The sequence below is a fragment of the Rahnella sp. EDr1-12 genome, from assembly GCF_049206505.1.
In the GTDB taxonomy this organism is placed as follows: domain Bacteria; phylum Pseudomonadota; class Gammaproteobacteria; order Enterobacterales; family Enterobacteriaceae; genus Rahnella; species Rahnella rivi.
In genome coordinates this window covers 1550559-1608229 of the sequence record NZ_JBLZNY010000001.1, presented here as the reverse complement: position 1 = coordinate 1608229, position 57671 = coordinate 1550559, and the positions used below count along the sequence as shown (strand labels likewise).

The following is a 57671-nucleotide window of genomic DNA, read 5'->3' as shown; positions in this document are numbered from 1 at the left end:
CAGCAGCATCCCGGCTTCCTGTAAGGTGATCTGCCCCTGCTCGCGGGCGATTTTGATAAGTTCGTTCACGGTGGCTTCTGCAACCAGCGCCTGTTGTAAACGGGGCGTGATGTTCAGCGTTTCATAAATACCTGTCCGTCCGTAATAGCCTGAAAAACACTGATGACATCCGGCTGCCTGCCAGAGCGGTACTTGTCTTCCTTGTCCGTTTTCGCCATTCCCGACAAATGACATGTGCGCCTTACGGCAATGCGGACAGAGTTTTCGCACCAGCCGTTGGGCAATCACCAGCCGCAAACTGGCGGCAATGTGAAAGCCTTCGATGCCCATCTGACGCAGGCGGGTCAGGGTTTCGGAGGTAGAATTGGTGTGCAGCGTTGAAAGCACCAGGTGACCGGTTTGCGCTGCTTTTACCGCGATCTCAGCCGTTTCTTTATCACGGATCTCACCGACCATGATGACATCAGGATCCTGACGCAGTAACGCCCGTAAAACACTGGCAAAGCTGAGATCTGTTTTGCTGTTAATCTGCGTTTGATTAATACCGCTGACGGGAATTTCGATCGGATCTTCCACGCTGCAAATATTGCGTGAGATGGCATTCAGTTCACGCAAGCCGCTGTAGAGCGTCACGGTCTTGCCACTGCCGGTCGGGCCGGTGACCAGAATCAGCCCCTGCGGATGTTTCAGTGCCGCCTTGAAATATCCCAGATCTCTCAGGGTGAGTCCCAGCTGCGACATCGCCAGATCTTGCTGGGTCATGTGCAGAATACGCAGCACGATTTTCTCGCCATGCAGCGTCGGCAAAGAGGAAACGCGCATCGAGTAGCGCTGATTTTGCAGCACCACCGACAGCTGTCCGTCCTGTGGTAAACGACGTTCAGCGACGTTCAGTTGTCCCATGATTTTGAGCCTTGCACAGACGCTGGCCGCCATCGAAAATTCAGGGCCGGGGATCTCCTGCAACACGCCGTCAATGCGTACACGGACACGGAAGCAGTTTTCATAAGGTTCGAAATGAACATCCGATGCCCGGCGGGTAATCGCTTGTCTCAGGATCTGATTAAGAACATTAATCACCGGCGCGTCACTCTGGTCATTCAGTTCGTTGGCTTCTGGCCTTTTAGAATCCCCATTCCCTGCTTCTTGTGGTGATTCCGCGCCGTCTTTTTCCATCATTTGTTCCAGCCTTGCCTGCGGCCAGCGCTCCAGCTGAACTTTCAGTCCGCTGGCAAAACGCAAAACATTGCCTAACGTCTCGGCATCGGGTTCCGCCTCATGGCAGGCGACGCGCAAGGTTTGATCGTCGCGGTGCAGTATCACCGCTTTATAACGCTGACAAAGTGCATCAAGCGACGCCTCGCTTTGCAGGCGATCACTGTCAGGCGGGGAAACGGGACGCAGTGGCATATCGGTCATCATGGCGCTCCTGTGGTATCAAAGCGGAATACGCTTTCGCATGCTTCCACCATCGACGAACTCTCGGCATTGGTGCAGCTTCTGCTCCAGACAATACCGCCTGCCTGGATATCCGGGGCGGGAGTCATCACAACGCTCAGGCCTTTAAGCGCCTGCTGGCCTGTCAGTGAAATCACCCCCGCGTTCACCTGTATCTGGCTGACGTAACGGCTGGTGGCCGTCGCAGGGATCCCCTGCGTGCCTGCGTTGCAGCTCGTCAGCGCACCTGCATCTATCACGCACAGCTCGACGCCGGTTTTATAGGGCACCATGGTTTGCAGCATGTCAGTCAGGGCTGCTTTCTGGATGTAACTTTGGTAGGCGGGAATGCCGATGGCGCTCAGGATCGCAATAATTGCGATGACCACCATCAGTTCTATAAGGGTAAATCCTTGTTGCCGGTGCATGGCTTTCTCCGTTTTGTGTAACTGCATGGATGTTGCTCAGGCAGCAAACTAAACGGAGAGAAATTCTGATTCCAGCGTCATTTATGGCTTCTCCGCGATGCCTTCCAGGATAACTATGCAAGGGAAAAAGGCTGTCAAAACTTTTGCGCGGCGTCTCGCAATAATGATGCGGCGTTCAAAAAGAGGGTTGGCAGCGTGCAGGGGAGAATGAGAGGGTAATGCAGCAAGTACGAAATAGTCCGAAGAAGTCGTATTGCCCCGGAAAGGATATCCGGGGCAATAGCGCATCGGTTAATCAGTTGAAACGCATCGAAAGATCCATCGCGCGGACATGTTTGGTCAGTGCGCCAACAGAAATGTAATCCACGCCTGTTTCAGCGAATTCGCGCAGTGTTTTTTCGGTGACGTTGCCAGACACTTCCAGCAATGCGCGGCCAGCAGTCAGGGTGACGCCTTCGCGCATCATCGGCACGGTGAAGTTATCCAGCATGATGATGTCAGCACCGGCATCCAGCGCCTGCTGAAGTTCGTCGAGTGACTCGACCTCTACTTCAACCGGCACATCCGCGTGGATCCACAGCGCACGTTCGACGGCGGCTTTGATCGAGCCACAGGCAATAATATGGTTTTCTTTGATCAGAAACGCGTCGGCGAGGCCCAGACGGTGATTGCTACCGCCGCCGCACAGTACGGCATATTTCAGCGCAGTACGCAGGCCGGGCAAGGTTTTACGCGTATCCAGCAGTTGGGTTTTAGTGCCTGCAAGCAGTTTCACATAGTGGCTGACTTCGGTGGCTACGCCAGAGAGCGTCTGGACAAAATTGAGCGCAGTACGTTCGCCGGTCAGCAGCATGCGGGCAGATCCGGATAGCTCGCATAATGTCTGGTTTTCAGACAGGGTATCGCCGTCTTTGACATGCCATTTGACGGTAATTTTATCGCCTGCCAGCTGGGTGAACACTTCATCCAGCCAGCGCTGGCCACAAAAAACACCGGCTTCACGGGTGATAATTGTCGCGCTTGCACTCTTGTCTTGCGGCAACAATTGCGCAGTTAAGTCATTGTTGGCATTGGCTTCGCCGCCAAGGTCTTCACCTAAAGCCTGAGTCACAAGTAAGGGGATATCATTCTGAATACGTTCGAGTAACTGTGCGCGGCGACTTTCAGGGCTGTAGCTGCGGGTAGACATACAAATACTCCGAAATGGCGGATAAGAAGGACAAAAAAACATGCTACCCTGTTGCTGTGATAAGTACCACCCAAGCACATCATTGAGGTCATTGATGCACTTAGAACATGGCTGGATTGCCGGGGCCCGGCAGGTAGTTTCTCCCCATTCTGATCTCCGTCCTGAAGACGAAATCCCCTCGCTGTTAGTGATCCATAACATCAGTTTGCCGCCCGGAAAATTTGGTGGCCCTTATATTGACCAGCTGTTTACCGGCACGCTGAATCCGCAGGATGATCCTTATTTCGAAGGGATCCACCAGTTGCGCGTTGCCGCGCATTGCCTGATCCGGCGTGACGGCGAAATCGTCCAATATGTGCCTTTTGATAAACGTGCCTGGCATGCGGGCGTTTCAAGCTGGCAGGGGCGGGAGCGATGTAATGATTTTTCTATCGGTATTGAGATGGAGGGCACTGATTTCGAGCCTTTCACCGAGGCGCAATATCGCAGCCTCGCAAGCGTTACCGAGTTGTTAATTAAGCACTATCCGATTAGTCTGGATGCCATTACCGGACACAGTGACATCGCGCCAGGGCGTAAAACGGATCCTGGTCCTGAGTTTGACTGGGCATTTTATCGCAAGCTGTTAACACCCATCGCAGGGCAAAATGTCTCTGCTGACTCGTGAATGAACGCGGGTTCGGGATTCTGTTTTCTGCGAGTGATGTGTTGAGAGAGAGTGAGAATCGATGACGTTATTTACTTTATTGCTGGTGCTGGCTTGGGAACGGTTGTTCAAACTGGGTGAACACTGGCAGTTGGATCATCGGTTTGAGGTGATTTTCAACCGTGGACGGCAGACGTCTCTGGCGAAAACGCTGGCGATAACCGTGGTCTGGATGGCGGTCATTTGGGCGATTTTGCGTGCAGTGCAGGGCCTGTTCTTCGGTGTTCCTTCACTGGTGTTATGGGTGATTATCTGTCTGTTGTGCATTGGTGCTGGCGTTAAACGCAAACACTATCGCGCCTATCTCAAATCAGCCCGTCAGGGCAATATTGATGCCACGAAAGAAATGGCGGAAGAGCTGGCGTTGATTCACGGGCTGCCTGCGGACTGCAGTGAAGAGGCTCGTTTGCGGGAGCTGCAAAATGCGCTGCTGTGGATTAACTTCCGTTATTATCTGGGGCCGCTATTTTGGTTCGTGGTCTGCGGGCCTTACGGGCCTGTTGCACTGGGTGGGTATGCCGTATTACGTGGCTATCAGACCTGGCTGGCGCGCCACATGATGCCGCTTAAACGTGCTCAGTCCGGTGTCGATAGCCTGTTGCATATTCTGGACTGGATCCCGGTGCGGCTGGCGGGCGCGGCGTATGCCCTGCTCGGGCACGGTGAAAAAGCGTTGCCGGCGTGGTTCGCCTCGCTGGGAGATATTCATTCTTCGCAATATCACGTTCTGACCCGCCTGGCGCAGTTCTCTCTGGCACGCGATCCCCATACGGATCCGGTTCAGACGCCGCGTGCAGCCGTCGGGCTGGCGCGAAAGGTCACTATGATTATTCTGGTCGTGGTTGCGCTGTTAACGATTTATGGTGCGTTGATTTAACGGCAAAAGTACCGCCTGTCTGCGCTATATAAAATCTGCATAAAAAAGCCCGGCACATTCACATGGCCGGGCTTTTTGCATGTTATTCAGGACTTAAATGGTTGTTGCAGCGTCAGCGGGCGGTTATCTGCGGCGGGTTCACCGAAGTCCGGCAGTCCGTTCTCATCCCAGCGGAAGGTTTTGATACGGGTATGGCGGTTTGGATCGTACAACGGGTCACCTTCAATCTCAGTGTAATTGCGCGCGTGATAAACCAGCACATCCTCACCTTGCTCGTTGCGGGTGAAGCTGTTGTGGCCGGGCCCGAACTGTCTGTTGCCCGCGTGAGTGGTGAATACCGGACGGTCAGATTTACGCCACGCTTTAGCGTCCAGCAGATTGCTGTTGATATCCGCCGTCAGTAAACCGATGCAGTAATTTTCATCAGTGGCGCTGGCGGAATAGGTGATGAAAATCTTATCACCATGCTTAATCACTGCCGGGCCTTCGTTTACCCAAAAACCGATGATTTCCCAGTCCAGCTCAGGTTTGCTGAGCATGACGGGGGGCGATTTCAGTGTCCACGGGTTTTCCATTTCGGCCAGATACAGGTTGGAGTTGCCCTGAATAGCCGGATCTTTCTGCGCCCACAGGTAATAATTTTTCCCCTGGTGCTCAAAATGCGTGGCGTCAAGCGAGAAGCTGTCGAGAGGGGTCTGGATCCGGCCTTTCTCCTGCCAGACTCCGCTGAGCGGGTCAGCATCTTCGCAAACCAGCGCATACATACGGTGCTGGAATAATCCGTCCACAATCTCCTGCGAAGGCGCTGCGGCATAATAAATCACCCATTTCCCGTCGATGAAGTGCAGCTCCGGCGCCCAGATAAGTGCGCTCATCGGGCCGGTATCCGGTTTATGCCAGATGATTTTTGCAGGCGCATCAGCAAGGCCGGCCAGCGTTTCAGAACGACGGATTTCCAGCCGGTCATATTCCGGCACTGAGGCGATGAAGTAATAATTGCCATCGTTGTGCAGCCAGATATGCGGGTCGGCACGTTGCTCGATAAGAGGATTTGGATAATTACTCATGTTTAAGCTCCTTGCTGTGCAGCGGAACAGAACCTGCGTCCGGTGCATTTTTCGTGTCGTGATATTCATTCAGCTCGCGATAATTACGGCGGCGTATTTCAAGATCAGACTGAATGGTGCGCATCATCTCGCGGTCAACTTTCAGTAAACGCACTACGCCTGCAGTGATCAGATAGCCAATGCCTGGGATCACCGTGAACAGCAGCACGATACCGTTGATTGCGTGATCGCTTTGACGGGCAGCCCCTGCATCGTATCCATAACCAGAGAGCAGGAAGCCGACCATTGCCCCGGCCACAGCCAGGCCGCATTTCAGGAAGAACAGGTTACCGGAGAAGCTGATGCCGGTGATACGTTTGCCGGTTTTCCATTCACCGTAGTCATCCACGTCCGCCATCAGTGACCAGTGCAGCGGGGAAGGGAGCTGGTGCATGATGTTCAGGATGAAGTAGGCCACCAGAATCAGCGTTGTCGCGTGCGGATCGAGGAAATAGAAGCCGCAGGAGAAAATGGTCAGAATGATGTTTGCCCAAAAGAATACTTTCAGTTTGCAGTATTTATCCGTCAGCGGTTTCGCCAGCGCGCTGCCAATCATCATGCCAACCACGCCGAGGCTGATAAACATACTGGCGAACGAGGTGGATTTCTCCATCACCCAGGTGACGTAATACATGGTCGCTGCCATACGGATAAAGCCCGGACACACGTTGCAGAAGGTGAGCAGCAGAATGCGCACCCACTGGTCGTTTTTCCAGATGTCTTTCAGGTCAGATTTCAGCGCATGTTTGGACGGCACCGCCGGCTGGATACGTTCTTTCACAAAGCTGAAGCAGAACAGGAACATAAACAGCGCGATGATCGCCATGACACCCATCGACATCTGATAGCCTTTCGCTTTGTCCGCGCCACCGAACCAGTCGGCCATCGGCAATAATGTTGAGGACAAAATCAGCGTGGCAATCCCTACCATAAAGAAGCGGTATGACTGGCAGGCAACGCGCTCATGAGGGTCGGCCGTGATCACACCGCCGAGCGAGCAGTAAGGGATGTTGATGGCCGTATAGGTCAGCGACATCAGGAAGTAGGTGACAAATGCATAGATTACTTTGCTGTTGTAGGACCAGTCTGGCGTGGTAAACATCAGCACGCTGAACAGGACATAAGGCACACATATCCATAACAGATAAGGACGGAACCGGCCCCAGCGGGTTGTGGTACGGTCGGCGATAGCCCCCATGATCGGGTCGGTGACGGCATCAATGACACGTACCGAAAGCAGCAATATGCCCACCAAAGCCGGAGCCAGACCGAAAACGTCCGTATAAAAATAATTAAGAAACAGCATGATGGCGCCGCCAATCATGTTGCACCCTGCGTCCCCCATGCCGTACGCCACTTTCTCTCTAAATGACAGCGCGCCTTCCTTCATGGATGTAGTCTCCGGCTAGTAGTTAATAAGTGAGTTGTTAAGAAACTGTTTGATAGCCAAGAGTATTGGCGCGGGAGGGGCTGAGGAGTCAGGAGGTAAGAGTCGTGAAGATGGACGATTTGGTCATGCTGGGTAAAGTGTGACACAGATAACAAAGCGCCCCGGCCAGTGAAACCTGACCGGGGCGCGCGTGATTTTTGAAACAGGTGGTGTTTAAACGATTCGCGGTTTAAACCCCTCCGTCATGTCAGACAACCTTTCAGGGTCAGACTTTAACGGACTTACCGCTCTGCTGATTCTTGAACCAGTAACCGAGGCCGAGGATCACCAGCCACACAGGGATCAACCAGACGGAAATCGCCATGCCCGGCGTGATCGCCATGATCACCAGAATCCCGGCCATGAACAGCAGGCAGATGTAGTTACCCAGCGGATAAAGCAGCGCTTTGAACTTGGTTTCCACCCCTTCACGGCGCATTGCCTGACGGAATTTAATGTGTGCAAGGCTGATCATGGCCCAGTTGATAACCAGTGCAGAAACCACCAGTGCCATCAGCAGACCAAATGCTTCGCCCGGCATCAGGTAGTTAATCAGTACGCAAAGTGCCGTAGTGGCCGCAGATACCATGATAGAAGCGACCGGTACGCCACGTTTATCGACGTTCAGCAGGGCTTTCGGTGCATTACCTTGCTGAGCCAGGCCGAACAACATACGGCTGTTGCAATATACGCAGCTGTTGTAGACCGACAGCGCGGCGGTGAGGATCACCACGTTGAGGGCATTCGCCACCAGTGCATCGCCCAGATCATGGAAGATAAGGACGAACGGGCTGGTGTCGGGCCCGACGCGGGTCCACGGCATCAGGGAAAGCAGAACGGCCAGTGAGCCCACATAGAAAATCAGGATGCGGTAGATAACCTGGTTGGTGGCTTTTGGAATGCTGACTTCAGGATTATCGGCTTCAGCGGCCGTGATACCGACCAGCTCCAGACCACCAAACGAGAACATGATGATCGCCATCATCATCACCAGCCCGGTCATGCCATGCGGCAGGAATCCTCCTTGTTCCCAGAGGTTACGCACCGTGGCCTGCGGCCCTGCGGTATCGCTGAACAGCAACCAGCCACCGAACAGGATCATCGCGACCACTGCGACCACTTTGATGATGGCAAACCAGAACTCCATCTCACCAAACACTTTCACGTTGGTCAGGTTGATGGCGTTGATCAGCACGAAGAAGACAGCCGCAGAAGCCCATGTCGGGATTTCCGGCCACCAGAATTGAATATATTTACCGACGGCGGTCAGTTCTGCCATCGCCACCAGCACGTACAGAACCCAGTAGTTCCAGCCTGAAGCGAAACCGGCAAAACCACCCCAGTATTTGTAGGCAAAATGGCTGAAAGAACCGGCGACCGGCTCTGCCACGACCATTTCACCCAGCTGACGCATAATCAGAAAAGCGATAAAACCCGCGATAGCGTAGCCGAGAATGATCCCCGGTCCCGCCGACTGGATAACGGAGGCGCTGCCCAGAAACAGGCCCGTTCCGACTGCCCCACCTAACGCAATCAACTGAATGTGACGGTTTTTAAGGCCGCGCTTCAGCTCATCGCCATGTTGTTGATCAACCATTTACCTGTCCTCTGTCATTGGGGCAAAACCCATAGCATTCTGCGTGTTAGAAAGAATGTAAGGCGATAATTACACTTTTTGTATTTAATTATTTACGGCTGGATTGTGCCTAAAAAGCAGCATCATCTACCGTTCGGGCAAGAATAGTGTTATGCGAAAAAGTTTGCACCTGATTTATGCATCATCTGCATAACAAATAACCAAATTAACGCTAAATTTGCTCAGGATCGTAAAAATGTGATCTTAAAGGCAGAAAAAAAGAGAAATGATAAAAAGTTGTTAAATTGTGCGAGGTCGACGCATTTACTGGGTAGCCATATGGACACAAGGTGAATACTTTGTTACTTTACGGCCACGTTTTTTAAATTGGTATTACCAATTGACTCCGGCAACTTACAGAGTCGCTACTCGCAGAGAACCGCACATATATGGCTTACAGCAAAATTCGACAGCCTAAGTTATCCGATGTGATCGAGCAGCAACTTGAGTTCCTGATCCTCGAAGGCACTTTAAGACCCGGGGAAAAGCTTCCGCCAGAACGTGAACTGGCCAAACAGTTTGATGTTTCACGACCTTCTCTGCGAGAGGCAATCCAAAGCCTTGAAGGGAAGGGACTGCTCCTGCGCCGTCAGGGTGGTGGCACCTTCGTGCAAAGTAACCTGTGGCAAAGCGTGAGCGATCCGCTGGCCGAGTTACTGGCTGACCATCCTGAATCACAATTCGATCTCCTTGAAACACGCCATGCCCTTGAAGGGATTGCTGCCTATTATGCGGCGCTCAGAGGCACTGAGGATGATTTGGCGCGCATTCGCGATTGTCACGTGGGTATTCAGACCGCCCAGGACAGCGGGGATCTGGACGCAGAAGCTGATGCGGTTATGCAGTATCAGGTTGCTGTAACAGAGGCCGCGCATAATGTTGTTCTGCTGCATCTGGTTCGCTGTATGGGGCCGATGCTTGAGAAGAACGTTCGACAGAACTTTGAATTGCTGTACTCACGCCGGGAAATGCTGGCAACGGTAAGCAACCACCGCGCCAGTATTTTCGAGGCGATTGTTGCACGTGAACCAGAAATGGCACGCGCCGCATCTCACCGTCACCTGGCGTTCATTGAAGAAGTTTTGCTGGATCTCAGCAGGGAACACACCCGGCGGGATCGGTCATTACGACGGCTCCAGCAACGAAAAGATGAAAGTTAACCTTCGGGATTAATTTTTAGAGCCTTCCCTTGAGGGCTCACGGCAACTACATGACGGGCCTGTCTTCGTGCGTTTTGTTGAGAGCGAAGACTGTCACTAAGAGCGCAGGAAGACAGGCTCCAGATAAACCAACGTATTAGATACAGATAAGGAAAAGCACCATGTCAGAACGTGTAAATAATGACGTGGATCCGATCGAAACTCGCGACTGGCTACAAGCGATCGAATCGGTCATCCGTGAAGAGGGTGTTGAGCGTGCGCAGTTCCTGATTGATCAGGTTCTGAGTGAAGCACGTAAAGGCGGCGTGAGCGTCGCAGCTGGCGCGGCCAGCCGTAATTATGTCAACACCATCGCTGTTGAAGACGAACCTGAGTATCCGGGTAACCTGGAGCTGGAACGCAACATTCGTACCGCAATCCGCTGGAACGCGATCATGACCGTTCTGCGTGCGTCGAAGAAAGATCTGGATCTGGGCGGCCACATGTCATCCTTCCAGTCTTCTGCTGCTATTTATGAAGTGTGCTTCAACCACTTCTTCCGTGCTCGCAACGAGAATGACGGCGGCGATCTGGTGTACTTCCAGGGCCACATCTCTCCGGGCGTGTACGCGCGTGCTTTCCTCGAAGGCCGCCTGACCGAAGACCAGATGAACAATTTCCGTCAGGAAGTTCACGGTAAAGGTCTGTCATCTTATCCGCACCCGAAACTGATGCCTGAATTCTGGCAGTTCCCGACCGTATCAATGGGTCTGGGTCCAATCGGTGCTATCTACCAGGCTAAGTTCCTGAAATATCTTGATCACCGCGGTCTGAAAGACACCACAGCGCAGCGTGTTTACGCGTTCCTGGGCGACGGTGAAATGGATGAGCCAGAATCTAAAGGTGCGATCACTATCGCCACCCGTGAGAAACTGGACAACCTGTGCTTCATCATCAACTGTAACTTACAGCGTCTTGATGGCCCGGTAACCGGTAACGGCAAAATCATTAACGAACTGGAAGGCATCTTTGCAGGCGCCGGCTGGAACGTGATCAAAGTGATTTGGGGCAACCGTTGGGACGAACTGCTGCGTAAAGACACCAGCGGCAAACTGATCCAGCTGATGAACGAAACCGTGGACGGCGACTACCAGACCTTCAAGTCCCGCGACGGTAAATACGTTCGTGAACACTTCTTCGGCCGTTATCCGGAAACCGCTGCGCTGGTCAAAGACATGACCGACGACGAAATCTGGGCGCTGAACCGTGGTGGTCATGATCCGAAGAAAGTCTTCGCTGCACTGAACAAAGCACAGAACACCAAAGGTCAGCCGACCGTTATCCTTGCGCATACCATCAAAGGTTATGGCATGGGCGAAGCGGCCGAAGGCAAGAACATTGCTCACCAGGTGAAGAAAATGAACATGGATGGCGTGCGCTATATCCGTGATCGTTTCAGCGTGCCAGTGACCGATGAAAATCTGGAAAAACTGCCGTACATCACTCTGGAAAAAGACTCTGCAGAATACAAATACCTGCATGAACGTCGTGCTGCGCTGAAAGGCTACCTGCCGACTCGTCTGCCAAACTTCACTCAGAAGCTGGAAATGCCGAAACTGGAAGACTTCTCACAACTGCTGGAAGAGCAGAAGAAAGAGATCTCTACCACTATCGCCTTCGTCCGTGCCCTGAACGTGATGCTGAAAAACGACTCCATTAAAGACCGTCTGGTGCCGATCATCGCCGATGAAGCGCGTACTTTCGGTATGGAAGGTCTGTTCCGTCAGATTGGTATTTACAGCCCGAACGGTCAGCAGTACACCCCGCAGGACCGTGAGCAGGTTGCTTACTATAAAGAAGACGAGAAAGGTCAGATCCTGCAGGAAGGGATCAACGAACTGGGCGCCGCATCTTCATGGCTGGCCGCAGCGACTTCCTACAGCACCAACGATCTGCCAATGATCCCGTTCTACATCTACTACTCCATGTTCGGTTTCCAGCGTATTGGCGACCTGTGCTGGGCAGCGGGTGACCAACAGGCTCGCGGCTTCCTGGTCGGCGGTACTTCCGGTCGTACCACCCTGAACGGTGAAGGCTTGCAGCACGAAGATGGTCACAGCCACATTCAGTCTCTGACTATCCCGAACTGTATTTCTTACGATCCGGCGTATGCCTACGAAGTGGCAGTCATCATGCATGACGGTCTGGTTCGTATGTACGGCGAAGCGCAGGAAAATATCTATTACTACATCACGACGCTGAACGAAAACTACCACATGCCAGCCATGCCGGAAGGCGCGGAAGAAGGCATCCGTAAAGGTATCTACAAGTTAGAAACCCTGGAAGGTAGCAAAGGTAAAGTGCAGCTGATGAGCTCCGGTTCTATCCTGCGTCACGTACGTGAAGCGGCTCAGATCCTGTCCAAAGACTACGGCGTCGCTTCAGACGTTTACAGCGTGACCTCGTTCACTGAACTGGCCCGTGACGGTCAGGACTGCGAGCGCTGGAACATGCTGCATCCGACTGAAACCCCACGCGTACCTTATGTGGCTCAGGTGATGAACGATGCGCCGGTTGTTGCTTCAACCGACTACATGAAGCTGTTCGCAGAGCAGATCCGTAACTTCGTTCCTGCCAGCGATTTCCGCGTACTGGGCACCGACGGCTTCGGTCGTTCTGACAGCCGCGAAAACCTGCGTCACCACTTCGAAATTGATGCTTCCTACGTTGTGGTTGCTGCGCTGGGCGAACTGGCCAAACGTGGCGAGATCGATGTGAAAGTAGTGGCTGAAGCCATTACCAAGTTCGGCATCGATGCTGACAAAGTTAACCCGCGTCTGGCATAAGAGGTAAAGACAGATGGCTATTGAAATTAACGTACCGGATATCGGTGCAGATGCAGTGGAAGTCACCGAAATCATGGTGAAGGTGGGCGATACCGTTTCCGTTGAACAATCGCTGATCACCGTTGAAGGCGACAAAGCTTCTATGGAAGTGCCTTCTCCACAAGCTGGCGTGGTCAAAGAAATTAAAGTTGCGGTCGGCGATACCGTCGAAACCGGCAAACTGATTATGGTCTTTGAAGCCGCTGACGGTGCTGCTGATGCCGCACCGGCGAAACAGGAAGCCAAAGCAGAAGCGAATGTTCAAGAGAACGCTGCTGCTACCGCTGCGCCTGCTTCCAGCGAAAGCAAAGAAGTGAACGTGCCTGATATCGGTGGCGACGAAGTTGAAGTCACTGAAATTATGGTCAAAGTGGGCGACAAAGTGGAAGCGGAACAATCGCTTATCACCGTGGAAGGCGACAAAGCCTCTATGGAAGTCCCTGCACCGTTCGCCGGTACTGTAAAAGAAATCAAAATCGCTGCGGGCGACAAAGTCAGCACCGGTTCTCTGATCATGGTCTTCGAAATCGCCGGTTCCGGTTCTGCCGCACCAGCGAAAGAAGAAGCTAAATCAGACGCGGCACCTGCCGCTGCCGCACAAACCGGCAGCAAAGAAGTGAACGTACCTGATATCGGCGGCGACGAAGTAGAAGTCACTGAAATCATGGTTAAAGTCGGTGATAAAGTCAGTGCTGAACAGTCACTGATCACCGTTGAAGGCGACAAAGCCTCAATGGAAGTCCCTGCGCCGTTCGCCGGTACCGTGAAAGAAATTAAAATCGCTGCGGGCGACAAAGTCAGCACCGGCTCTCTGATCATGATCTTCGAAGTTGAAGGCGCTGCGCCTGCTCCGGCGGCGAAGAAAGAAGAAGCGGCTGCTGCTCCTGCGAAACAGGAACAGAAAGCGGCTGCCCCTGCGGCTAAAGCAGAGAGCAAAGGCGAATTCGCTGAGAACGATGCTTACGTTCACGCCACGCCGGTTATCCGTCGTCTGGCCCGTGAATTCGGCGTGAATCTGGCGAAAGTCAAAGGGACGGGCCGTAAGGGTCGTATCCTGCGTGAAGACGTGCAGACTTACGTGAAAGACGCAGTCAAACTTGCTGAAGCCGCGCCGGCAGCAGCAACGGGTGGCGGTCTGCCAGGCATGCTGCCTTGGCCGAAAGTGGACTTCAGCAAGTTTGGTGAAATTGAAGAAGTCGAACTGGGCCGTATCCAGAAAATCTCTGGTGCGAACCTGAGCCGTAACTGGGTGATGATCCCGCACGTTACGCACTTCGACAAAACCGATATCACTGAGCTGGAAGCGTTCCGTAAACAGCAAAACGATGAAGCCGCTAAACGTAAACTGGACGTGAAATTCACCCCAGTGGTCTTCATCATGAAAGCCGTTGCCGCAGCGCTTGAGCAGATGCCACGCTTCAACAGTTCACTGTCTGAAGATGGTCAGAAACTGACGCTGAAAAAATACATCAACATCGGTGTGGCGGTTGATACGCCAAACGGTCTGGTTGTTCCGGTCTTCAAAGACGTGAACAAGAAAGGCATCGCCGAGTTGTCCCGTGAGCTGATGGCTATCTCCAAGAAAGCCCGTGACGGTAAGCTGACTGCTGGCGAAATGCAGGGCGGTTGCTTCACCATCTCCAGCCTCGGTGGTATCGGGACGACCCACTTCGCGCCAATCGTCAATGCGCCGGAAGTGGCTATCCTCGGTGTGTCCAAGTCTGCTATCGAGCCAGTCTGGAACGGTAAAGAGTTCACTCCGCGCCTGATGATGCCAATGTCGCTCTCCTTCGACCACCGTGTGATTGACGGTGCTGATGGCGCGCGCTTCATTACCATCATCAACAACGTGTTGTCTGACATTCGCCGTCTGGTGATGTAAGCGAAAAAGCCGGCCAAACGGCCGGCTTTTTTCTGATAATCTCTTCATGCTGTTTGAGATTTTTCGGGGCTAAGCACAAATCGTATGCCGTTTGTTGTTTCAAATTTGTTAACAATTTTGTAAACTGCGGGCGGATAGAACGACCCGGTGGATGATGGGCGTTGCGACATAAAAATGACGTCAGACCCGCCGGACATAAATTAAGAGGTCATGATGAGTACTGAAATTAAAACTCAGGTCGTGGTACTTGGGGCGGGCCCTGCGGGCTATTCTGCTGCTTTCCGTTGCGCTGATTTAGGTCTTGAAACTGTTCTGGTTGAGCGTTACTCCACTCTCGGGGGCGTGTGCCTGAACGTAGGTTGTATCCCTTCTAAAGCTCTGCTGCATGTCGCGAAAGTGATCTCTGAAGCAAAAGCACTGGCCGAGCACGGCATCGTTTTCGGTGAGCCGAAAACTGACATCGACAAAGTGCGTGTCTGGAAAGAAAAAGTCATCAACCAGCTGACCGGTGGTCTGGCAGGGATGGCGAAAGGCCGTAAAGTCAAAGTCGTCAACGGCTTGGGCAAATTTACTGGCGCGAATACTCTGGTTGTTGAAGGCGAAAATGGTCCAACGACCATCACTTTCGACAATGCCATCATTGCGGCGGGTTCCCGTCCAATCAAACTGCCATTCATTCCACATGATGATCCACGCGTCTGGGATTCCACTGATGCACTGGAACTGAAAACCGTCCCTGAGCGTCTGCTCGTGATGGGCGGCGGTATCATCGGTCTGGAAATGGGCACCGTTTACCACGCGCTGGGTTCTCAGATTGACGTGGTAGAAATGTTCGATCAGGTGATCCCTGCGGCTGACAAAGACGTGGTGAAAGTCTTCACCAAGAAAATCAGCAAGCAATTCAACCTGATGCTGGAAACCAAAGTGACCGCGGTAGAAGCCAAAGAAGACGGCATCTATGTCACGATGGAAGGCAAAAAAGCCCCTGCTGAACCACAGCGTTACGACGCCGTGCTGGTGGCTATCGGCCGTGTTCCTAACGGTAAGCTGCTGGAAGCGGGCGCTGCAGGCATTGAAGTTGACGACCGTGGTTTCATCCACGTCGACAAACAAATGCGCACCAACGTGCCACACATCTTTGCTATCGGCGACATCGTCGGTCAGCCAATGCTGGCGCACAAAGGTGTTCACGAAGGCCATGTGGCTGCCGAAGTAATTTCCGGCAAGAAACACTACTTCGATCCGAAAGTCATTCCATCCATTGCCTACACTGAGCCAGAAGTTGCCTGGGTTGGCCTGACTGAGAAAGAAGCGAAAGAAAAAGGCATCAGCTACGAAACTGCCACCTTCCCGTGGGCAGCTTCAGGCCGTGCTATCGCTTCCGACTGCGCAGATGGCATGACCAAACTGATCTTCGACAAAGAGACTCATCGTGTTATTGGTGGTGCGATTGTCGGTACCAACGGCGGCGAGCTGCTGGGCGAGATCGGTCTGGCGATCGAAATGGGTTGTGATGCAGAAGATATCGCGCTGACCATCCATGCTCACCCGACTCTGCACGAGTCCGTGGGTCTGGCAGCAGAAATCTACGAAGGCAGCATCACCGATCTGCCAAACCCGAAAGCCAAAAAGAAATAATATACCGTCATCCTTCAAGCTGCCTCTGCGTTGGCTACCGCCTTGATGCAACTTGAATGATTCAGTTATATCGGTTTTAGGGTTTGAAAAGGCGGCGCTGAAAAGTGCCGCTTTTTTTATGTTTGAAATCTGAGTTCAAAAAAGGTCGCCCCGAAAGGCGACCTTTAGCATTACTTGTTCCGGGAGAGAACATTGATGTGAACGTTAACGTGTGAGACTGACCACCCGCTATTGCCCGCACTCAACGAACTTCCCAGTACAACGAGCAGGATACAAAGTGACGTCCTTTTCATTGCGTGATTCCTGTTACGGACCACGACCACCGGCATCTCACCGGGAAAATAGCGGTGAAACAAGCGCTTGGTAGCGCCTGAACCGCAGTACTGATGAACCCGCTTCCTGAAGCCCGGTGACCGGCTGCTAGGCCAGCGAAGCAGCCCGTAAAAATCTTATCGCAAATAATAGCTGCCTGAAGGATTGCTGCATATTCCTGGAAAGCATCCCGCAAAGTCATTTTTTAAGATTGCTTTTTACTCATGTTCTGTTCAATATGCACTCGCTTGGTAGCGCTTTATTGTTTCAAATGCACTGTCTTCTTCGTGACTGCTAGCACCTGGAAGATACAAATCGACCGTCCTTTTGGGCGGTTTTTTTGTGCCTTTTTTCTGCGTTCTCTGTCATTTATTCCCTTGTACCCACAGGGTTGATGTGATGATCTAGAGGGCGAATTGCGATGAACAGCCGATCCGTCTGTGCTCAACGATTCAGCAAAGATTTAATGTTGCTTTTATGTGAACGAATTAACAAGCGGGCAAAATCCTGCTATGCTGCCCCGGCGCAAAAGGGCACTGTGCTTAGGTTCAGGACGTGACGTTTCAGCATTAAGAAACACGCTTACCCGCAGTGTCCCCGATTCATCAGACCGCTTGAATTCCCCTGTCCCTACAGGCATGACGCGATGCTGATGATGGAAGCCAGGCATAATAAATGACAATGAGAGCGAGGAGAAAGTCGTGCTAGAAGAATACCGTAAGCACGTAGCCGAGCGTGCTGCAGAGGGCATCGTCCCTAAGCCACTTGATGCTTCACAGATGGCAGCGTTGGTTGAGTCCCTGAAGAATCCGCCGCAAGGCGAAGAAGACACTCTGTTAGACCTGCTGATTAATCGTGTTCCACCGGGCGTCGACGAAGCCGCCTATGTTAAAGCCGGATTCCTGGCTGCCGTCGCCAAAGGCGAAACCACCTCTCCGTTGGTCACCCCTGAAAAAGCTATCGAACTGCTGGGCACCATGCAGGGTGGCTACAATATTCATCCGCTGATCGACGCACTGGATAGCGAGACGCTGGCACCTATCGCGGCTAAAGCGCTGTCCCACACGCTGCTGATGTTTGATAACTTCTACGACGTGGAAGAGAAAGCACACGCGGGCAATGAACACGCGAAAAAAATCCTGAAGTCGTGGGCCGATGCCGAATGGTATCTGTCACGCCCGCAACTGGCTGAAAAAATCACCGTCACTGTTTTTAAAGTGACCGGCGAAACTAACACCGATGATTTGTCACCGGCTCCGGATGCCTGGTCCCGTCCAGATATTCCTTTGCACGCGCTGGCAATGCTGAAAAACGAACGTGAAGGCATTCATCCGGATCAACCGGGCAGTGTCGGTCCGATCAAACAGATCGACGAACTGAACAAAAAAGGTTTCCCGCTGGCCTATGTGGGTGACGTGGTCGGTACCGGTTCTTCGCGTAAATCTGCCACCAACTCCGTGCTGTGGTTCATGGGCGATGACATTCCTCATGTGCCGAACAAACGCGGCGGCGGTGTGGTTCTCGGCGGTAAAATTGCGCCAATCTTCTTCAACACCATGGAAGATGCCGGTGCATTACCGATCGAAGTGGACGTCTCCGATCTGAATATGGGCGATGTGATCGACATCTATCCGTACAAAGGCGAAGTGCGTAACCACGAAACCAACGACGTGATCGCCACTTTCGAATTGAAAACCGACGTGCTGCTCGATGAAGTGCGTGCCGGTGGCCGTATTCCGCTGATCATTGGCCGTGGTTTAACTACCAAAGCCCGTGAATCACTGAAGCTGCCACAGAGCGAAGTGTTCCGTATCGCGAAGCCGGTTGCTGCAAGCAACAAAGGTTTCTCGCTGGCACAGAAAATGGTGGGCCGCGCCTGTGGCGTTGCCGGTATTCGTCCAAACGAATATTGCGAACCAAAAATGACGTCTGTCGGTTCTCAGGACACCACCGGTCCGATGACCCGTGATGAGCTGAAAGACCTGGCGTGTTTGGGCTTCTCCGCTGACCTGGTGATGCAGTCATTCTGTCATACCGCGGCGTACCCTAAGCCGGTTGACGTGACCACGCACCACACGCTGCCTGATTTCATCATGAACCGCGGCGGTGTTTCACTGCGCCCTGGCGATGGCATCATTCACTCATGGCTGAACCGTATGCTGCTGCCGGACACTGTCGGTACCGGCGGTGATTCCCACACCCGTTTCCCGATCGGGATTTCCTTCCCGGCGGGTTCCGGTCTGGTGGCGTTTGCTGCGGCGACCGGCGTGATGCCTCTTGATATGCCGGAATCCGTTCTGGTGCGTTTCAAAGGCAAAATGCAACCGGGCATCACCCTGCGCGATCTGGTTCATGCGATCCCTTACTACGCGATCAAAGAAGGCCATCTGACCGTTGAGAAGAAAGGTAAGAAAAACCTCTTCTCTGGCCGCATTCTGGAAATCGAAGGCTTGCCGGAACTGAAAGTTGAACAGGCATTTGAACTGGCAGATGCGTCCGCAGAACGTTCAGCGGCCGGTTGTACGATCAAACTGGATCAGGCGCCGATCAAAGAATACCTCAGCTCCAACATCGTGCTGCTGAAGTGGATGATCTCTGAAGGTTACGGCGATCGTCGTACCATTGAGCGCCGCATCAAAGGCATGGAAGAGTGGCTGGCGAACCCGACACTGCTCGAAGCCGATGCCGATGCGGAATACGCAGCGGTGATCGAAATCGATCTGGCGGACATCAAAGAGCCCATCCTTTGTGCACCGAACGATCCGGATGACGCACGTCTGCTGTCTTCCGTACAGAACAGCAAAATCGATGAAGTGTTTATCGGTTCCTGCATGACTAACATCGGTCACTTCCGTGCGGCGGGTAAACTGCTCGACAGCCATAAAGGCGCGTTGCCAACCCGTCTGTGGGTTGCGCCACCGACCAAAATGGATGCGGCGCAGCTGACCGAAGAGGGCTATTACAGCGTCTTTGGTAAGAGCGGTGCGCGTGTTGAAATTCCTGGTTGTTCACTGTGTATGGGTAACCAGGCGCGTGTGGCCGACGGCTCTACCGTGGTGTCTACCTCTACCCGTAACTTCCCGAACCGTCTGGGTAACGGTGCCAACGTGTATCTGGCATCCGCAGAACTGGCGGCGATTGCTTCCCTGCTTGGCCGTCTGCCAACGCCGGAAGAGTATCTGGGTTACATGGCTGAAGTCGACAAGACCGCGGTGGACACCTACCGTTATCTGAATTTCGACAAGCTGAGTGAATACACCGATAAAGCTGACGGCGTGATCTTCCAGACCGCAGTCTAAATCGTCATTATTCACTGTGGTCATTGAAAGGTGACTTATGCTGATCGTTTAAGGATCGGCTGACCGATCCCACAGCTAATGTAAAAAGGTTCATGGCTTCCATGGACCTTTTTTTATGCAGCTATCTCAGGCGCCTGGCATGGCCGTATTTCACCAGCGTACCTATCCTTCAAAAAACAATACCGGTCACCTTAAGTGACCGGTATTCGGCATATTTTTATTATTCAAGTAACTTATATGTATTGAGTAAGTGTTTCATTTGACTGTTTATTTTTAATTGGTCGCGAGTTGTTAACTATTGCTTAAATACTCTTTAAGTAGAGTTGAAGGGTTTTGTGGTTTAAATTTTCGACCCTTGCGAAATATAACTGCCTTTTGCAATTTACTTCGCCTCCTTTAATAACACATGTAAAGTGAAATAGATAATGCGTGTTTCCAGGTTTGTTTGCATATTACAAATAGGTATTCAGTTTTCTTATTCTTCCTTATGTGTTTATGCCTTTTCTTTTAATGCCACCGCTGAAACGAAAGCACCTGTGGTCACTGAGAAAATATCGAATGGAAAATTATCCTCTGACAGTCCCCAGCCAGCGCTTTCAGCCTCCACCTCCCCGCCAGATAACGATAATAATACCTCGCTGGCAGGGCTGGCAGTTCAATCGGGTGCGCTGCTTTCCGGTGATTCTTCCAGCGATGCACTGAAAGGGATGGTGGCAACCGGGACGACGGGCAAGGCAGCGCAAAGCGTTGAGTCCTGGCTGAACCAGTTCGGTACTGCGCGCGTACAAGTGTCGGTAGATAATGATTTTTCTCTCGAAGATGCAAACTTAGATGTTCTGCTGCCGGTATATGACGACAAAACCAATCTGTTATTCACCCAACTTGGCGCACGCCGCGCGGATGACCGCAATATTATTAATACGGGCATGGGTTATCGTCATTTTCAACAGAATTGGATGTGGGGGGCGAATACCTTCTATGACCGTCAGTTGTCGCAAAATCATCACCAGCGTGTGGGCATAGGAGGGGAATTAGGCTGGGATTATTTAAAGATATCAGCGAATGGTTATATGCGACTCACTGACTGGATGGCATCAGAACGTTATCAGGATTATGACGAGCGCGCGGCCAACGGATTTGATATTCGTACGGAAGGTTATTTACCTTCATGGCCACAACTCGGCGCAAGCGTCATATTTGAGCAGTATTATGGCGATAACGTCGATTTATTTAATGATGAAGATAACCGTCAGAAAGATCCCTATGCGGTCACTGTCGGTCTGAACTACACGCCTTTTACGCTCATAACAGCGGGGATCAGCCAGAAAATGGGCAAAGGCGATACTCAGGATACGCAGTTTAACCTGAGCTTCAGTTATGCACCGGGCGTCAGCCTCGATAAACAGCTGGATGCATCGCAGGTGGCAGTGAAACGCTCACTGCTTGGCAGTCGCATGGATCTGGTTAACCGCAACAACACCATCGTGCTGGATTATCGCAAGCAAGATCTGATTTCGCTGGGTTTACCGGCCAAAATTGAAGGTGCAGAAAGCGCCACCTTCCCAATTTCTGTCGTCGTTAACAGCAAATATGGGCTGGATCGCATCGACTGGCAGGCGGATGAACTCCTGCAGCACGGCGGTAAAATCGTGCAAGATAAACACTCGGGCCAATACTCAATTACCTTGCCAAATTATCAATATGGCGAGGTCAATAATCATTACATCGTCAGAGGCAAGGCCTTCGATTCCAGAGGCAACGGCTCTAACAGCAGTGAAATGGATGTCTTCGTGGCAGGCTATGATGCCGCGACCTGGCAGTCTTCTACCACGGTCAGCCCTGACACCTTAGTCGCTGACGGCATCAGCACCTCAACGGTGACGTTACACATTACCGGTGCAGATCAGTTGCCAGTGACCACGATAGCCCCTCAACTTTCGGCCACCCTGAAGCTCACGCCATCCGGTAGCGCTGACGTGACATCCGTTGCGCCAATGAAAAACGCTACCGTCTCCGGCTTCAATGAATCCGCACCGGGCGTTTATACCGCCACCTTTACCAGCGGCAACGTCGCCGGAACTGCCGATATCACGCCAATAGCCAGCGGCAAGACTGCCCTGCAAACAGCGCGTATCCTGCTGCAAAATGCAGATACCCGGGCAAGGCTGACTACGCTGAGTGCAACAAAAAATCACATCATGGCCAACGGCACTGATGCAGTCACCCTGACGGCTGAAGCATTGACGGCAGATGGCCTGCCATACCAAGGCGTAACGGTGTCATGGACTGCAGATAATGCCGCTCTCGGATTATCAGCGGCGCAAAGCGTGACTGATGAAAAAGGCATGGCGTCCGTAACGGTCACCAGTCTGAGCGTAGCGAACGCGATGGTGACGGCAACGGTGGAAGGCGGCAGTTCGCTGCAAAGTGAGCCGCTCAACTTTGACGCGGATGCCTCCACCGCACAGGTGATGAGCCTGAACCTGGATAAAGTGCAGGCGACGGCAAATAATGCCGATAAAGTCACATTGGTTGCAAATGTCGTTAACGCCCAAAACCAACCTCTGAAAGGCGCAGCCGTTGACTGGAAAGTGGAGCAGGGCATCGCCACGCTGAGTGCACCGCAAGTGTCGACAGACGAACTGGGCAATGCACAAATTACCCTGGCTTCGACGGTGGCGGGTGACGTGAAAGTCTCCGCCCGCGCCGGAACAACAAATGCCAAAATGACGGGTGTCATTTCGTTTGCTGCTGACAGTGCCAGTATGAATATTACTGACCTGAAACAGGACAAAACGCAGGCAGTGGCCAATGGTACTGACGCAGTCATCTATACCGTGACAGTCACCGATGCGAACGGCAATAAAGTGCCAAATGCACCTGTGAGCTGGAAAAGCGATCAATCCACAGCCCGGCTTTCTGAAAGCACCGTCAGCACTGATGCACAGGGACAGGCGCAGATACGTGTTTCCACCATCAAGGCTGGCGACGTAATTATCTCCGCGCAACTGCCGGGCGGTACGGCCAGTGCTGCGCCTGCAGCATCGTTTATTGGCGATGTGAATACGGCGCAGTTTACCCCGATGTCCACCGATAAGGCGCAGGCACTGGCGAATGGCACGGATGTCATCACCCTGAATACGACGTTAACAGATGTCAACGGTAACCCGTTGATGAATGCTGATGTCAACTGGGTAGCGACGCCGACCAGTGGCTCATTATCTTCCAGCAGCACTAAAACGAATGCGCAGGGTGTGAGTTCGATCCGGTTAACGTCCTCAGATGTCGCAGATTACACCGTGAAGGCGTCGTTTAATGCGGCCAGCGTGACCTCCCAGGCTCTGTCGTTTACTGCCGATGTGACAAGCGCGGCGATAGATACGCTGGTGGCAGATAAAACCGCGTCAGTGGTCGCGGGTAAAGACACGGTTAATCTGTCGGCAACCGTGCTGGACGCTAACCGCCACGCGGTACCGGGCGTTACGGTTAACTGGAGCAGTGATAACGGTAACGGCAGCTTCACGCCGGTATCTGCTGTGACTGACAGCAAGGGTGTGGCGACAGCGAAGTTCAGCAGTACAAAAGCGCAGACAACGGTGATCACGGCGACTGCCGGTATCAGCAGCAAAACACAGTCTGTTGACCTGATTGCCGATGTCAGCACCGCGACGTTGGGCAGCGTGACATCTGATAAATCGCAGGCGACGGCGAATGGCACCGAGACGGTGACCTGGAGCACGACCGTGAAAGATGCCAATCAGAACATCATTTCTGGAATGGTGGTGAACTGGAAAAGCGACAATGCCAATATTACTTTGGCAGGTAGCACCAGCCAAACCACTGCGGGCGGCGTCGCAACGATCACGGCGACGTCGGTGAAAGTCGCGGATGCCGTGATGACAGCCAGTTTGACTTCGCCGGCAGGAAGCGCCAGCGCGGGTAAAGTGAGTTACGTAGCAGACAGTAGTACCGCGCAGGTCACCACCGTGACAGCAGATAAAACGCAGGCTTTGGCAAACGGCACTGACGCAATTACGTTGAGCGCAACAGTGACGGATGCCCACGGTAATGTCCTGTCCAACACGGCGGTAAACTGGAGTAATGCCCCTGCCATCGGCACACTTTCGGCGGGAAGTACCACCACCAATGCTCAGGGTATTGCGACAGTGACTTTGCACTCTGCTTCAAGCGGCAGCACTGTGGTCACGGGTAATGTTAACGGCGCAGGCGTGGATTCGCCGTCGCTGACCTTTGCGGCGGATGCCAGCACGGCCACTGTTTACAGTCTCGATGCCAGCAAAAGCACGGGCGTGGTGGCAGATGTGGACACTGTCACTATGACGGCTGTCGTGCATGATAAAAACGGTAACGTCGTACCTGGCGCAACAGTTAACTGGAGTAGCGACAACACCAGCGGCAAATTTACGCCGGTTTCCGGTGTGACCGACAGTAATGGCGTGGCGACGGCGCAGTTTAGCGAGACTCGCGCACAAACCACCGTGATTACGGCGACCGCGGCGGGCGGCAGTAAAACGCAGTCCATTGATGTCGTGGCCAATGCGGGCACCGCGTCACTGACCCGCGTGGTGGCGAGCAAATCGCAGGCACTGGCGAACGGCACTGACGTGATCACCTGGACGGCAACGGTAACCGATGCCAACCAGAACCCGGTGAAAGGGACGACGGTGCAGTGGAGCAGCAGCAACGCTAACATCACGTTATCGGGCAACAGCAGTCAGACCGGTACCGATGGACTTGCGACGATCACCGCCACGTCCGTGAAGGCAACTGATGCCATCATGACGTCCACTCTGACTTCACCGGCAGGCAGCCTCAGCGCCAGCAGCGTGAGTTATGTGGCTGATATCAGCACGGCGCAGATGAGTGCAGTGAGCAGCGATAAAACTCAGGCGCTGGCGAATGGCACGGACATCATCACCTTAAGCACCACGTTAACGGATGCTAAAGGAAATCCGCTGGCGAATACTGACATTAACTGGAGCAGCACGCCGGCAGGTGGCACGCTTTCGGCCAGCAGCACGAAGACCAACACGCTGGGCGTGGCGACAGTCACACTGTCATCAGCCGACGTCATCGCCTTCAAGGTCACGGCCTCGGTGGGGGGGGCAACTGAAACCTCTGCCTCATTGTCATTCATTGCCGATACGGTAACCGCGAAACTCGCTACGCTGGTGGCGGACAAAACCGCCTCAGTGGTGGCGGGTAAAGACACTGTGAATCTGAGCGCCACCGTGCTGGATGCGAGTAATCATCCGGTTCAGGGTGTCACCGTCTCCTGGAGCAGTGATAATGCCAGCGGCACATTTACCCCGGTTTCAGGTGTAACGGATGCCGCAGGTGTGGCGACGGCGGCATTTACAGAAACTCATGCGCAGACCACCGTAGTGACGGCCAGTATTACCGGCAGCAGCCTGACCCAATCGCTTGATGTCATTGCTGATAGCAGTACGGCGACGTTCAGCTCAGTGGTGTCCAATAAATCACAAGCGCTGGCCTCAGGGGCGGATACTGTGACCTGGACTGCGACGGTGCAAGACGCTAACCAGAACCCGATTAACGATCTGGCAGTGAACTGGAGCAGTGATAACGCCAACGTCACGCCTGTCAGCGCGACGACCAAAACCAATGCCAGCGGTGTCACAACGGTAACCGCAACGTCACTCAAAACGGCGGATGTCATCATCACGGCGGGGCTGACTACGCCTGCGGTGAGTAAAAGCGCCAGCAAAGTCAGCTATATCGCGGATGTCAGCACGGCGCAGATGAGTACAGTGGCAACGGATAAAACGCAGGTACTGGCGAACGGCAGTGATATCGCCACACTGACAACCACGGTCACGGATGCTAACGGTAACCTGTTATCGGGTGCAGATATTAGCTGGAGTGTGAATCCTTCAACCGGAACGTTATCAGCGGCAACGACGAAAACGGACGCGCAAGGTATTGCCACAGTAACGTTAAATTCGCTGATCCTGGGCAATTCGACGGTGACGGCATCGGTTAACAGTAAAACGGCCACATCCCCGACAATCGCGTTTGTTGCGGATAGCACCACGGCGATTGTCACCACACTGACTGGCGATAAAACAGCGGGGGTTATCGCGGGCGTCGATACCGTGACATTGCAAGCCACGGTCCTTGACGCGACAAATCATCCGGTGCCAAATCTCACCGTGACCTGGAGCAGTGACAATACGGCGGGTGTCCTGACGCCGGTCCAGGCAGTGACGGATGTCAATGGTGAGGCAAGTGCAACGCTGACTTCAACACTGGCGCAGAATACCGTGGTGACCGCGAGTGCGGGCAGCAGCCAGAAAACCCTGACAGTGGATATCATTGCTGATGCCAGCACTGCTCAGGTGACTATTGCTGCTGATAAAACGCAGGCACCGGCCAATGGCACAGACGCCATAACCTGGACTGCAAACGTTAAAGATGCCAATAGCAACCCGGTGAATGCGGTCAGCGTTGACTGGAGTGGCAATAATGCGAATGTCACGCTGGCGAACAGCAACACGCAGACCACGGTAGCAGGCACAACGACAGTGACCGGTACGTCGGTCAAAGCGGGCACTGAAATTGTGACGGCGACGCTGACTCAGCAACAACGTACGGCAAGTGCGGCAGAAGTCAGCTTTGTTGCAGACCTCAGTACTGCTGAGATCACAACGCTGACGCTGGACCGGCCGTTGGTTTCCACGAACGGTATTGATGAGACAACATTTACCGCTACGGTAAAAGATGCGCTGGGAAATCTGGTCACCAATGAAACGGTTAACTGGTCAACCACCCGTAATACACTGGCGAAAAGTACCAGTGTGACCAATGCATCAGGTGTCACCAAAATGACGATTTCGGGTACCGATGACGGAGAGGCGACGGTCACCGCAAGTTATGGGCAAAGTTCGAAATCAGCCATCACGAAATTTGCTGGTTCGGTCACCGGTGACTGGGTGATCAGTGGGACTTCCGGCAAATATCAAACACAGAAATTTGTCGAATATGGTTACCTGGGCTTTATCGCAGTGACGCCGACCACCGGGCCAACGTCTCTTGTTTGGGATGGTGCTGTCAATACCAATTCGCCGCTGACAACATCAATGACGGATCAACAAGGAAACGATGTGATCGTTAACTTTGGGGGTATGCGAGGGTCGGACTGTTCGACCCGAACATTCAATACGGCGATGGTATGCCAAGGTGGGGCAAGTGTTCGGGCGATACTGAACTATTCATCAGCGGAAAATCCAGGTCTGGCCCCTGGTGTGTATAAAGGGGTTATCCATTTTGCCGGTCAGCTTTGGGGCGTCAGTAAGCCTTCATTCTCCTTTGACATTAATGTGGTTCTGACCGTGAATTAACATGACAAGAGATTCATAAACTGGAAAGGCGGAAGAAATTCCGCCTTTTTTATTGCTATCATGCGGCAGGTTTTGGTGGCGTTTGATGATTTTTAAGGACTAGACGATGGACTACGACTTTTTGCGCGATATCACCGGTGAGGTCAAAGTGCGTTTTTCAATGGGCCACGAAGTGATCGGCCACTGGCTGAATGAGGAAGTGAAGGGTGATTTATCTGTGCTGGATAAAGTGGAAGCCGCGCTGAGTGAACTCAAAGGCAGCGAGCGTGAAACGCAAATGGTCGGTCACGAATACACGCTGTTGTTAGCTGACGATGAAGTGATGGTGCGTACCAATCAGCTGGATTTCGATGGCGATGAAATCGAAGAAGGCATGAGTTATTACGATGAAGAGAGCCTGGCGTTTTGCGGCGTTGAGGACTTTCTGCAAGTCCTCGCCAAGTACCGCTCTTTTATCACGACCTATCGCTGAGTTTATTTCCCCCGCGAGGCGGTCCAGCACAGCAGCGAACCGCCGACCACCATCAGCACGCCCGGCCAGAAACTCGCACCCGGCAGTGTATGCAACCACAATCCGGCAATCAGAATTGAAGACAGCGGCGTGAAGTACGAAAGTGCCGCCACCAGCGTCGCATTGCCTTTTTTCATCGCGATATCCCAGCATTGATAAGAAATGGCGGTCACCGCGCCCATCGCCAGCAGTTCGAGAATGGCCGGTAACGTCAGGCTGATGCGATTCGATGAATATGTGAAATACAGCACCCAAAGCACGGCACCGGTGGCGAGTAAAAACAACGGCAGCACGCCTTTGCCCTTGCACAACACCCGCACCAGATTGGAATACAGCGCCCAGGAAACGGCAGCACCGAGCGCCAGACTGTAGGCCACCGGATTGCCGCGCACGTTACGCATCAGCTGATGAACGTCCAGCCCGTGACCGCCGCTGATTGCCCACAGTACACCGGCAAACGCCAGAATAACGCCCGGCCAGATCCACCAGCGCACGCAAAGTTTCAGCAGTGGCACGGCAAACAACAGTGTCAGGCTCGGCCACAAATAGTTGATCAGTCCCAGTTCCAGCGTTTGCTGACGGCTATGCGCCAGACCAATCGCCAGCGAAAATGCCACCATATAAAAGATAAATAACAGACCGCAGATGATCAGATAAGCCGCGGATTCCCCGCGCAGCGACGGCTTCCCGCCCACCATCCAGACCATGATCCCACTGACCGTATAAATAGACGCGGCAGCACCAAAAGGGCCGAGGGATTCAGACAGGCTGCGGGTGAGCGCCACGCTCATGCTCCACAATAAAATGGCGAGAACGCCGGACAGCGTTGCGAAACGATCCATATGAAAGGTAAGCCTCTGGAAAAGGAGGCTTTTAAGATAAGCGATTGTTCCGGTTATTTACACCGGAACAATCCGCTTGAGGGGCGCTGATTGACTGACATCATCAGAAGTAGAAACCGACTTCCAGACCCAGAGTAGACGTCGTGGTCGCAGGCTGATAATAGCCAACGTTGCGTCCGTTCAGATCACCCTGTTTCTCGTCTGACTTGCCATACTTCTGGTGCACATAGCTGGCTTTGACGAACACATCTTTGTTGATGTTCCAGGTCAGGCTGGTGAACGGCGAGAGTTTAGACTTCGGCTCCAGCCAGACATCGCCCTGATTACTGTGCGTCCAGGTTTTGATCGGGTACAGCGCACCGCCTTCCAGGCTCAGACGTGAATCGGCGGTCATCTGCCAGTTCGCGCCTACAGAGGCCTTAGCGTACGGCTGCAACGACACTTCCAGCGCCGTGTAATCCCGCGTGCGGTTTTCCGAAGCGATGTAAACATCGTCGGAGCGGATATTACGCAACCACACCTGGCTGCCGAGCGCCCCTTTCATATCGAAAGAAACGCTGTCTGATGCGCGGTAACGGTAACCGCGCGTCAGGTCGGCGCTGTAGCCTGTGTAATAGGTTTTCCCTTTCAGCGTACCGTTTGGCACGTTGGCCTGATCGTCAAGGGTGCTGCCTTTATAATTGACGATCCCGAACATCACACTCATGTCCCAGGCTTTTAATAAGCCGCTTGGGGCGTCGAGATAATTATTAGATCCGAAATTTACGCGCAGGCGCGGGCCATGTTCAGCAACATATTTACCGTCCATATTATCGACGGATTCGTCCCACTTATAATATTCAGCACCATAACTCACATAGTGCCGCATCCCTTCAGTATTGCTGCCTAACAAACTTTCCCCGGCCCGGGAAACCCCGGAAACCAATAAAGAACTCGCGACCAGCAGGCTGGATACGGTCTTTAATTTACTCATTGTCATTTTTTATTTCTGCTTGCAGGTGGATGGAGCTGGTTGCTTAGTAAGCAATACGGCGATGCTAAAGGTCGGAGGGGCAGAGATAAAGAGATTTATCTGTTTTTCAGAAAATAGCGATCTTTTGATCGGTGTTAACTCAAATTAATGGATGTCTATAAATATAATTTGAGTTACAGGCTGTGCATTATTTTAATAATTTGGCTTACCGGACAGATCGTTTAACGATCAATTTGACTTAAAATAGATTTTAATAGGCGTTTTTATATTAATTTGTCTTAAGGAGTGTAGCCGGTTTTTATACCGGCGTGGTTATTTTACTTAAGTAATGCTAATCGAGTTTTAAAGGGAAGCGCCGCCGCAAATAATTAATTGCTGGCCGGTAATCGCTGCGGCGGAGGGCGAAAGTAAGTAAATGACTAAATCGGCCACTTCCTGCGGCTGAATATAGCGACCTATCGGCGGCAATCTGGGCGGCGAGCTCTGGCGCTGCGGATTGTCCAGCATCGGGGTTTGCGTCGCGCCGGGGGCCACCACGTTGACGGTGATACCACGCGGTGCCAGCTCCGCCGCCCAGCTGCGCGCCATACCGATCATGGCGGATTTGGTCGCCACATACTGACTGCGTCCGGCGACGCCCGATGACGTCCTGCTGCCGAGCAACACGATGCGCCCGCCGTCCGGCATATTTTCCACCAGCCGGTCGGCCAGCACTTCTGCCACGCCGATGTGCAGTTTCCATAACGCCTCGCTGGCCTGCGGATCCAGCTGCCCGAGCGGTGCCGCTTTCATCATGCCTGCGGCGTGGATCACGGCATCCACCTGAGGCAGTGTTTCCAGCACTGCGGTCAGTTTTTCCGTGTCGGTGATATCGAGCGGCACTGCGCAAAAGTGAGGGTGTTGAAAGCTCACTTCGCGGCGCGCCAGACCGGTCACCTTCCAGCCCTGCGCCAGCAATGTCAGGCACACCGTTTCACCAATGCCCGAGCTGCAACCTGTCACCAGCGCGTGTTTAAGCGGTGTATTGCTCATGGCTTACTCCTTTAACGCTGATGCCGGTACTTTGAACACCGCTTTACGCACCACGGCAGGATGTGTGGTGCAACACAATGCGCGATGCGGCTCGCCCGGCGCGAACGTCACAAAGTCACCGCTGCGCAGCAAAATCTCATTGTGCAGCGCGGGATTGTCGAGAATAAACAAATCGGGTTTGCGCTCCGTGGCGGGCTGTCCGATGGCGCTCCGGGTATCGAAGCCGATGATCTCTTCGCCATCCAGCACCACCTGAATATCCAGCCAGTCGTGATGAAATTCAGTATGCCGGTCCGCCGCAGGCGAGGTATTGGCATTGCCGATGTGGCAAAACCAGGTTGCGCCCTCCGGCTGAAAGCGTCCATCTTCCCGCGCGCAAAGCGCTTCCAGCGAACACTCCGGCAGCGTAAGAATGCTGAGCAGCGCATCGGGCAAGGTGGCCAGTGCCAGCGCACGTAAATGACCTGCAATCATGATCTTCTCCTTATAAAAAAGCCCGCGCAGGGCGGGCCGGACCGGCGTCAGCCTTTTACCCAGGACTCTTCGACGCAGACGTATTTGATCGCCTGCCGGTAGTAGGTAAACGCGATATGCAGTTCGCCGTTCAGCCCCTGTTTGATGCTGGGATAGGAGAACTCGCGGTTGAGTTTTTGCTGCGAATTGTTGGTCATGCAGTAGCCGTCGCCGGTTTCCAGATTGCGCAGGTAAGGCCACGAACGGCCACCGTCTTCGGAAATGGCCAGCGTCATCGGTGCGCGCGGTGCGCCCCAGAAGGCCGTGCGTGCGCCGGTTTCGGCGGTCGCTTCCACGCGCACATCGTCGTCTTCATCTTCAATTTCGTCATACAGCGAGGCCCGGCGTTCGCTGGCATCGGCGGCACTCAGATGATTGAACACCAGCGCCAGATGCCCGTTGGCGAGCGTTGTCACCTGAATTGACGAGTTGTTGTTAGGCAACGCGGTCGGCTGCGGCGCGCTCCAGCTGTTACCGCCATCCACGGAACGGCTCTGGTAGATGAAATCCGCCCAGCGGCTGCGGTACAACGCCAGCAGGCTGCCGTCGTGCAGCGGCGTGATATTCATGTGCACGCAGCCGGTGCTTTCCGGTACCGCCACGTCACGCCAGGTTTTCCCCTTATCGCTGGAAATTTTAACGGCGCTGTCGTCATTGTTGCCGACCCATTTTTCACCCGGCTGTGTGCGGCAGTAAAACACCGGCAGCAACCAGTCGCCATTGGCCAGCACCGTCACCGGCTGGCGGATAAAGGTGCCGGGTTCCCCGAGCAGTGTGCCGATGTCTCCCCAGCTTTTGCCCAGATCCTGAGACTGGCGAAAACGCACAATCGCGGTGTCCTGATTGCCGGATTTCTGCGCGGTGTACATCAGCCACAGCACATTATCCGGGTCGAGGAACAGCACCGGATTTTGCTCCGAACGGCTGGCATCTTCTGAAAGTTTCACCGGCTGGCTCCAGACCTGCGCGCCTTTTTCCAGACGCGACAGGTAAATGGAAATATCGGCAATGCCTTCCTGGGTGCCGGCAAACCACGTGCACAGCAGGCTGCCGTCGGGCAAAGGCAGCAGATTGGCGGCGTGATTTTGCGGGCAATCCGACGGCAGCATGGCGTCACGGCGCGCGGCGTCATGTTCAGCGGTGTGCACTTTACCGCTGCGTTCGACGGTTAGCGTTTCAGTGGTCATCTTTAAGCTCCAGACTTTTGAATAAGGTGTGCATTTTTACTCTTTACTGCGCGCTGCGGGATCAGTCGGTCAATCACCATAATGATGGCCGGTGTCACCAGCGCAATATACATATTGTTGATACCAAACGGATCGCCGAGCAGATACCAGACGGAAGTCACCACGCAGGCACCGATCAGGCCAGCGTTGGCACCGCGCGCACTTTTAAAGAACGGCAGGTAGAACGCCATCACCGCCACCACGGAAATCGACAGGCGGATGGCGCGGGTGAAGAACGACAGCTTCAGCACTTCCGGCACCAGCAGCACGAAAATCAGCGGCAGGAAACCAATCAGCAGCGACAGCCAGCGGGTCATTTTGAACTCGCGTTCAGGCGTCGGGTTGCGGTACGGCACATAGAAATCTTTCACAATCAGCGAGGCAATCGCCAGCGCAACGGTACTGACGCTGACGAAAATCGACGCCACCAGCGAGGTGGTCACCAGACCGGCGATCCACGGATTCATGTCCTGAATGAAGATCGGCAGGGCGTACAGGCTGTCGATATCAGGATGCAGGAATTTCGCGGCCACGCCGATCATGCCAATGGCCAGCGCAATCGGCACACAGAAGAAGAAGGCAACCCAGGTGGCGCGTTTGGCGGATTCCGCGCTTTTGGTGGAGGAAATTGCCTGGATCACGAACTGCGTACAGAAGATAGAACCGATGGTGCCGATCAGCCACGCGAAGATGGTGCTGGCGCCGATGTTGCCGTCCCAGGTCCAGTAGAAATCAGGCATCTCTTTTACCATGGGCATCACGCCGCCGGTCATGTGCAGGGCGATGCCTAAAATCACCAGCACGCCGATGTACTTGATGGCGCTGTGCAGCATCGTGACCCACGCCATACCTTTCAGGCCGCCGAACGCAAAGTAGAAGGTACTGACGACGGCGGTGATAAACGCCGCGACCGGCAGATTGACTTTCAGCACGGTGGAAATGGCCGCCGCGCCGCTGACGTAGTTTCCGACGTTCACCAGCAGCAGGGCGTAAATCATGATGATCGAAATAATGTTCTTGGTGGTGTTGCCGTACTTCTCGGCAATCGCCCCGGAAATGGTGATTTTTCCGGTGTTATAAATGCGTTTTACCAGCAGTAAGCCGAAGATCGGGAAGCCGATGGCCGCGCCCAGAATTGACCATGAGGCGGCAAAACCGCCTTCGAACGCCGCCTGAGCGGTACCGATAGTGGATTTTGCACCGATGTATTCTGACATCAGCAGCACGCCGACGATGAAGGCGGGCATCGCACGCGAGCCTTCCATAAAGTCGCCGCTGTTTTTACTGCGTAACCGGTAGGTCAGCCAGGTGGTAAACAGGATGTAGACCAGAACAATGCTGATAATTATTAACGTATCTGATGAGCTAAATTCTTTCATTTTTTCCTCACACAGCGCGTAGGGGACCCTGCCTGCGCACTTTCATGTGCAGGTGTCGGTGGTTTCAGAAGGTAAGGCGCGTTTAATCGCGCAAAGTAAAGGTCTTGATAACGGTCAGGATCTTTTGTGTATCGTCCTGCGTGAATTCGACCGGATACCGGCTTTCACCCACGTTAAAACCGAGCAGATTCACGGCTTTTTTAACCACAGCCGGTGAAAAAGCGATGCTGTAAAGATCGGTTCGGATCTGATTGATCTCCGCCTGCACAGCCTCGGCGGCGGCGGCATTATTCTCCCGGAGGTGGCGGTAAACGGCATTCACCTGTGCGGGGATAATATTGGCGATACCGGAGATACACCCGGCGCTGCCTTCGGTGAAACCTTTATAAATCAGCGAATCCGGCCCGGTCAGGACATCGAAATCCGTAAACTGACGGCTGACTTCATGGAAGCCATGCAGGCTTTCCCACGAACCGGCGCTGTCCTTAATGCCTTTGATGTTGGGATGATCGGCCAGCACGCGCACCACGTCCGGCGTCAGGGTATTTCCGGTACGGGCGGGAATGTTGTAGAGATAGACCGGTACGGTCAGCGCATCGGCCACCGCGCGAAAATGCGTAATCAGTTCCTGCGGGCGCAACGCTGCAAACCACGGCGTAATCACCGAGACGGCGCGCACGCCGAGTTTTTCAATCTGTTTGCCAAGCAGGATGGTGTCGCGGGTCGAGATCTCGCCGATATGCGACATCACGCCTGTGTCATCCCCTGCGGCCTCAAGACAGACCTCGGTCACCTGAATTTTTTCCTGCTCACTGAGCATAAAAAATTCGCCGTTGGTGCCGTTGCAGAAAATATTATTCCCCGCCTGTTTCTGGCGTTTTACCTGCTGGCGCAATGCGTCGCTATCGAGTTTTCCGTCTGCGGAAAAAGGCGTCACAATCGCGGTATACACTCCGGTAATGTTATTCATCTTATTCTCTTCACGTCGTTGTCATCGGATACGAAATAAGGGCTTACCTGATACTGCGGTAAATTTCTTCTATTTGATTTTTCTCTACCGGCATGGGTACATTTTTAATTAAACGTTGTACCTCTGTTGCCCCCTGCGACAAATAAGGAATGTCATCAGGTGTGATATTCAGCTGACTTAATGTGACCGGTAAATCCAGGCGATGCACCAGCGCGTCAAAATATTCCACCAGCGCATAGGATTTTTCTTCTTCACTTAATGTCAGGTCAGCCTCCGGAATTAAGTCGTAAGTCCGCGCGAATTTACTGACCGCTGAAGGCCGGACAAACGCCATGCACGGCGCGAGCAGAATGGCATTCGCCACGCCGTGAGGAATGTGATATTTCCCGCCGAGCGGATAGGACATGGCATGCACCAGATGCGTACCGGCATGGGCAATGGACGCACCGCCGTAATAAGACGCCCACAGCATGTTCAGCCGCGCTTCCAGATTGCCCGGCTCAGCGACGGCGGTTTCAATGTTGGCGAACAGCTTCTTCATGCCGACCAGCGCAAAGTTGTCACTGACCGGGTTGGCGATCACTGACGTGAAGCATTCGAACAGGTGGCACAGCGCGTCAATACCGGTGGAAGCCGCAATGCGTGCGGGCATGCTGGTGGTCAGTTCCGGCACCAGTGCCACGTAATCGGGCAGCATCACTGGCGTAATAATGCCGACTTTGGTTTCTTTTTCCGGGATGGCGAGAATCGCATTGGGTGTGGCTTCTGACCCGGTGCCTGCGGTGGTTGGGATCAGCAAAGACGTGGTGCGACGCTGCGGTTTCTCACCTGCCAGCAGGCTTTCCAGCGTGACGTTTTCATCGCCCGCACACAGCAGCGACAGCAGTTTGGCGACATCCAGCACGCTGCCGCCGCCCACGCCAATCACCAGATCTGCCGAAGGCTGATTCAACGCATTCAGAATGGCAGAGACATCATGCTGGCTCGGCTCCGGCGGCACGTTATCAATCACGCTCACCTGACAGCCCGCCTTATCCAGCTGGGTTATCAGGGATTGCACCGGCGGCAGGCCAATAATGTTGTTGTCGCTGACCAGTAAAACCTGATGCTTTCCGGCCAGCAGGTAGCCGATGTTCTGCAATGACTGATAACCGCTAATGACTGTACTGTTGATATTCATGTCTGATCCCTGCCGTCTGAGTCTTCAATAAAGAGTGAGTTCAATCATCAAAGGTCGATACTCCTCACATCGTCAGGAGAATTTATAGGCGAAATTGAAGTTGAATAATTTGAAGTTGCTCACATATAATCAATCATGATTGAATATAATCATAACCAGCAAGATTAATCCGACCCTCTTCTTCACGGAGCCACGATGGCTGAAACAGCAACAACCGCAGACCGGCCGACGCCGCCACAACTTCTGGTGATCGCCGATGACTTTACCGGCGCGAATGACACCGGCGTGGCGTTAATCCGGCAGGGGCTGGCGGCCAGCGTGCAGTTTGACGAACACCGCGGCGTGCAGGGCAGCCGCGAAGGGCATGCGGTGATTTACAGCACCGACAGCCGTGCGCTGAGCGCGGCAGAAGCGGCAGGCAAAGTCTCCCGTGCCCTCCGGGCCGGGGCCGCCGCTTTCGCCGGTGAGTATCAGGTGTTTAAGAAAATTGATTCCACGCTGCGCGGCAACATCGGTGCTGAAACAGAAGCGGCGCTGATCGCACTGAATTGCCCGCTGGCGATTGTCGCGCCGGCGGTGCCTGAACTCGGGCGGGTGGTCGCCGGCGGGCAGTGCTACGTCAACGGCCATCTGCTGACCGAAACCGAATTCGCCACCGACCCGAAAACGCCGCTCAATACTGCCAGCGTGGCGGAACGGCTGGCAGAACAAACCTCGCTGCATGTTCACCAAGTCGGGCTTGACGCGCTCAGAGGCGGCGATGTGCAGACAGAGATTTTTGCACTGGTGGCATCGGGCGTACGCATTCTGGTGGCCGACAGCGAAACATCTGAGGATCTGGCGCGTATCGTGCAGGCCGCGCAACGCCTGCCGTTCCGCCCGCTGATGGTCGGCGCGTCGGGTCTTATTCATGCGCTGACAGACGCCAGCCAGCGCGGGAGCGGCGATGCGCCGCTCAGCCCCGCCGTTGAAAAATTGCCGCTGCTGGCGGTGGTCGGTTCAATGAGTGATATCGCCGCACAGCAGATCGCTTATCTGAGGCAGCACCGGGCGGTGACGCTGGTGGATATCGATGTGTTGGATCTGTTTTCGCCCGGCTCACCGGCACGGCAGCTGACGCTCGCCGCGCAGATCAGCGGGGCGCTCGGGCAGGGCAAACACTGCGTGATCCGCACGTCGCAGGGCGCGGCGCAGCGGCATCAGATTGCGCAGTTTTGCAAGCTTCAGCACATCAGCCGTGCGCAGATGGGCGAGCGCATCGCCGCTTTCCTCGGGCAACTGATTGATGAGGTTTTACGACAACCGGGAAAACTGCCGGGCGGGCTGTATTTGTCCGGCGGGGATATTGCGCTGGCCGTCGCCCGCGCGCTCGGTGCAACAGGGTTTGAGATTAAAGGACAGATTGCAGGCTGCGTTCCCTGGGGATATCTGCTCGAAAGCCAGTTCCAGCGGCTGCCGGTGATGACCAAAGCGGGCGGATTCGGCACTGAAAATACGCTACTTGACGTTTTACGCTTTATTGAGGAGAAGGTGAGTGACTAAAATTATCGCAGTAACCATGGGTGACCCTGCCGGTATCGGCCCTGAAATTATCATTAAAGCGTTGGCGGAAGGTGAGCTTTCCGGCACCCAGGCGGTGGTGGTCGGCTGTGCGGCAACACTGCGGCGGATCCTTGCGCTGGGTGTCACGCCAGCGGCGGAGCTGCGCATTATTGATAACGTCTCACAGGCGCATTTCGCGCCGGGCGTGATCAACGTGCTTGATGAACCCCTGGCCAATCCTGATGCGCTGATCCCCGGAAAAGTGCAGAAAGAGGCGGGCGATCTGGCCTATCGCTGCGTAAAACGCGCGACCGAACTGGCGATGGCCGGAGAGGTTCACGCCATCGCCACCGCGCCGCTGAATAAAGAAGCGCTGCATTCTGCCGGGCATATTTATCCGGGGCACACCGAACTGCTGGCAAAACTCACTCACAGCCGCGACTACGCGATGGTGCTTTACACCGATAAACTCAAGGTGATCCACGTCAGCACACACATTGCGCTGCGCAAATTCCTCGACACGCTCAGTCACGAGCGGGTCGAAACGGTGATCCAGATGGCAGACACTTTCCTGCGCCGCGTCGGATATGACAATCCGCGTATCGCCGTCGCCGGGGTGAATCCGCATGCCGGTGAAAACGGGCTGTTTGGCGATGAAGAAATTAAGATTGTCGGGCCGTCGGTTGAGAAGATGAAAGCCAAAGGGATTAACGTCACCGGCCCGTGCCCGCCGGACACCGTGTTCCTGCAAACCTACGAAGGGATGTACGATATGGTGGTGGCGATGTATCACGATCAGGGCCATATTCCGCTGAAACTGATGGGATTCTATGACGGCGTTAACATCACCGCCGGTCTGCCGTTCATCCGCACGTCGGCTGACCACGGCACCGCGTTTGATATTGCGTGGACAGGAAAAGCCAAGTCTGAGAGCATGGCGATCTCTATTCAGCTGGCCGTACAACTGGCGTAATACTACGTCAGCGGCGCAGGATAAAAAGGAATCACGTTGACCGGACAAAGCCGCCTCGATCAGATTATGGATTATCTGAAAAGCCATAATCTGGTCACCGTAGAACAACTGGTCGCCGCCATTGCGGCTTCCCCGGCGACCATTCGCCGCGACCTGATAAAACTCGATGAGCAGGGCGTGATCAGCCGCAGTCATGGCGGGGTGACGCTCAACCGGTTTATCCCCAGCCAGCCGACCACCAATGAAAAGCTTCAGCGCAGTTTGCAAGAAAAGCAGGCGATTGCAGAAATGGCCGCCGCGATGGTGAAACCGGGTGACGCGGTGGTGCTGGACGCCGGCACCACCATGCTCGAACTGGCGCGTAACCTGACGCATCTGCCGCTGAGGGTGATCACCGCCGATCTGCGTATCGCGCTGTTTTTATCCGAGTTTAAGCAAATAGAAGTGACCATTATTGGCGGGCGTATCGACGACAGCAGTCAGTCTTGCGTTGGCGAACATGGCCGTCGTTTGCTGCGCAGCGTCTATCCGGACATTGCGTTTATCAGCTGCAACTCGTGGAGTCTGGATAAAGGCATTACCACACCGACGGAAGAAAAGGCCGGGCTGAAACAGGATCTGGCCGCGAATGCGCGGCGGCGGGTCTTGCTGGCTGACAGCAGCAAATACGGCGCGTACTCGCTGTTTTGCGTCACGCCGCTTGCGGAAATGACCGACATCATCAGCGATAAAGGACTGCCCCCGGAGATCCGCCAGTCATTAGGCGATCAGCCGTTTCACCTGACGCTGGCCTGAAACCGGCAGGCTTAAGTAAAAATAAAAAAGGCCGGGCATCCGCAGATGTCCGGCCTTTCTCATTTATGCGCTGTTACGCCGGCGAAAAGTTACGGCCGTAATAGATTTCCTGCATCTCTTTGTATAACAAATCGGTGATCTCTTTGCGCTCCTGCGCGCTCAGCTCTTCCGGTTTGGCATTAAACAGATAATGCTTGAGATCGAATTCCTTCAGCAACATCTTGGTATGGAAGATGTTTTCCTGATACACGTTGACGTCCATCATGTCGTACAGCGCTTTCATATCCTGCGACATAAAGTTCTGAATCGAGTTGATGGAATGGTCGATGTAGTGTTTCACGCCGTTCACGTCGCGGGTAAAACCGCGAACGCGATAATCGATGGTGACGATGTCAGATTCGAGCTGGTGGATCAGATAGTTCAGCGCTTTCAGCGGTGAAATCACGCCACAGGTCGACACTTCGATATCAGCGCGGAACGTACACAGACCGCCTTCAGGATGGCTTTCCGGATAGGTGTGCACACAGATGTGGCTTTTATCCAGATGCGCGACCACGGAATTCGGCAGCGGGCCGGGATGTTCGGTGGTATCAACATCGCTCGGATCTATCGGCTCTTCGCTTACTAAGATCGTAACGCTCGCACCCTGTGGTTCGTAATCCTGTCGCGCGACGTTGAGGATATTGGCACCGATAATCGAGCAGGTTTCGGTGAGAATCTCCGTCAGGCGGTTGGCGTTATATTCTTTGTCAATGTAGGCAATGTAGCCATCACGATCGTCTGCGGTTTTGGCGTAGCAGATATCGTAGATACAAAAACTCAGGCTTTTGGTCAGGTTGTTGAAGCCATGCAGTTTCAGCTTTTGCAATTTAGTTCACCCCCTTATGGATGCAGTATCAGCGCGCGGCTGACAGGGCATTCAGTAAATATTGCGGCAGGGCAAAGCTGCCGTGATGGATCGCCGGATTGTAATAACGACAGGTGAGGCCAGCGGCGTCAAAACGCGCCTGCAAGGTCTGGTTATCAATCTGGCGATATTCCGGGCTGTTGGTCGCCCAGGCAAAGGTCATGATGCCGCCGTAATAGGTCGGGATCGCAGCCTGGTAGAAACTGACATCACTGAAATAGTGGCTCAGTTTGGTGTGGCTGTTGACCGCTTCATCCTGCTGGAGGAAGCAGACGCCATTTTGTGCCACGAAAATGCCACCCGGTTTGAGACAACGGGCACAGCCTTCGTAGAACGCCGACGTAAACAGGCTTTCTCCGGGACCGATCGGATCGGTGCAATCGGAGATGATCACATCAAAGGTGTCGGTGGTCTGATTCACGAAGTTTACGCCGTCGTCGATCACCAGATTGAAACGGGGATCGTCATACGCCCCGGCGCTGTGGTTGGGCAGATACTGGCGGCAAAACTCCACCACGCCGGCATCAATCTCAACCATAGTGATCGCCTCAACGCCCTGGTGGCGGCACACTTCACGCAGCATTCCGCCGTCGCCACCGCCGATGATCAACACTTTTTTGGCATGACCGTGCGACAGTAAAGGCACATGGGTCAGCATTTCGTGATAGATAAACTCATCGCGCTCAGTGGTTTGCACCACGCCGTCGAGCGCCATCACGCGACCGAGCGCGGCATTTTCGAAAATCACCAGATCCTGATGATCGGTTTTCTCACGGTATATCTCTTTATCGACGCTGAAATACTGACCAAAATGGGCGTGCAGCGTCTCATACCATATTTCTTTGGATGACGGGTTCCTGGACATCTGATACTTCTCCTGAGCCTTCGCAGCCATAAAAATGGGCGCACATGATAGCTAACTCTGACTTTGCATGCACGGTTGCATTTCAGGCAATGATTGTGAATCCAGTGTAGTTCAGCCAGGAAAAGCGGGGAGGAAAGGGAGGAGAAAGTACAGGCTCCGGCATCATTATGACGGAGCACCCTAACAGGTCATCAGTTGGTGTAAGCCAGCAGGCTCAGCGAATCACGCGCCAGAGATTTACATTTGGTCGGTTTTGGCACCGCAATACCGCTCAAATCGCGGTAGCTGTCTTCACCCATCGCCTGCATATTGAAGCTGTTGTAATTGCTCAGATCCCAGCGGTTTTGCTGGGCAAAAAACACGATCGCGCGTTTGATCTGAGTATTCGGCAATTGTTCATAGCCGCAGTTATTTTTAAGAAACACGAAAACGGCGGTCAGATCCGCCAGATCTTCGGCTTCTGATTCACTTAATGCCTGGCTGGCGGAGGAGAAGCCGAGCAGTGACAGCAACAGCAAACACAGTGTTGTTCTTTTCATGGGCGTGTTCTTGTTCTTTTAAAGGGAAAGAAAATGAGAAAGACTCGGCTCAAACAGCAATAAAATGACGTTACCATATTAGCACAAAGGGTCACGAAGTTTCTTTAGCCCGGCCCGCCGCTTGACCTTCCCGCAGGGGCAGGGTTTAGGGTAACAGGCTATAATGCCGCCCGATGCGTTTGCGCCTGGCAAATTCCAATCATAAGGACTGAACATGAACCGTCGCGATTTCGTAAAGTGGACGACCCTGATGGGCGCAGCCAGCGCGTTTCCCGGCTGGAGCCGCTATGCGCTGGCCGAGAGCCGCCCGCCATTGCCGATCCCCGCGTTACTGGAGCCGGATGTTCGTGGCAGCATTTCGCTGACCCTGCAACGGGGTCAGAGTCAGTTCTTGCCGGGCATCAGCACTGACACCTGGGGCGTGAACGGCAATCTGCTTGGCCCGGCGCTGCGCATTCGCCGGGGGACGCCGGTCAGCGTCACCGTCAATAACCGACTGGACGTCGCCAGCACCGTTCACTGGCACGGGCTGGACATTGCCGGTGACGTTGATGGCGGCCCGCAGGCGCTTATCCAGCCAGGGCAAAATCGCAAAGTGACTTTACAGCTCGATCAGCCCGCAGCAACCTGCTGGTTCCACCCGCATCCGCACCAGACCAGCGGGTATCAGGTGGCAATGGGGCTGGCCGGTCTGGTGCTGATTGAAGATGAAGCCAGCGATCTGTTGCAAATCCCGAAACGCTGGGGCGTGGATGACATCCCGGTCATATTGCAGGACAAACGCCTGAATGACGCCGGGAAAATCGATTATGAGATGGATGTGATGACCGCCGCCGTGGGCTGGTTCGGGCAACACATGCTGACCAACGGCGCGGTCTATCCGCAGCACGGCATTTCCCGCGGCTGGGTGCGTTTTCGTTTACTCAACGGCTGTAATGCGCGCTCGCTGCACATCGCCACCAGTGATGGCCGCCCGATGTATGTCATCGCCAGCGACGGCGGTTTTCTGCCGGAACCGGTGAAAGTCAACGATTTACCGCTGCTGATGGGCGAGCGTTTTGAAGTGCTGATTGATTGCAGCGACAGCAAAGCCTTTGATCTGGTCACGCTGCCGGTCAGACAGATGGGCATGACGCTGGCGCCGTTCGACAAACCGCTGCCTGTGCTGCGCATTCAGCCGACGCTGACCCAAAGCGGCAGCACACTGCCGGACTCACTGGTGCCGCTGCCGGCGCTGGTTTCCGTCGATAATCTGCCGACCCGCTGGTTGCAACTGATGATGGATCCGCAACTGGATCAGCAGGGTATGGCCGCGCTGATGGCGAAGTATGGACACAACGCTATGGCCGGCATGAGCATGGATCACGGCGATGGTGAGATGGCCGCCATGCCAGGCATGTCTGATAGCGGTCACGATGCCCACGGCGGGATGGCGGGCATGGACATGAGCAAAGCTTCCGGCAAATACGACTTCATGCAGGGCAATAAAATCAATGGCAAAGCCTACGACATGAATGTGCCTGCATTCGATGTGAAGCAGGGCCAGTACGAGAAATGGACCCTCTCGGGCGAAGGCGACATGATGCTGCATCCGTTCCATATCCACGGCACCCAGTTCCGTATTCTTTCTGAAAACGGTCAGCCGGTGGCGCCGCATCGCCAGGGCTGGAAAGACATCGTGCGCGTTGAAGGCGCGCGCAGCGAAGTGCTGGTGCGCTTTAATCATCTGGCGGATAAGCAACATGCATACATGGCGCACTGCCATCTGCTGGAACACGAAGACACCGGCATGATGCTCGGATTTACCGTTTCTGCATAAAATCCTACCCGTACCCGCCCGGCGCGTGACCCGTCGCCGGGTTCTTTGATATAATCCTTTGCGCTTCAAGGTCGCCGTTTTGCTGAAAAACGGCGATAAATATCCTCAAATCAGGTGGTTAGTCTTTATATGAAACATCGCGTAGACGTCATGATTTCCGAGCAGGAAGTCAAAACCCGAATTGCCGAGTTGGGCCGTGAAATCACCGAACACTACCGCGACAGCGGCAGCGAAATGGTGCTGGTTGGGCTGCTGCGCGGTTCCTTCATGTTTATGGCTGACCTGTGCCGCACCGTCGATGTGCCGCACGAAGTCGACTTCATGACCGCTTCCAGCTACGGCAACGGCATGTCCACCACCCGCGACGTGAAGATCCTTAAAGATCTCGACGAAGACATTCGCGGTAAAGACGTTCTGATCGTCGAAGACATCATCGATTCCGGTAACACGCTGAGTAAAGTGCGCGAACTCCTGCAACTGCGCGGCCCGAAATCCCTCGCCATCTGTACGCTGCTGGATAAACCAGAACGCCGCGAAGTGGACGTGAAAGTGGAATACGTGGGTTTCGCCATCCCCGACGAATTCGTTGTCGGCTACGGCATCGACTACGCCCAGCGCTACCGCCATCTGCCGTATGTGGGCAAAGTTGTGATGCTCGACGAGTAGTGTCTGGCTATCCGTTTTAGCCATTTGGGCGCGGGCAGTAATTCATTCGAATAAAAACGGCCTTCAGTTTGAAGGCCGTTTTTTTATCCAGAACAGGTGACAAACACGCAGGCTTTGAACGGTCCTTTCTGAATAGATTCAAGGGGATTGGCTGATTCGTGCTTTTATATCAATCCGGTTTTGATTATTTACGTGCTGCATGACTGGCTTCATCAATGACCGGTGTGCCGGGTTCTAAAACAAGTCAGACGTTCTCAAGATCTAATTTTTCGGCCAGCCGGTGCAGGGCGCAGACGGACATCACTTCCTCTGCTGCCTGTGAAAATGCCGACCAGTTGGCGGCTATAAACCCCGCAACCACCTCTGCTTCCTCTTTATTCAATTCCATCAACTTTCCTTAACACCTTAAAATCTCAGCGCATTATATTATTAACGAATGATATTAATTTGTTTTGTGTCATTTAAACGGAGATTTGTGTTGTAAAGAACGTTATGGATAGTCATACACAATCCTTACATTGAGTGCCCACATCCTGTCCACGCCTGAGCATCGTTACAGGTCTTAGAGCGGCTTATGCCATATGTAACTAATTGATTTATAATGATGGCGTTGTAAGTGCAGGAAAAATAGAGGGTAAAAAAGGCATATTTTTTAAAAAAAAAGTTGTTAATTATATGAATTAAATGGATATGTTATTGCTAAAAATATACATCTGGGATTACAGTGTTTTACCTTACAGGCGGGTAATTACCCACGGTGGATGAGATGACAAATCAGGACGATATACAAAGTGCGATTCGTGACGCTAACGAAAGGGAACGTTATATCTGGCGTCGTGCCCGTTGGTTTATGAAGGCCGTATGGGTTTGCCTTTTTATATACGCAATATTTCCAATGTTGATTAAGGTATACCACTGTTTTTGAAAGAATCTTACATGATTCATTCAGATTTAACGTTGTCACAAATCCAGTGCCGCCCCGGACTGACCTTACATCGCTTTAGGATGTTGCAGGGCGCGCAGGTTATGCATTGTCGGTTTCCGCAGCACCTTCACTTTTTTTGCTTTGGTTTTTTCGTATGCAGCCAGCCACGCCGATGTCGCCCGGGTAATCCTTCCATTCCTACCTCATTTAACAGTGCATTGGGTTTTTCAACTATAATTCCCATATATTTCTGAATGTTATGCATAGCAATTATCTGCCACCTAAATGCTTCACCTGCTAAATAGACAATCTTTGCCTTGCGGTAGAAGTCCATATTGTTCAAGTGGCTTTTGAGGTGTATGTTTTTCCCACATAACATAAGGAGTTGTTAATAATGGCTATACCAGCATATTTATGGTTGAAGGATGACGGCGGTGCAGATATCAAAGGTTCTGTTGATGTAAATGGTCGAGAAGGCTCAATTGAGATTCAAGGTTTCGGCCACTCTGTACATCTTCCAACTGACGGAGCTACAGGCAAGATCACCGGCACACGCACACATGCGGCATTAGGTTTTGAGAAAGAATTCGACAGCTCCAGCCCTTATCTCTACAAAGCAACAGCCACCGGCCAGACTCTCCACTCTGCCGAATTTAAATGGTACAAGATCAACGATGCAGGCCAGGAAGTTGAATACTTCAACATGCTGCTTGAAGGCGTAAAGGTTGTATCAATCTGTCCGACAATGCACCACATCAAAAACCCTGCCTTCGAGAAGCATAATCACAACGAAAGTGTTGAGCTTCGCTATGAAAAAATCACATGGAAATATTGTGACGGTAACGTAATTTTTGCGGACGCCTGGAATGAAAGGGTGACAGCTTAAATGGCTCTTAATTGTAGTTTTGTTCTGAATGGCATGGAAACTTCCATTTTGAGCTGTGCAGAAGTCGGTAATTTTCCTGCATTCTCAGGCCAGTTAGTTGGCCGAAATAACCCAACATTAACTAATATTGCTGATCTGGGACCACTTCCTACAGGGCGTTATTTTATTGTCAGTCGCGTTTCTGGGGGGCGCTTAGGCGGCATTACGAAATGCTGTCCTTAAATATGGTTACGGCACTGACAGAGATACATGGTTTGGGCTTTATCGCGATGACGGAAAGATAAACGATGAAACTTTTATTGAAGGCGTTAAACGTGGAAGTTTCCGGCTTCATCCAATCGGACCAAAGGGACTCAGTGAGGGCTGTATTACTATGACATCACAATCTGATTTTGATTATCTTCGGACTGCATTGCTGGGTACCTCCATGATCGGTGTTCCGGGGTCATCGCTAAAAGCGCATGGAACGATCAGAGTGACGCTCGGATGAAGTGGGTTAAGTATTTTTTTGCCGCATTGGGCTACCTTGTGGCGTTCTGCATACTGATGACCATCTTTCCCCAAGTGATTGACAGCTATGCTACAGGTGAACAGATAGAAAGTTTCGCTCAATTTTGGGGAGTACATGACATAGAGGGAATGCTAGACCTTTATGTCGATGCCTCACTCATTGTCTCAGGCTTAATATCTATTGTGGTAATCCTGTTGTGTCGCATTTATATCCGGCGCCATTTAAGATCATCAGACTGAAATACTCAGCAATTGGAATACAACGCCCACCAGTTCGAAACAGGCAGCGTACTTCATCTGATTGAGCCGGATATTAATCAGGAGCTGTACGTCCTGCCGGAATACCTCAGCGCCCTGAACTCAGCCTGGCTGAACGCCGCGACGCTTTTCCGCCGTAAGTATTACCAGAACGGCGCGCACGCCGGGTATATCCTCTATATGACCGATGCGGCTCAAAGTAGCTCGGACATCGATCAGATGCGTAAAGCGATGCGGGACACGAAAGGTCTGGGCAACTTCCGCAACCTGTTCATGTACGCGCCGGACGGGATCAAGATTTTGCCGCTGAGTGAAGTCGCTACGAAAGACGACTTCTTTAACATCAAGAAGGCCAGCTGGAACGATTTGCTATGCGCGCATCGCTTACCGCCAAAGGTGATGGGGATTGTCCCGGAGAACAGCGGCGGGTTTGGGGATTCGGTTAAGGCCTCGCAGGTATTTGTGCGGAATGAGCTGACGCCGTTGCAGGAACGGCTCAAGGAGCTAAATGCGTGGTTTGGGGAGGAGGTGATTAGGTTTACTTCTTATGAATTGACGCCGGAGTAAAACGGCAAAGCCCTATGACACGGGGCTTTGTATATCCTTCATCGCTTCGCTTTATTTTCTGCTCATATTACGTAGTAAGGTACAGAGCAATCTGGAAGTACATTAAGAGATAGCGCGTGTTAAATTGCAAGCAACATAATGTAGCAGTATTGGTTCATTAAACATCTAACCCGCACTTGTTCAAAGTGCAATATGATTTTCAATTACCATCAAAGACCTTAATCACTCCTTTTTGATGCCCGTAAAAATGGTTCAATTCTCTTTTTTCTTTCTAATTCTATTTCTTTCATTTCATTAATTAGTATTGGCAGATTCTTCATAAATTCACTTGATTTATCTTTACATATTTTACGCCCATGTATTTTCCTGATGAATGACATTGTATCTGAGCGATCAATGTTTTCAATCTTCTCTTTTTTAACTTTGGCTTTAAGGTATTCCCAAAATTCTAAGCTATTGTATTTCCCCTCAACAACCCCTATCTCTGTATCTAATTTATAAAAGTCAGGTATTGTTACTTCGCTGAATTCAAAATACTCAGGGAAATAGCTAAGGTCATCTTTCAACAACTTTTCAAGTAACTTTATTTTTTTTATTATTGGTATTTCCTCTGACATTGCCAATTCGCAAACAGGTAACAAGTCCAACATCAGCATGATAGCAGCTTGCTCTATATCAAATTCGATTAACTTACCATGGGCAACCACATTTCTAATGATGGGAAACTTAAATGAATAATATTCAAAATAAATGAAGTGTTCTATTTTTAATTGTATTATCCGTAACTTCTCATTAATAGATGAAATGTCTAGTCTAGATTCATCTATTCCAACCTCTAAGCAAATGTCATGGAATATCCCCTCAATTTGCATTGGAAGCATATTAACCACTGAGATAAAGTCTTTGTTCTGATAATGCCTGATGATGGTTGAAATTACTGCTTTTCTGTTAGCTATTATGTGATTCTGTTCAATGATTTTTTCTATTTTACTGATTTCATTTTGAAACCCATCAACGTCACCAGAAATATATTCCTTTGCGAAAGCATAAAACTCTTCTTTGTTTGTTTTATATAGGTTTTTTATTTGAATATAAGATTCAGGAGGAAAATCCAAAAATTTATTAGACATTTCTGTCATGTCACGCACATCATATGGATCTGTAGACGGATTGAAGATGAGACCGCGTGAGTATTGATATGGCATCCTTCCAATAAACCAACTTAGCATATTACTGGATGGAAAAGGATGATTGGTACAATTTTGCAATGCATAACGTTCAATGTCTTCAGACATGAACTTTAATATCTCATTCTTGGCGGAGTTGTTCTTATTTCTGTAATATTCTAGTAGGTTACGCTCATATCTTTCCTCTCCGTTTAACCAACCGTTGGTTTTTTTCTTATCTTCTAATTTTTTTAGTTCGGAATCAATGTACTTTAACTGGACTCTAATTTTATTTATATCATCCTGCGAATGATAAAAGTATTCCAATACTTTATCTATTGGTTCTTTATTTAGCCTAAGATAGTAATCAGCAATATACTTGTAAAATTCGTTCTCGTTTTCACTTACATCAAAATTACCTGTTTCACTTGTAAATTTATTTCTAACCTCATTAAATTCACATTCGCATAAGTTAATATCAAGTATATGCGAAACAAATTTTTTACCAATTTGAACCAGAGACATCCTGCATTTATTTAACCCGTTGAAAGCCTCGAAATCCAATTCTATTATCTGACCAATTGTAATATTTGAAAATGTTGCTTTTTTGTTGTTCATGCTTACCTACATAACAGTGATTTGTAGAGTGATAGTGAAAATTCCGGTGCGTCTTAATTTCATTTTACCTGCCGCAGCCACACTCAGAAAATAGCTCCAATGTGCATTCCTTTCAAGAGGGGTATGGAAAACCACAATGAAGAAGTGTTGCACATCAGCGCGAGCAAAATGTGCGATTTTCCATGCTACACCTCGGCGCGCGCAATGTTACCCGCCTGCCCGTTTCTGACTTGGTTCACTGTTTTTAATGCATGTGTCAGAGCGACGCTAAGCCCAGCTAGAGCGGCATTCTCATGTCTTTTGATCCTTTCTGGATCATGCAAAATCATGCAGGTGATGCATGCGGAGGAGTACCGTTATCGGTAATGGAATTTTTTGGGCTTAATTTCTTCTTCTTTTAAATTAAATTGCAAAAGGCCAATTATGATCTCACTAGTAATTTAACTTGCAATTTCATCAGTATTTGAATTGTAGATAATAAATTGGATGTGATGAACACATCCAATTTTTATTAGAATGTTACATTTTTTGTAAAATCTGGAAGTAGTGTTGGGAAATCATCCCTATACATATCCATATCGCTCTGGAATCTCTGGATCGCGTCAGTAATATCTTTTCGGTGAGATAGCCGACCTTCTGTAGCCGGATCTAACACACTAGAACGTGTAAGGATTCTAGTTATTACAGTTTTCCATAGTTCTATCGCCTCTAAGCGAGAAATTGAATCTTTAAATGAAACAATGTATTTGTTTGGGATGGCTCTTCCCATGATTATTTCAATAATACTAGATGTTGCATTTATTATTAAAAGTGAAACTCCTGGTCTGCTCAAAAATAACTGTTTTACTTTGTCAACTTCTGGTAGTTCACCATGCCGATACAAGTCAGCATAGTGTTTTTTAATCTGACTAATAGCCTCGTTGAGAGTATATACAAAAACAATATGCCCTTTTGTTATTGAGTCGTCGAATGCCTTTTTATATAAGATGTCATCATCCCAAATGTCCTTTTTATTGTGATAAGCGTTTGTTGGATGAAAATGAAAAGCAATTAGAATTTGAGCTACAGTATCTGTCGGTAAAAGCATTCTTTTTTGAGTTGGTGTAAGAGTTTTACGTAGCCCACCAGTGTATAAAACATCTTTGCTGCTAACAAAACTTTCACGAAGTCTGCGCTGAATAGCATCACTTGATCTGAAGTCAGAACGTAACACTTTATTTTGCGAGTTATTCGCAAGGGTGATTTTTTGGATTTGATCCTCATCCTCAACCTTAATGAATCTAATGCCGATTTTTAAATTATCGCTAACATCACGATCAGTATTCGAGATGCTGCCAGTAGTCTGTGCACCGTTTACAATTGAGATGCCTGTTATTGTATTTAGATTTCCTAACGTGGAACCATCGCAAACAGGGGTGTATCTAAAATCATGTACTAATGCAGTGATACCATTATTGTATACGAAGAAGTCCCCAGCATTTTCAACGGCACTGCGTTGAATCTCTTTGTTTATCGATAAATCTCTACCATTACTTCCCATATATGAACGCACATTAGCGCTAAATAATTTATCTTCGCCGTAGCTATCGTACAACTGTTTAAGGAAACTACCCTTTATAGATGTTACAAATGAAACCCAAGAGCCAGGTTTCGATTCAACAAAACCAGCTAAATCTTCTGTGTTAATTTGGTCTGAAATAAGGATAGGGCTATGCTGTGCATTATATAATTCATCAAGAGTCTCTAAACCAACTTGCTTTGAATCGACCCTAATACTCTGATCTTTATATAGATGATTTAGCTTGTCTATAACGGAGCGACCAATCGCATGGAGAGGTCTCCCGCACTCATCAGTTTCAGGGCAATTGTGTAAAAACCAAATGTTAATTCTATCTATTTCGCTCTTTTCTAAAGCATCCCTAGCATCTTCAACCTGGCGTCTTATGCGTAGAGGCACCTTTTCAATATCTGCCGAAAATAATGCAGTTTCTGCATATGATGACTCTTGTGCTTTAGTTGGCTTTGCACCCAACGGCCGAAAAAGAGGGGATTGGAAAGATTGTATTAAATAAATTCTCCTCCCCTCACGATCAACAAGTAATACATCAATATTTTCATCATCTCCGCCCTCTGTGATTATATCAGGAGCTAAGAGATTTATATCATCAAATTCTCCATGCAATTCTAAGGCGTAGAGGGCGGAATTTAGATTACCATGTACCTTAAGATCTTCTCTTTGTTGTAGTGCTACCCAATAAGGGCTGTCATTGAGCTGTGTATATTTCATTTGACCACCAATTTTATTTGAAAATACATGAATATTTTATGAGAACTTAGATTACTTCAAAGAAACTTTGGCATAATTGCTCTAACTTTAACTAATTATTTAATTCTTGGAAATTTTTTTAATGATGTAAGTTGCATTTTAAATGTATGTGTTTGTTAAATATGATTTTTTTCTATAAATCAAAGGGGATAATATGAGTTTTTTTCGCACATGTAACTCTTTATCCAAACTTCTGTGGTATTTGTGTAGTCTGCATCACGAAAGTTATCGAAGTTGGACGCTATAAAGTAGGTTCCAGCCTGGCAATCACTCCCATTTGAGGTGGCTTTCTTTCTTTCAAACCCACAGTTAGTGACAGGACTCGAACGTCAGTTCGCGCTGGATTTACTTAGTAGATAAATATCATTATTCAAAGTGTTTAGTCATTAACTCCTGAATTATATAATCAGAATGCTTTAGGATGTTTCAACACCTATGTATGGACTTGTATAAATCTTTCATCAAGTGATAACAATGAAATATCCATGTAGTTTAATTGTCACGTATAGGACTCATACATTAACTGAGCTACGGTATTTTTAAGTATTCCTTCACTGTTAACCAGATATTCAGATTCCTGATGTGAAGGCTTGCAATATTGGATCTCACTCAAAAAAATACGTAATAACTGTAAGTTAACTAAAGAGCAACCGCTATTTTCTCTTGGGTTTATTAGTTGTAGGAAGTCTTGGTATGAAATATTTTTATGAACACTATGACCATGAAAAGCAATATCAGGCTTTGCAAAGGAAATGTTCCCATTCTCAGCCATTAACGATAGGATGTATGTTCTAACACACCAAGCAATGCGCTTGTTTGCAACAAGCCAATTTCTTATTGTAGACTGCTCTTTGAGAATAATACTCCCCATTAAGAATGCTAAGCGCCTATCTTTATTGTAATTGTCTTTGTATTTGAAGCTTGAACAAATATCATTAAACAACTCTTCATTAACTAATGCTATCCCTTCTTGTTTTATATGTAACGCAAATAGTTCACCATCATGCATCATCTTACGTAGATGTGATTTTGAATATATTGCTAAGTTAACTTTATTAACATTAATCATTTGATGATTTTCTCGAACAACGATGCCGAGTAAATCAACGTCAGAATAACTATCATTGTCTCCTCTTGCATGAGATCCTATTACAGCAAGGCATTCCAGTTTATTATCTTTAATAATTTTATTCATAATCTGGTAACGCTTATCTTATTTATTAATGATGGTATCGCAACGGCATACCAGAATAAACCGATTAACATGTTAGTTAGCAATACATATTGTTTGAATAAGCTATCGTGGTTGGATATGTGTTTTGTGTAGCCTGCAAGGAATGTTATATCGAAGCTTTTTATCAATGATGAAAAGAAAAAATAAATACTCTCTGTATGCACATGTGCAATTTTGACTCCTTCTGTATCCGTTGCGTAGTTCACCCATCCTTTGTCCATAATAAAGTATAAAACAGAATATGCCATAAGTATGGCGAAACCGATTGCAAGAACTCTTTGAATACTACCACCCCAATTATTCATAAAGCCAAAGAGCTTCACAATTATTTTTTCAATATGATATGTATGCTGGCGTGCTTTCAAAAATTTAACTTTAAAACTACTAGTTAAAATGTACCATAATTCTTTGCTCTCTGTAGTTTTACATTCAACCTTTTTTTCTTCAATATTCGAGCTTAATGTTGCTATTCTTTTGAGGTTGTAATATTTTTTTTCATTTATTTTTTTTAAGCATAAATTTTTCAATGACGAGTAGTAAAAGTCATCATTTGAACAGGACTGGGTGGACGCCAATATATTTCTTGATAGTTTGACTATGCTTTTCGCTAACCGATATTCTTCTTCTGGTAGATTAAGATTTTTATAACCCTCAGGCTTTTCATTGAATGCTTCGTATGTTTTTTTGAAGAAACTAATTGCATTTATTTCAGTGTCTTCAAATTTAGTTGAGCTTCCAGATATTGAGAGATTATAGAATTTGCAATTTTCATCAAAAATACATCTATAAAATCTAGATTGAGAAAATGAGCATGAGTTGAATTTACAATTTACGAAATTTACATCATTGAATCTACTAAATGAAAAATAACAAAGATGGAATTCGCAGTTTTTTATAGTTATTTTTTTTCCAAGATTGTTTCCGGAGAAATCACAGGAATCAAATTTCACCTCCTGTATAAATAGACTTTTATCAGGTGAAGCGTCATCGTGTCGAAGATCATTTTTTTCTATGGAGATATTCTTATTATTAACGATATTCTTACTTTTAGTAGTATTAGGGATATCAGTTAAAATAGCATTTTCGAAAACGGTTAAATCTATTTTAGGATTGAATACTACATCCCAATTATTTTCTTTCCTATGCAGTCTGATTGTTTTCAAAAAGCTCTTAAACTTATCATCTTGCTCCATATTTAGATGTTCCAATTTAATCTAGTGTAGATGGATGGGGTCAATATTAATCCAATTGAGAGGAAAGATGCAACACGGTTTTGTTTATGTACATCTAGTATTTGGCCTCAGCTAGCCACAAAAAACCTTCATCTAAAGCTTATTATTATTCGATGCAAAGTTCTACCTATCAGCATGCTCACTAGTGCGCGACGCTCTGTGTCTGTGTCTGTGTCTGTGTCTGTGTCTGTGTCTGTGTCTGTGTCTGTGTCTGTATCTCTGTCTGTGAATTGGTCATGGTCAGCGCCGTCTACCTAGTCAATTCTGTTTCCAACTCTCGGTTTTTTGGCTAAATTTAGCTCTCTCGTAGAATTATTGACAGAACTTCTAGTGTTCCGCCGTGATGTTGTGTTTCATCAATTCGCGTTCGATTTCCGGCAAACGCGCCCGTTCTTCTGCCGTCAATCTTGCCGACGGGTCAATATCACGGCCTTTTGTTGGGTCAAAACTTCGCTGCGCCTTGCTGACTCTCGGTGCTTCCTCCCTTATACGCGCCACAATCGCCTCACGGCGGCTGTGTCTGTCCAGTCAATATGAGAACTGGATGCTGTTGGCGCGCTCCCATCCCGGCTATCACGCCAATCTGTAGTCTGTTCCGTTCCACCTAACCCACAGTTACCGACAGAACTCCAAGGCGCACCGGAGGCGCTTTTTGCGGTCAAAACCTCAGAATCCACGCTACGTCATTGAGTGGTACGCATTTCATCAACATGAGATTCGCCAAGGTGAGGCGCAAAATACCCACAACCTTTTTCATTTATTCATCGCAGGTATTCAGCTCATTGGCAACGCGACGTGCTACGCAGAGAGTCTGTTCGTCACGCGCTACATTAGCGCCGCCCTGGGCAGTCATGTAAGCCATAACGTCACCGGCACAGAGTCCATCAGCAGTTCGCTGGTTTCGACATTCTCCAGGTCGCGGCTTTTCAGATAATCCAGATTCGACAGGCGGCGGGAACATAATCACCCTGCAAAGAATTCCCGGACGCGCGAATATCAACCAGACAATGGTCTATGTTCATTTCGCGCCGGACTTCCTGCAGGACGCAATTTCCTTCAATCCACTGAGGGGAAAAGCGGGGCTGGAGTGTCCACATAGTGTCCACACCTGAGCATCTTTGTAGGTCTTACAGCTGCTTACAGTATTTATAACTCATTGATTTATAGTGTTAGCGTTGTAAGTGCAGGAAAAATAAATAACAAAAAAGGCACATTTTTGTGCCTTTTGTTTTTTGAATTTCTGTAGAGTAGTGCGGCTTGTTATTGCGGGTCGCCGTTGAGCAGGGCGGAGACACCCTGGCGGTAGCGCTGTTCCAGCGTTTCGCGGCTGGTGGCGTCGACTTCGAGGTTGCGCAGACGTCCGTCCTGAATGCCGTAAACCCAGCCGTGCAGCGTGACTTTCTGGCCGCGTTTCCAGGCCGATTGCATCACGGTGGAGTGGCCGAGGTTATAAACTTGTTCAACCACGTTCAGTTCGCACAACTTGTCGAGGCGCTTTTCTGGCGACAGTTCGCCCAGCAGGGAGCTGTGTTTGTACCAGATGTCCCGGATATGCAACAACCAGTTATTTATCAAACCCAGTTCAGGGTTTTCAACCGCCGCCTGCACACCGCCACAGCCGTAGTGACCGCAGATAATCACGTGTTCGACTTCCAGCACGTCGATAGCATATTGCACCACGGACAGGCAGTTAAGGTCGGTGTGAATGACCAGGTTGGCAACGTTACGGTGAACGAAAAGTTCACCCGGCTCCAGCCCTGTCAGGCGTTCGGCAGGCACACGGCTGTCAGAACAGCCAATCCACAGGAAACGGGGTTTTTGAGATTGGGAAAGCCGCTCAAAGAAACCAGGATCTTCATCAATCATGGTTTTGGACCAGGCTGCGTTATTGCTGATGAGTCTTTCTATGTCATTCATTGATGTTAATAGCCTGTGTTACGAGCTGACTGCGATGGAGTAATATAGGGCAATGCCCCGACTTTTCAAACTGATTCGGCATCTCCGTTTACTCATTCTTACAACAGGGTTTTCACAAGAAGGTACGCTCCCTTTATGAATTACGCATTGGAACTGGAAAAGTTAACCAAAACTTACGCCGGTGGTGTACAGGCTTTGCGTGGAATCGATCTGCGCGTCGAAGCCGGCGATTTTTATGCCCTGCTTGGGCCAAACGGTGCGGGTAAATCCACCACCATTGGCATCATCAGTTCACTGGTCAACAAATCCGCTGGCAAAGTGCGGGTGTTTGGTTACGACATCGATAAAGACATCGTCAACGCCAAACGCCAGCTCGGGCTGGTGCCGCAGGAATTTAACTTCAACCCGTTTGAAACGGTCATGCAGGTGGTGGTGAATCAGGCCGGTTATTACGGCGTGCCGCGTCCGCTGGCGCTGCAACGCGCCGAAAAATACCTGACCCAGCTGGATCTGTGGGGCAAACGCAACGAGCGTTCGCGCATGCTGTCCGGCGGGATGAAACGCCGTCTGATGATTGCCCGTGCACTGATGCATGAGCCAAAACTGCTGATCCTCGATGAGCCGACGGCGGGCGTGGACATCGAGCTGCGCCGCTCTATGTGGGGCTTCCTGAAAGAGCTGAATGCGCAGGGCACCACCATCATTCTGACCACGCACTATCTGGAAGAAGCAGAAATGTTGTGCCGCAACATCGGCATCATTCAGGGCGGCCAGCTGGTGGAAAACACCAGCATGAAAGAACTGCTGTCGAAGCTGAAATCCGAAACCTTCATCCTGGATTTAGGGGTGAAAAGCCCGCTTCCGGTGCTGGAAGGCTACCGCAGCCAGCTGACGGACACGTCAACGCTGGAAGTGGAAGTGATGCGCGAGCAGGGCCTGAACTCGTTGTTCAGCCAGCTGAGTAAGCAGGGTGTGCAGGTATTGAGTATGCGTAACAAAGCGAACCGTCTGGAAGAGCTGTTTGTCACGCTGGTGAACGGCAGCGAGGAAAAGAAATAATGTCGCAACTGTATTGGGTGGCACTGAAAAGTATCTGGCTGAAAGAGATCAACCGGTTTGGGCGCATCTGGATCCAGACGCTGGTTCCGCCGGTCATCACCATGACGCTGTATTTCATCATCTTTGGGAATCTGATCGGCTCGCAAATCGGCAGCATGCATGGTTTTACTTACATGCAGTTTATCGTACCTGGCCTGATCATGATGGCGGTGATCACCAACTCGTACGCCAACGTGGCATCGTCGTTCTTCAGCGCCAAATTCCAGCGCAATATTGAAGAGCTGCTGGTGGCACCGGTGCCGACGCACGTGGTGATCGCCGGTTATGTCGGCGGCGGGGTGGCGCGTGGGATCTGCGTGGGGATCCTGGTGACGGCGATTTCCCTGTTCTTCGTGCCGCTGGTGATCCATTCCTGGTGGGTGATCGCGCTGACGCTGCTGCTGACCGCGATCCTGTTCTCGCTGGGCGGCCTGCTGAACGCAGTGTTTGCGACAACCTTTGATGATATCAGCCTGATCCCGACCTTCGTGCTGACGCCGCTGACCTATCTGGGTGGCGTGTTCTACTCGTTGTCCCTGCTGCCGCCTGTCTGGCAGGCGGTTTCCAAGCTCAACCCGATCGTCTACATGATCAGCGGTTTCCGCTACGGTTTCCTGGGGATTTCTGATGTGCCGCTGGTGTTTACCATGAGCGTGCTGGTGGCGTTTATTGCGGTGTTTTACCTGCTGGCGTGGTACCTGATTGAACGCGGTCGCGGCCTGAGAAGTTGATTTTTGCTTTGCTCCTCCCCCTTCGCAGGGGGAGGATTTTATTATGCCACCTGAACCGGCACGGCTTTCGCGGTGCGTTTCAGCTGGTTTTCACCTTCGAAATAAGCCACTTTCGGTTTGTGCTGA

At 51.1% G+C, this 57671-nt stretch carries 43 protein-coding genes and 1 pseudogene (2 of these 44 cut by a window edge); 20 read left to right on the top strand and 24 right to left on the bottom strand.

Going from position 1 to position 57671, the window contains the following annotated elements:
- From gspE to nadC, 3 genes are all read right to left on the bottom strand, one after another.
- Positions 1-1419: the 5' portion of a type II secretion system protein GspE gene (gene gspE / locus ACO0U8_RS07470; protein WP_421670689.1), read on the bottom strand. The gene continues 66 nt to the left of window position 1, outside the view; only the first 1419 of its 1485 coding nucleotides appear in the window; its start codon is at positions 1417-1419; its stop codon lies off the left edge, out of view.
- On the bottom strand, positions 1419-1865 hold the full coding sequence (gene ppdD / locus ACO0U8_RS07465) for a prepilin peptidase-dependent pilin (protein WP_122094589.1): 447 nt from the start codon (positions 1863-1865) through the stop codon (positions 1419-1421). Before ppdD ends, gspE begins: the two co-directional genes overlap by 1 nt.
- A 295-nt stretch (positions 1866-2160) precedes the next feature.
- The gene (gene nadC, locus ACO0U8_RS07460; RefSeq protein WP_136375833.1) at positions 2161-3054 is read right to left on the bottom strand and encodes a carboxylating nicotinate-nucleotide diphosphorylase; all 894 of its coding nucleotides are present in this window, start codon (positions 3052-3054) and stop codon (positions 2161-2163) included.
- 94 nt (positions 3055-3148) lie between these two features.
- On the opposite strand from nadC, the gene ampD reads away from it, so the two are divergent.
- Both ampD and ampE read left to right on the top strand, forming a co-directional pair.
- Entirely contained in the window at positions 3149-3721 is a 573-nt protein-coding gene (ampD, locus tag ACO0U8_RS07455) for a 1,6-anhydro-N-acetylmuramyl-L-alanine amidase AmpD (protein ID WP_056777012.1), read from the top strand.
- Positions 3722-3782: 61 nt separating this feature from the next.
- Entirely contained in the window at positions 3783-4637 is an 855-nt protein-coding gene (gene ampE / locus ACO0U8_RS07450; RefSeq protein WP_217203557.1) for a beta-lactamase regulator AmpE, read from the top strand.
- 86 nt (positions 4638-4723) lie between these two features.
- Here the strand turns inward: ampE and ACO0U8_RS07445 are convergent, their stop codons facing one another.
- The 3 genes from ACO0U8_RS07445 to aroP form a co-directional block, all read right to left on the bottom strand.
- Positions 4724-5704, bottom strand: a complete 981-nt coding sequence (locus ACO0U8_RS07445) for a family 43 glycosylhydrolase (RefSeq protein ID WP_136375835.1) — start codon at positions 5702-5704, stop codon at positions 4724-4726.
- Complete coding sequence (locus ACO0U8_RS07440) at positions 5697-7133, bottom strand: MFS transporter (RefSeq protein WP_056777021.1); 1437 nt, start codon at positions 7131-7133, stop codon at positions 5697-5699. Before ACO0U8_RS07440 ends, ACO0U8_RS07445 begins: the two co-directional genes overlap by 8 nt.
- A 265-nt stretch (positions 7134-7398) precedes the next feature.
- Positions 7399-8769, bottom strand: a complete 1371-nt coding sequence (gene aroP / locus ACO0U8_RS07435; protein WP_056777025.1) for an aromatic amino acid transporter AroP — start codon at positions 8767-8769, stop codon at positions 7399-7401.
- Between the two features lie 428 nt (positions 8770-9197).
- Here aroP and pdhR point away from each other — a divergent pair, with 428 nt between their 5' ends.
- The 7 genes from pdhR to yacL all read left to right on the top strand — a co-directional run bounded on the left by pdhR (position 9198) and on the right by yacL (position 27817).
- Complete coding sequence (gene pdhR, locus ACO0U8_RS07430) at positions 9198-9968, top strand: pyruvate dehydrogenase complex transcriptional repressor PdhR (protein WP_056777026.1); 771 nt, start codon at positions 9198-9200, stop codon at positions 9966-9968.
- Positions 9969-10129: 161 nt separating this feature from the next.
- Positions 10130-12793, top strand: coding sequence for a pyruvate dehydrogenase (acetyl-transferring), homodimeric type (gene aceE / locus ACO0U8_RS07425; protein WP_056777029.1), 2664 nt, complete (start codon positions 10130-10132; stop codon positions 12791-12793).
- Between the two features lie 13 nt (positions 12794-12806).
- Complete coding sequence (aceF, locus tag ACO0U8_RS07420) at positions 12807-14714, top strand: pyruvate dehydrogenase complex dihydrolipoyllysine-residue acetyltransferase (protein WP_421670555.1); 1908 nt, start codon at positions 12807-12809, stop codon at positions 14712-14714.
- 213 nt (positions 14715-14927) lie between these two features.
- Positions 14928-16352, top strand: coding sequence for a dihydrolipoyl dehydrogenase (lpdA, locus tag ACO0U8_RS07415; RefSeq protein ID WP_056777038.1), 1425 nt, complete (start codon positions 14928-14930; stop codon positions 16350-16352).
- Between the two features lie 1013 nt (positions 16353-17365).
- Positions 17366-19963: a bifunctional aconitate hydratase 2/2-methylisocitrate dehydratase gene (gene acnB, locus ACO0U8_RS07410; protein WP_421670554.1), complete on the top strand. Its 2598-nt coding sequence runs from the start codon at positions 17366-17368 to the stop codon at positions 19961-19963.
- A 536-nt stretch (positions 19964-20499) separates the two neighbouring features.
- A complete protein-coding gene (locus ACO0U8_RS07405) occupies positions 20500-27345 on the top strand; it encodes an Ig-like domain-containing protein (RefSeq protein WP_421670553.1) in 6846 nt (2281 codons plus the stop codon).
- 106 nt (positions 27346-27451) lie between these two features.
- On the top strand, positions 27452-27817 hold the full coding sequence (gene yacL, locus ACO0U8_RS07400) for a protein YacL (RefSeq protein ID WP_056777056.1): 366 nt from the start codon (positions 27452-27454) through the stop codon (positions 27815-27817).
- Positions 27818-27819: 2 nt separating this feature from the next.
- Here yacL and yddG read toward each other — a convergent pair whose 3' ends face one another.
- The 8 genes from yddG to ACO0U8_RS07360 all read right to left on the bottom strand — a co-directional run bounded on the left by yddG (position 27820) and on the right by ACO0U8_RS07360 (position 35971).
- Positions 27820-28698 (bottom strand): aromatic amino acid DMT transporter YddG, encoded by an 879-nt coding sequence (gene yddG, locus ACO0U8_RS07395; RefSeq protein ID WP_421670552.1) that lies wholly within the window; start codon positions 28696-28698, stop codon positions 27820-27822.
- A 103-nt stretch (positions 28699-28801) separates the two neighbouring features.
- Entirely contained in the window at positions 28802-29671 is an 870-nt protein-coding gene (locus ACO0U8_RS07390; protein WP_421670551.1) for a hypothetical protein, read from the bottom strand.
- Positions 29672-30013: 342 nt separating this feature from the next.
- Positions 30014-30703 carry an SDR family NAD(P)-dependent oxidoreductase gene (locus tag ACO0U8_RS07385; RefSeq protein WP_421670550.1) on the bottom strand — a complete coding sequence of 230 codons (690 nt, stop codon included), beginning with the start codon at positions 30701-30703 and terminating at the stop codon, positions 30014-30016.
- Between the two features lie 3 nt (positions 30704-30706).
- Positions 30707-31177, bottom strand: a complete 471-nt coding sequence (locus tag ACO0U8_RS07380) for a YhcH/YjgK/YiaL family protein (protein ID WP_421670549.1) — start codon at positions 31175-31177, stop codon at positions 30707-30709.
- A gap of 47 nt (positions 31178-31224) precedes the next feature.
- Positions 31225-32403 carry a sialidase family protein gene (locus tag ACO0U8_RS07375; RefSeq protein ID WP_056777074.1) on the bottom strand — a complete coding sequence of 393 codons (1179 nt, stop codon included), beginning with the start codon at positions 32401-32403 and terminating at the stop codon, positions 31225-31227.
- A gap of 2 nt (positions 32404-32405) precedes the next feature.
- Entirely contained in the window at positions 32406-33821 is a 1416-nt protein-coding gene (locus ACO0U8_RS07370) for a sodium:solute symporter family protein (protein WP_056777079.1), read from the bottom strand.
- Positions 33822-33903: 82 nt separating this feature from the next.
- Positions 33904-34791: a dihydrodipicolinate synthase family protein gene (locus ACO0U8_RS07365; protein WP_421670548.1), complete on the bottom strand. Its 888-nt coding sequence runs from the start codon at positions 34789-34791 to the stop codon at positions 33904-33906.
- A 43-nt stretch (positions 34792-34834) separates the two neighbouring features.
- Positions 34835-35971, bottom strand: a complete 1137-nt coding sequence (locus ACO0U8_RS07360; protein ID WP_421670547.1) for an iron-containing alcohol dehydrogenase — start codon at positions 35969-35971, stop codon at positions 34835-34837.
- A 195-nt stretch (positions 35972-36166) separates the two neighbouring features.
- Between ACO0U8_RS07360 and dtnK the strand changes: the two genes are divergently transcribed.
- The 3 genes from dtnK to ACO0U8_RS07345 are packed head-to-tail and all read left to right on the top strand — an operon-like array spanning position 36167 to position 39281.
- Positions 36167-37513, top strand: a complete 1347-nt coding sequence (dtnK, locus tag ACO0U8_RS07355) for a D-threonate kinase (protein ID WP_421670546.1) — start codon at positions 36167-36169, stop codon at positions 37511-37513.
- Positions 37506-38486, top strand: coding sequence for a D-threonate 4-phosphate dehydrogenase (locus ACO0U8_RS07350; protein WP_056777094.1), 981 nt, complete (start codon positions 37506-37508; stop codon positions 38484-38486). Before dtnK ends, ACO0U8_RS07350 begins: the two co-directional genes overlap by 8 nt.
- A gap of 36 nt (positions 38487-38522) precedes the next feature.
- Entirely contained in the window at positions 38523-39281 is a 759-nt protein-coding gene (locus ACO0U8_RS07345; RefSeq protein WP_136376822.1) for a DeoR/GlpR family DNA-binding transcription regulator, read from the top strand.
- 73 nt (positions 39282-39354) lie between these two features.
- Here ACO0U8_RS07345 and speD read toward each other — a convergent pair whose 3' ends face one another.
- From speD to ACO0U8_RS07330, 3 genes are all read right to left on the bottom strand, one after another.
- Positions 39355-40149 carry an adenosylmethionine decarboxylase gene (speD, locus tag ACO0U8_RS07340; protein WP_056777103.1) on the bottom strand — a complete coding sequence of 265 codons (795 nt, stop codon included), beginning with the start codon at positions 40147-40149 and terminating at the stop codon, positions 39355-39357.
- Positions 40150-40177: 28 nt separating this feature from the next.
- Positions 40178-41053 carry a polyamine aminopropyltransferase gene (gene speE / locus ACO0U8_RS07335; protein ID WP_122094129.1) on the bottom strand — a complete coding sequence of 292 codons (876 nt, stop codon included), beginning with the start codon at positions 41051-41053 and terminating at the stop codon, positions 40178-40180.
- Positions 41054-41244: 191 nt separating this feature from the next.
- Positions 41245-41592: a YacC family pilotin-like protein gene (locus ACO0U8_RS07330; protein WP_056777109.1), complete on the bottom strand. Its 348-nt coding sequence runs from the start codon at positions 41590-41592 to the stop codon at positions 41245-41247.
- 214 nt (positions 41593-41806) lie between these two features.
- Between ACO0U8_RS07330 and cueO the strand changes: the two genes are divergently transcribed.
- Together cueO and hpt are read left to right on the top strand one after the other, a co-directional pair.
- Positions 41807-43411: a multicopper oxidase CueO gene (gene cueO, locus ACO0U8_RS07325; protein WP_421670545.1), complete on the top strand. Its 1605-nt coding sequence runs from the start codon at positions 41807-41809 to the stop codon at positions 43409-43411.
- 129 nt (positions 43412-43540) lie between these two features.
- Positions 43541-44077 carry a hypoxanthine phosphoribosyltransferase gene (gene hpt / locus ACO0U8_RS07320; protein ID WP_056777114.1) on the top strand — a complete coding sequence of 179 codons (537 nt, stop codon included), beginning with the start codon at positions 43541-43543 and terminating at the stop codon, positions 44075-44077.
- A gap of 244 nt (positions 44078-44321) precedes the next feature.
- Here the strand turns inward: hpt and ACO0U8_RS07315 are convergent, their stop codons facing one another.
- Positions 44322-44465 carry a hypothetical protein gene (locus tag ACO0U8_RS07315; RefSeq protein ID WP_421670544.1) on the bottom strand — a complete coding sequence of 48 codons (144 nt, stop codon included), beginning with the start codon at positions 44463-44465 and terminating at the stop codon, positions 44322-44324.
- Positions 44466-45396: 931 nt separating this feature from the next.
- On the opposite strand from ACO0U8_RS07315, the gene ACO0U8_RS07310 reads away from it, so the two are divergent.
- The 4 genes and pseudogenes from ACO0U8_RS07310 to ACO0U8_RS07295 all read left to right on the top strand — a co-directional run.
- The gene (locus ACO0U8_RS07310; protein ID WP_421670543.1) at positions 45397-45888 is read left to right on the top strand and encodes an Hcp family type VI secretion system effector; all 492 of its coding nucleotides are present in this window, start codon (positions 45397-45399) and stop codon (positions 45886-45888) included.
- Positions 45889-46110 carry a tlde1 domain-containing protein gene (locus ACO0U8_RS07305; protein ID WP_421670542.1) on the top strand — a complete coding sequence of 74 codons (222 nt, stop codon included), beginning with the start codon at positions 45889-45891 and terminating at the stop codon, positions 46108-46110.
- A gap of 58 nt (positions 46111-46168) precedes the next feature.
- Positions 46169-46378 (top strand): tlde1 domain-containing protein, encoded by a 210-nt coding sequence (locus ACO0U8_RS07300; protein ID WP_421670688.1) that lies wholly within the window; start codon positions 46169-46171, stop codon positions 46376-46378.
- A gap of 284 nt (positions 46379-46662) precedes the next feature.
- Positions 46663-47223: pseudogene (locus ACO0U8_RS07295) on the top strand (phage portal protein); the annotation flags it as partial.
- A 218-nt stretch (positions 47224-47441) separates the two neighbouring features.
- On the opposite strand, the gene ACO0U8_RS07290 reads toward ACO0U8_RS07295, so the two are convergent.
- The 5 genes from ACO0U8_RS07290 to can form a co-directional block, all read right to left on the bottom strand.
- Positions 47442-49007 (bottom strand): hypothetical protein, encoded by a 1566-nt coding sequence (locus tag ACO0U8_RS07290; protein ID WP_421670541.1) that lies wholly within the window; start codon positions 49005-49007, stop codon positions 47442-47444.
- A gap of 511 nt (positions 49008-49518) precedes the next feature.
- The gene (locus tag ACO0U8_RS07285; protein WP_217203541.1) at positions 49519-51294 is read right to left on the bottom strand and encodes an AIPR family protein; all 1776 of its coding nucleotides are present in this window, start codon (positions 51292-51294) and stop codon (positions 49519-49521) included.
- Positions 51295-51832: 538 nt separating this feature from the next.
- The gene (locus ACO0U8_RS07280; RefSeq protein ID WP_217203540.1) at positions 51833-52528 is read right to left on the bottom strand and encodes a nucleotidyltransferase domain-containing protein; all 696 of its coding nucleotides are present in this window, start codon (positions 52526-52528) and stop codon (positions 51833-51835) included.
- Complete coding sequence (locus ACO0U8_RS07275; RefSeq protein WP_421670540.1) at positions 52525-53760, bottom strand: pentapeptide repeat-containing protein; 1236 nt, start codon at positions 53758-53760, stop codon at positions 52525-52527. Before ACO0U8_RS07275 ends, ACO0U8_RS07280 begins: the two co-directional genes overlap by 4 nt.
- 1299 nt (positions 53761-55059) lie before the next feature.
- Positions 55060-55716, bottom strand: a complete 657-nt coding sequence (gene can / locus ACO0U8_RS07270; protein ID WP_056774718.1) for a carbonate dehydratase — start codon at positions 55714-55716, stop codon at positions 55060-55062.
- Positions 55717-55851: 135 nt separating this feature from the next.
- On the opposite strand from can, the gene ACO0U8_RS07265 reads away from it, so the two are divergent.
- Positions 55852-56775 (top strand): ABC transporter ATP-binding protein, encoded by a 924-nt coding sequence (locus ACO0U8_RS07265; RefSeq protein WP_056774722.1) that lies wholly within the window; start codon positions 55852-55854, stop codon positions 56773-56775.
- Complete coding sequence (locus ACO0U8_RS07260; RefSeq protein ID WP_056774725.1) at positions 56775-57545, top strand: ABC transporter permease; 771 nt, start codon at positions 56775-56777, stop codon at positions 57543-57545. Before ACO0U8_RS07265 ends, ACO0U8_RS07260 begins: the two co-directional genes overlap by 1 nt.
- Positions 57546-57586: 41 nt before the next feature.
- Here the strand turns inward: ACO0U8_RS07260 and panD are convergent, their stop codons facing one another.
- A protein-coding gene (gene panD, locus ACO0U8_RS07255) for an aspartate 1-decarboxylase (protein ID WP_056774729.1) crosses the window boundary here: on the bottom strand, positions 57587-57671 show its end. The gene runs 296 nt beyond the window's last position; 85 of the gene's 381 nt are visible here — the last part of the coding sequence; the start codon falls outside the window, past its right edge; it ends in the stop codon at positions 57587-57589.

Coding starts and splice junctions, on each gene's coding strand:
- ppdD (WP_122094589.1), bottom strand. CDS start 1,865: ATGCACCGGCAACAAGGATTTACCCTTATAGAACTGATGGTGGTCATC.
- nadC (WP_136375833.1), bottom strand. CDS start 3,054: ATGTCTACCCGCAGCTACAGCCCTGAAAGTCGCCGCGCACAGTTACTC.
- ampD (WP_056777012.1), top strand. CDS start 3,149: ATGCACTTAGAACATGGCTGGATTGCCGGGGCCCGGCAGGTAGTTTCT.
- ampE (WP_217203557.1), top strand. CDS start 3,783: ATGACGTTATTTACTTTATTGCTGGTGCTGGCTTGGGAACGGTTGTTC.
- ACO0U8_RS07445 (WP_136375835.1), bottom strand. CDS start 5,704: ATGAGTAATTATCCAAATCCTCTTATCGAGCAACGTGCCGACCCGCAT.
- ACO0U8_RS07440 (WP_056777021.1), bottom strand. CDS start 7,133: ATGAAGGAAGGCGCGCTGTCATTTAGAGAGAAAGTGGCGTACGGCATG.
- aroP (WP_056777025.1), bottom strand. CDS start 8,769: ATGGTTGATCAACAACATGGCGATGAGCTGAAGCGCGGCCTTAAAAAC.
- pdhR (WP_056777026.1), top strand. CDS start 9,198: ATGGCTTACAGCAAAATTCGACAGCCTAAGTTATCCGATGTGATCGAG.
- aceE (WP_056777029.1), top strand. CDS start 10,130: ATGTCAGAACGTGTAAATAATGACGTGGATCCGATCGAAACTCGCGAC.
- aceF (WP_421670555.1), top strand. CDS start 12,807: ATGGCTATTGAAATTAACGTACCGGATATCGGTGCAGATGCAGTGGAA.
- lpdA (WP_056777038.1), top strand. CDS start 14,928: ATGAGTACTGAAATTAAAACTCAGGTCGTGGTACTTGGGGCGGGCCCT.
- yacL (WP_056777056.1), top strand. CDS start 27,452: ATGGACTACGACTTTTTGCGCGATATCACCGGTGAGGTCAAAGTGCGT.
- yddG (WP_421670552.1), bottom strand. CDS start 28,698: ATGGATCGTTTCGCAACGCTGTCCGGCGTTCTCGCCATTTTATTGTGG.
- ACO0U8_RS07390 (WP_421670551.1), bottom strand. CDS start 29,671: ATGAGTAAATTAAAGACCGTATCCAGCCTGCTGGTCGCGAGTTCTTTA.
- ACO0U8_RS07385 (WP_421670550.1), bottom strand. CDS start 30,703: ATGAGCAATACACCGCTTAAACACGCGCTGGTGACAGGTTGCAGCTCG.
- ACO0U8_RS07380 (WP_421670549.1), bottom strand. CDS start 31,177: ATGATTGCAGGTCATTTACGTGCGCTGGCACTGGCCACCTTGCCCGAT.
- ACO0U8_RS07375 (WP_056777074.1), bottom strand. CDS start 32,403: ATGACCACTGAAACGCTAACCGTCGAACGCAGCGGTAAAGTGCACACC.
- ACO0U8_RS07370 (WP_056777079.1), bottom strand. CDS start 33,821: ATGAAAGAATTTAGCTCATCAGATACGTTAATAATTATCAGCATTGTT.
- ACO0U8_RS07365 (WP_421670548.1), bottom strand. CDS start 34,791: ATGAATAACATTACCGGAGTGTATACCGCGATTGTGACGCCTTTTTCC.
- ACO0U8_RS07360 (WP_421670547.1), bottom strand. CDS start 35,971: ATGAATATCAACAGTACAGTCATTAGCGGTTATCAGTCATTGCAGAAC.
- dtnK (WP_421670546.1), top strand. CDS start 36,167: ATGGCTGAAACAGCAACAACCGCAGACCGGCCGACGCCGCCACAACTT.
- speE (WP_122094129.1), bottom strand. CDS start 41,053: ATGTCCAGGAACCCGTCATCCAAAGAAATATGGTATGAGACGCTGCAC.
- ACO0U8_RS07330 (WP_056777109.1), bottom strand. CDS start 41,592: ATGAAAAGAACAACACTGTGTTTGCTGTTGCTGTCACTGCTCGGCTTC.
- cueO (WP_421670545.1), top strand. CDS start 41,807: ATGAACCGTCGCGATTTCGTAAAGTGGACGACCCTGATGGGCGCAGCC.
- hpt (WP_056777114.1), top strand. CDS start 43,541: ATGAAACATCGCGTAGACGTCATGATTTCCGAGCAGGAAGTCAAAACC.
- ACO0U8_RS07315 (WP_421670544.1), bottom strand. CDS start 44,465: ATGGAATTGAATAAAGAGGAAGCAGAGGTGGTTGCGGGGTTTATAGCC.
- ACO0U8_RS07310 (WP_421670543.1), top strand. CDS start 45,397: ATGGCTATACCAGCATATTTATGGTTGAAGGATGACGGCGGTGCAGAT.
- ACO0U8_RS07305 (WP_421670542.1), top strand. CDS start 45,889: ATGGCTCTTAATTGTAGTTTTGTTCTGAATGGCATGGAAACTTCCATT.
- ACO0U8_RS07290 (WP_421670541.1), bottom strand. CDS start 49,007: ATGAACAACAAAAAAGCAACATTTTCAAATATTACAATTGGTCAGATA.
- ACO0U8_RS07285 (WP_217203541.1), bottom strand. CDS start 51,294: ATGAAATATACACAGCTCAATGACAGCCCTTATTGGGTAGCACTACAA.
- ACO0U8_RS07280 (WP_217203540.1), bottom strand. CDS start 52,528: ATGAATAAAATTATTAAAGATAATAAACTGGAATGCCTTGCTGTAATA.
- ACO0U8_RS07275 (WP_421670540.1), bottom strand. CDS start 53,760: ATGGAGCAAGATGATAAGTTTAAGAGCTTTTTGAAAACAATCAGACTG.
- can (WP_056774718.1), bottom strand. CDS start 55,716: ATGAATGACATAGAAAGACTCATCAGCAATAACGCAGCCTGGTCCAAA.
- ACO0U8_RS07265 (WP_056774722.1), top strand. CDS start 55,852: ATGAATTACGCATTGGAACTGGAAAAGTTAACCAAAACTTACGCCGGT.
- ACO0U8_RS07260 (WP_056774725.1), top strand. CDS start 56,775: ATGTCGCAACTGTATTGGGTGGCACTGAAAAGTATCTGGCTGAAAGAG.